Raw genomic sequence first — 57671 nt, forward strand, 5'->3', positions numbered from 1 at the left:
CATGCGCGCTTTGGCGCCGGCCTTGGGGGCCTTGCCCAGGTCGACGCGGCGCTCGTTGCGCTCGGCCAGCAGCTCGCGCAGCTTCGCCTCGCACGCGACGAGATGCCTGGCGATGTCATCGTACATGGCCAGCGCTTGGCCCAGGACGAACAGGTGCTCCTCGCGCCAGTTGCCCGTTAGCGCCTTGATGATCTCGTCGGCGCTGGCCTTGATGCGGCTGTGGCGGTGCCGGGCCAGTACTTTCGGGTCGCGCTCGCCGGCGACGATGGCGCGGATGATGGCTTGGCCGGTCTGTCCCATGACGTCGCTGAGTACCTCGGTGAGCTGGAGGTTCATCTGCACGAGTGCCTTTTGCATGCGTTGCACCCAACTGGCCTGCTCGGTGAGCAACACCTCGCGCTGACGGGCCACTGCCCTCACCACACAGACTTCGCCATCAGGACGCCAGGCCGCACGCAGCAGCCCCAAACTCATCAGTTTCTGCAGCCACTGGCAATCCTGCACGTCGCTCTTGCGCCCGGGCACGTACTTGAGCTGCCGCGCATCGACCAGCCAGACCTTCAATCCCCGCTGCTCCAGCACCTCATACACGGGGATCCAGTACACCCCGGTGGACTCCAGCGCCACCGTGTCGACCCCGTAGCCCAGCAGCCAGTCAGCCAGCGCGTGCAGGTCGTCGGTCATCGTGCCGACTTCGCGAACCGGCTCGCAGCCCGCCTGCTCGGCCAGATGCCGTGGCACTGCCACCCAGTGGCTCGACGCCCCAATATCGATCCCCGCCGCGTTCGGGAACACCTCGTCGTCTCGCTTGCGCATTGCCATGGCTTGCTCCACCATCGTTGATGAACGGCAGCGCCATGGGAAGCGTCGAATTCGACTCGATCTCTCAAACGGGATGCGGCTCACGCCGCTCACCACTGTCGCCGACGATTCCGGGACCATGCTTAGTAGCGGGCTCACACCGTGACGTCCGATAACGCCACGGGCTCGCACCAATGAAAGGTCGGTCATCGTGGCGCTGCCGTTCCCTTTATAGGGCAGAATCGTTTCTTCCCGAACGCCGGGCGCAGGCATGGGCTTGGGATGCTTAGTACGTCTCGCTCAGTACGTCTCGATATGCAGGCGGCCTTCGCTCCTCATGGTGGCCTCCAGTTGCGGCCAGGACTGGCTGGCCGCGGCGCAGACTTCGCCAAAGGCCGACAGCACGCCTTCCTCCATGCCCTTCAGGCCGCAGATGTAGACATGGCCATGCGGATCGGCCAGCAGGGCCGCCACCCCGGCGGACGCCTCGCGGATCGCGTCCTGCACATAGCGGCGCGGCACCTCGGCATCGCGCGAGAAGGCGAAGTGGATGTCGAGGAAGTCCCTGGGCAGCTTCAGCAGCGGGCCGAAGTAGGGCAGCTCGCGCGCGTTGCGGGCCCCGAAGAACAGCATGCGGCGTCCGCCGAAGTGCTCCATATTGCGCCGCATGCGCTCGGTCATGGCGCGCATGGGCGCTGAACCGGTGCCGGTGCAAACCATCATGATGCTGGCCTCGCGGTGGTTCGGCATCAGGAAGGTGGTGCCGAACGGCCCGACTACCTGCACGGTGTCGCCCTTGGCCAGGTCGCACAGGAAGTTCGACGCCACGCCGCGCACCGGATTGCCGTCGTGGTCCTCTTCGACGCGCTTCACCGTCAGCGCCAGGTTGTTGTAGCCCGGGCGCTCGCCGTCGCGCGGACTGGCAATCGAATACATGCGGATGTAGTGCGGCTTGCCGGCGGCATCGCTGCCCGGCGGCAGGATGCCGATGGCCTGCCCCTCCAGCACCGGGAAGAAGTGCGTGCCGAAATCCAGCACGATATGGTGGATATCGCTGGAGGCATCCTCCGCGGTCAGCCGGTAGTTGCCGGCGACCGTGGCCGTCACCGGCGCGCGCACACCGTGCAGGTTTGCGTATGGGTGGGCCGCCGACCATGGCGCACGCGATGACGTATGGAGGCTCGTTTCCACTGCCTGAACCGTCACGCCGCTTTCGTCGGCCGCGGCGGCGGTGTCGGCGCGCACGGCTTCATCGGTGCCGGCGGCGTCGAGATCGGCTGCCGGCAGTGGCACCTCGGCCGGCAACTCGTCCCACAGGAGCTGTTCCTCGATCGGGTAGGCCTGGCCCTTGAGCATGGTGCGCCAGTTGTCGATGGCGCCGGTGGGGCAAGGCGACAGGCAGGCGTTGCAGGCGTTGCAGACGTCGGCCTTAACCACATAGTTGCGCGAATCATGGGTGATGGCATCGATCGGGCATGTGTCCTCGCAGGTATTGCAGCGAATGCAGATTTCCGGATCGATCAGGTGTTGCTTGATGATTTCGGGGGCACCCATGGTATGTCTCCATGTGGGGCGGGGCCGTATGCGGCCCCGGGCTGACAGTCCTGTCTTTCTTGTAAAGTCGCTGGCCGTCGAGGCGGCCGGTCAGTTGAACCGCACGTACTCGAAATCCATCGGCTGGCGGTTGATGCCGACGGCCGGCGGCGCGATCCAGTTGGCATACTTGCCCGGCTCGGCCACGCGTCCCATCAGCGAGGCGACATAGGCGCGGTCGGCTTCCGTGGCCAGCCACCTGGGTGCGTTGGCCTGCCACTGCGCTTCGGACAACACTTCTCCGGTGGGCGACACGCGCACATTGGAAAGCGTGCCGATCTTGCGATTGAAGGCCTTGTGCGGCACCGTCAGCCGGAACGGGATGCCGTGCTTCTCGATCACCTTGTTCCAGCGCGCCACGCCGCCGATCGAATCGCGAATGTAGTCATCGCGCAGTACTTCATTGAGCGCGTTGAGCATCGGCACCTCGCGCTCGCCGAGCTGGCCGTCGCGCACTTCGAGCACGCGGTAGACGTCGCTCTTGAGCACGTGGTCGTCGGTGCGCTTGCCTTCCTCGAAGCGCCCCTTGAGCCCGGCGCTGTAGAACGTGGCGGCATTGGACGACTGGTCCGCGCCGAACAGGTCGATGGTGACGCTGTAGTGGAAGTTCAGGTAGCGCTGGATAGTCTCCAGGTCGATCACGCCTGCGGCGCGCACCTGTGCCGGATCCTGGATGTCGCGCTCGCGCATGACCTCGCAGGTGCGCTGGATCACGCGCGACACGCCGGATTCGCCGACGAACATATGGTGCGCTTCCTCGGTCAGCATGAAGCGCGTGGTGCGCGCGAGCGGATCGAAGCCCGACTCAGCCAGCGCGCACAGCTGGAACTTGCCGTCGCGGTCGGTGAAGTAGGTGAACATGTAGAACGACAGCCAGTCCGGCGTGCGTTCGTTGAACGCGCCCAGTATGCGCGGATTGTCCTGGTCGCCGGAGCGGCGGTCCAGCAGGGCCTCGGCTTCCTCGCGTCCGTCGCGGCCGAAATAGCGGTGCAGCAGGTACACCATGGCCCACAGGTGGCGGCCTTCCTCGACGTTGACCTGGAACAGGTTGCGCAGGTCGTACAGCGACGGGCAGGTCAGGCCCAGGTGACGCTGTTGCTCGACCGAGGCCGGTTCGGTATCGCCCTGCGTGACGATGATGCGGCGCAGGTTGGCGCGATGCTCGCCGGGCACGTCCTGCCATGCGGCTTCCCCCTTGTGCTCGCCGAAATGAATCTGGCGCGCCGGGTCGGCCGGCTGCAGGAAGATGCCCCAGCGGTAGTCCGGCATCTTCACGTAGTCGAAATGCGCCCAGCCCGACGGGTCGACCGACACGGCGGTGCGCAGGTACACGTCGAAATCATGCGAGCCCTCCGGCCCCATGTCGCGCCACCAGTCCAGGAACGCCGGCTGCCAGTGCTCCAGTGCGCGCTGCAGCGCGCGATCGTCCGCCAGGTTGACGTTGTTGGGGATCTTCTGGCTGTAGTCGATGCTCACGGGGTGTCTCCTGTATCAGTAGTATGCGTGTCCCGATCTTCGTGAGACTGGTTCAGGGCCAAGCGAAGCGGCTCTGGCCAGGTGCGCGGCCGCAGACAGTACAAGTCGTACGGCAAGGCCGCGCAACGGCGCCAGAATCGCCCTGAACCCGTCTCACACGCGGTTCCAGTCGAAGCGGGCCTTGTTTCCGGTACCGAACACCTTGAGCGCGCCGTTTTCGCCCACCGCGTTGGGGCGGTTGAAGATCCAGTTCTGCCACGCCGTCAGGCGGCCGAAGATGCGGGTTTCCATGGTTTCACCGGGGCCGAAGCGAAGGTTGGCTTCGAGGCCGGTGAGCGCATCGGGCGACAGGCTGGCGCGCTCTTCGACCGCGATGCGGATTTCGTCCTCCCAGTCCATGTCGTCGGGTGCGGCCGTGATCAGGCCGAGCGAATCCGCGCTGAGCGCGTCGAGCGGCGCGCCGATGTGCTCGCGTGCTGCGCCGATGGCAGCTTCGTCCCGATAGAAACGCGCGGCCAGGCGGGGCAGGCCGTTGGGCATCGGGTAGCGGCCAAAGTTGGCTTCGCTGAGGAATACGCGCGGCGCATCATCGGGTGCATCGGGCAGGTGCAGCATGTAGCTGCGGTCAGCCGCCAGCGCCAGTTCGAGCAGCGTGCCGGCGAAGCAGGAATCCTGCTCGATCAGTGCGAACAGGCTGCGCGAAGACACGTCCAGCCGCGCCAGCGTACGGCGCAGCATGCCGATGGTCTCGCGCACGAACCAGTGGCTGGCGTGTGCTTCCATCAGTGCATCGGCGGCCAGCACGGCGGCGGCGTCGCCGTCGGTCTTCATGACCCACATGCCGATATCGAGGTGGTTGGTCCGCAGCGTCAGGATGGCGTCATCGAGTTCGCGCGCCATCTTGAGCGGCCACCACTGCATGCCCGCGGACACGACGCCCGCCAGGTCCGTCGGCTGGTGGCGGTCCGGCCCGAATACCGTGATGGTGGCCTTGCGCGCGGCGCGGTCGAAGTGGACCCGCACGGTGTCGTAGCGATAGCCGTCCTCTTCGACCGTGCGCGACAGCGGTGTGAGTTCCACGCCATGGTGGCCCTGCGGGCGGTCACTGGTGGCGGCCAGCGCGGCGGCGCGGTGGGCGACATATTCGGCAAAGCGGGCGGGTTTGACCACGTCATCCACCAGCTTCCAGTCCTTGGCGCGCTGCCCGCGCACACCTTCGGTGGTGGTGCAGAAAATGTCCGCATGGTCGCGCCGCACGTGGCGCTTGTCGGTCACCCGCGTCAGCCCGCCCGTGCCGGGCAGGACGCCCAGCAGCGGCACTTCCGGCAGGCTGACCGCGGAGGAGCGATCGTCGACCAGCACGATCTCGTCGCACGCCAGCGCCAACTCATAGCCGCCGCCCGCCGTGGTGCCGTTGCAGGCGGCAATGAACTTGAGCCCCGAATGGCGGCTGGCGTCTTCGATGCCGTTGCGCGTCTCGTTGGTGAACTTGCAGAAATTCACCTTCCACGCGTGCGACGACTGGCCCAGCATGAAGATGTTGGCGCCCGAGCAGAAGATGCGGTCGCGTGCGCTGGTCATCACCACCGTACGGACTTCCGGGTGCTCGAAGCGGATGCGCTGCAGGGCGTCGTGCAGTTCGATGTCGACGCCCAGGTCATAGGAGTTCAGCTTCAGCGTATAGCCCGGCCGCAGCCCGCCTTCCTCGTCGACGTCCATCGCCAGTGTGGCGACCGGGCCGTCAAACGTGAGCTTCCAGTGACGATACTGATCGGGATGGCGTTCGAATGTGACGGGTTGGTCGGTGGCTTGGCTGGGGGCGGTGGCCGGCGCGGACATGGCTGTCTCCTTGATGCACTATAGTGCCTTGCGGCTTCTTATGCAATATAGTGCATGGTGTCGGACGACGCAATACCTTTCTGTGCCTCCGTGGAGGACAGCCGCGCCCCTCAGGCGGTGACGCTGGAAAGCTGGGCGCGCAGGGCCTGCAGCGAGGTGTGCGCGTCCTGGCCGCTGGTGTCGAGCGCGATGTCGGCGCGGGCGTAGAGCGGCGTGCGCGCCTGCAGGATGCGGCGCAGGTCTGTCATGGCTTCACGGTTGCCCTGCATGGGGCGCATGTCGCCCTGTGCCACCACGCGGGCCATGTGCTCTTCCGGCGAGGTCTTGACCCATACCGTATAGCAGCGCGACAGCAGCAGGTTGAAGGTGGCGGGCTCGGAGACAAGGCTGCCCGGGGTGGCCAGCACCATGCTGTCGTGCTCGCGCAGCGCGCGTTCGAGCGCGCGCATCTCATAGCGGCGGTACGCGGCCTGGCCGTATAGCGAATGGATCTCCGTCAGGCTGGCGCCGGCTTCCTGCTCGATCACATTGTTGAGCTCGACGAAGGGCATGTCCTCGGCAGCCGCCAGCGCGCGGCCGAGCGTGGATTTTCCCGCGCCGCGCAGGCCGATCAGGGCGATCCGGCGGTGGCGCGCATCACGCGATTCGGCGGGCGCCAGCGCATGGCGGCAGGCTTCGCGCACGCGCGCCAGATCGCCCGCGGGCAGCTGCGCCAGCCACTGCACAAGCTGCGCGAACTCGGTGGCCTGCTGGCCGTTGAGCCCGTCCACCTCCGCCAGCACGACCGGCAGGGGGACGTCGAGCGCCCGCGCGACCTGCCTCAGCAGCAGCACCGACGCATTGCCCGTGCCGGTCTCCAGGTTGGCCAGATAGCGTTCCGAGACTTCCGCGCCGCGCGCCAGGTCCTTGCGCGACATGCCGCGCGCGGCACGCAGCGAGCGGATGCGTTCGCCCAGTTGCGTGAGATAGGGATCGCGTTCGCCATGGGTGCCGCTGGCGGAGGCATCGGGCGAAGGCAGCGGTTCGGGGTCTTGGCGCATGGCGGGCAGGGTATCAGGCGGTTTGGCCGGGGGGGGGGGCGGTATCCGGCCGGAAAAAAGAGGCGAATTATAAGGGAGTCCTTGGGTCGGCCGGTGTTGCGGTGTCATATAGTGCATCTACTTACTTGCATGATAGGCGATATGAAATAAAATGCATCGACAAGCCGATGCGATCGCCTCAGCGCACCGGCAATCCAAGAGCGACCGGCCTGACGCCGCCACGCCTCCGGTTCTCGCGCCGGTGGCGGGTGACACCAAGGAGTGGAGACATGACGCCCCCCAATACCGCTGCCGGTTCGCCGGCGGGTGTATCGCTTTCGCCCGGAACTGCCGAATCCGACATCGCCGCGTTGCCTGCCCGGTATAACGCGGCCGCCGATCTGCTCGGCCGCAACCTGGCCGCCGGCCGTGGCGACAAGATTGCCTATGTCGACGATGCCGGCGCGCTGACCTTCTCCGAACTGGATGCGCGCAGCCGCCGCTTTGCCGCCGCACTGCATGACGCCGGCTTCCGGCGTGAAGAGCGGCTGCTGCTGTGCGCGCTCGATACCATCGATTTTCCGACGGTCTTTCTCGGCTGCCTGCTCGCCGGCGTGGTGCCGGTCGCGGTGAATACGCTGCTGACGGTGGAGGACTACGCCTATATGCTCGACCACTGCGGCGCGCGCGCGGTGGTGGTGTCCGAGGCATTGCTGCCGGCCATGAAGGCCGCGATCGCGAAGAGCGGCCTGTCCCCGCTGGTGATCCAGGCGGGACCCCATCAGGACGCGGCGCCCAGCTGCAGCGTGGAGGCGGTCGTGGCGCGCACGCGCTCGGCGACGCCGGCGGTCAGTACCGGGCCGGATGACATGGCGTTCTGGCTCTATTCGTCCGGCTCGACCGGCCGGCCCAAGGGCACGGTGCATACGCATGCCAACCTGTTCCATACCGCCGACCTGTACGCGCGCCGCGTGCTGGGCATGCGTGAAGACGACGTGGTGTTCTCGGCGGCGAAGCTCTTCTTTGCCTATGGTCTTGGCAACGCACTGACGTTTCCGCTGTCGGTCGGCGCCACCACGGTGCTGATGGCGGAACGGCCGGCGCCGGCCGCCGTGTTCCGGCGCCTCCGCGAGCACCGGCCCACGGTGTTCTGCGGCGTTCCGACGCTGTTTGCCGGCATGCTCGCCGCGCCGGACCTGCCGCCGCGCGGCGACGTGGCCTTGCGCGTCTGTACCTCCGCTGGCGAGGCCTTGCCGCGGGACATTGGCGAGCGCTTCCTTGCCCACTTCGGCTGCGACATCCTGGATGGCATCGGCTCCACCGAAATGCTCCACATCTTCCTGTCGAACCGGCCGGGAGACGTCCGCTACGGCACTACCGGCAAGCCGGTGCCCGGCTACGAACTCAAGCTGCTGGACGAACTGGGCGAACCCAGCCCGCCCGGCGAGATCGGCGACCTGTATATCAAGGGTCCGTCCGCGGCGCTGATGTACTGGTGCAGCCGCGACAAGAGCCGCGACACGTTTGTGGGCGCGTGGACGCGCAGCGGCGACAAGTATCTGAAGGACGCGGACGGCTACTACATCTATGCCGGGCGTAGCGACGACATGCTCAAGGTTGGCGGCATCTATGTCTCGCCATTCGAGGTCGAGGCTGCGCTCGCCCAGCATCCGGCAATTCTGGAAGCAGCCGTGATCGGCGTGGCCGATGCCGATGACCTGGTCAAGCCGAAGGCCTTCGTCGTGATGCGGCCGGGGCAGCAATGGCACCCGGGCATGGCCGCCGAGTTGCAGGCCTTCGTCAAGTCGCGGCTGGCGCCATACAAGTATCCGCGGCAGATCGAGTGCGTGGAGGAGCTGCCAAAGACCGCCACGGGCAAGATCCAGCGCTTCCGCCTGCGCCAGCGCGAGGAGGCCGCGCGGCAGGCGGGTCCGGGTAACGCAACGGTTGCCACCAATGCCTGACGACGGGGCCAGCGTGCCCAGCGATTGGGCAGACATTGCGTTTGATGGCCGGAGCATCCGCATCGAGCACCAGTGGCTGCGCCCGGAGCGCGCGCAGCGACCGCTGGTGGTGTTCCTGCATGAGGGGCTGGGCTCGGTCAGCATGTGGCGCGATTTTCCGCAGCGCTTCTGCGAGGCCGGCGACTTCCGTGGACTGGTGTTCTCGCGCTATGGCTACGGGCGCTCCACGCCGCGGCCGCACGACGAGAAGTGGGGCGTCGACTTCATGCACCGGCAGGCGCGCGAGGCGTTGCCGGCGCTGTTCGATGCGCTGGATATCGGTCTGGGCCGCAGCCGAGGCAAGCCATGGCTGTTCGGTCACAGCGACGGCGGCTCGATCGCGCTGATCCACGCCGCGAGCTTTCCCGATGCCGTGGATGGCATCACCGTGCTGGCCCCGCATATCCTGGTCGAAGACGTATCCGTGCGCAGCATCGAAGCCGCGCGCCAGGCCTATCTTGAGACCGACCTGCGCAGCCGCCTCGCGCGCTACCACGACGATGTGGATTCGGCCTTCTGGGGCTGGAACGACATCTGGCTCGACCCGGCGTTCCGCCAGTGGAATCTGCATGCGCTGCTGCCGCAGCTGCGCTGCCCGGTGCTGGCGGTTCAGGGCGAGGACGACGAGTACGGCACCATGGCCCAGATCGAGGGTATCCATCGATATGCCGCACAAACCGCCTTGCTTAAACTCGCGCGGTGCGGTCATTCGCCACATCGCGACCAGCCGGCATCGTTGACGCAGGATGCGGTACGGTTTATAACCGCACATACTTCATACCTAAAATAATTCGTCGCCCGCCCCCGCGTTTGCATCCTGGCATGCATCCGGACACACATCCGACCCTGGGGGCAGGGACCGATCACGGTTCCACGAACCGCCGGCTTGACCACCAGGAGACATCATGCACCGCTTCACATCGCGCAGGCTCGCGCCTGCCTGCCTTGCCGTCGCTGCAATGCTTGCCGCCACCGGGGCCGTCCATGCGCAGAGCGCGCAGGGCGGGAAGATCAAGGTGGGGTTCATGCTGCCTTACACGGGCACGTACGCGGCACTGGGCACGGCCATCGAAAACGGCTTCCGCATGTACGTGCAGCAGCAGGGCGGCAAGCTCGGCGGCCGGGACATCGAGTACTTCAAGGTCGATGACGAATCCGATCCCGCCAAGGCGCCCGAGAATGCCACCAAGCTGATCAAGCGCGACCAGGTCGACGTGGTGGTGGGCACCGTGCATTCGGGCGTGCAGATGGGTATCGTCAAGGTGGCCAAGGAAAACAACACGCTGCTGATCATCCCGAACGCCGGCGTGGATGAAGCGACGGGTCCGCTGTGCGGCCCCAACATCTTCCGCTCGTCGTTCTCCAACTGGCAGCCCGGCTACGCCATGGGCCATGTGCTGGCCGAGCGCGGCATGAAGAAGGTGGTCACGCTGACCTGGAAGTACGCGGCCGGCGAGCAATCCGTGAAGGGCTTCAAGGAAGCCTTCGAAGCCAAGGGCGGCAAGGTGGTGAAGGAACTGAGCCTGCCGTTCCCCAACGTGGAATTCCAGGCGCTGATCACCGAAGTGGCCGCGCTCAAGCCGGACGCGGTCTTTGTCTTCTTCGCGGGCGGCGGTGCCGTCAAGTTCGTCAAGGACTGGGCCGCGGCCGGGCTCAAGGACAAGATTCCGCTGTATGGCTCGGGCTTCCTGACCGATGGCACGCTGGAAGCGCAGGGCAACGCCGCGCAGGGCCTCGAAACGACGCTGCACTATGCCGATGGCCTGAGCAACGCCCGCGACAAGAGTTTCCGCCTGGACTACGCCAAGACCTACAAGCTGCAGCCGGACGTGTACGCCGTGCAGGGCTACGACGCCGCGCAGCTGCTGGCCGCCGGTGCCAACGCGGTCAAGGGCGACATGTCGCGCAAGGCCGATATCTACAAGGCCATGGAAGCGGCCAGGGTGGACAGCCCGCGCGGTGCCTTCACGCTGTCCAAGGCGCACAACCCGGTGCAGGACTTCTACCTGCGCAAGGTGGACGGCCGCGAGAACAAGGTGAGCACCGTGGCAGTGAAGTCGCTGGCCGATCCGGCGCGCGGCTGCCGTCTCTGATTCCCACCTTTCGACCGGCATGATGCTTCGGTGCCGCGGCCTGCCGCGCGCCGGGCATCTTCCCCACGCAGCATGGACATCGTCTCTTTCCTGATCCAGTGCCTGAACAGCGTGCAGTACGGGCTGCTGCTGTTCCTGGTGGCAAGCGGCCTGACGCTGATCTTCGGCATCATGGGCGTCATCAACCTGGCACACGGCAGTTTCTACATGCTCGGTGCCTACCTGGCGTTCGCGCTGGCCAGCCTCACGGGCAACCTGCTGATCGCCGTGCCGCTCGGCATCGTGCTGGCCGTCGCGTTCGGCTACATGCTCGAATGGGTATTCTTCAGCTTCCTGTATGAGCGCGACCACCTGCAGCAGGTGCTGATGACCTATGGCCTGATCCTGGTGTTCGAGGAACTGCGCAGCATCCTCGTCGGCGACGACGTGCACGGCGTGCCCATACCGGCGATACTCGACGGTGCGCTGCCAATCGGCAACGACATGACGTATCCGGTCTACCGCCTGTGCATCTCGGCGGTCTGCCTGCTCGTGGCCGCGGCCATGTACTTCGTGATCCGGCGCACGCGCCTGGGCATGATGATCCGCGCCGGCGCCACCAACCGTGAAATGGTGCAGTCGCTGGGCATCAACGTGACCGTGCTGTACCGCGTGGTGTTCGCGCTTGGCGTGGCGCTGGCGGTGCTGGCGGGCATGATTGCCGCGCCGGTGTCGTCCGTGTACCCGGGCATGGGCGCGCAGGTGCTGATCGTATGCTTCGTGGTGGTGGTGATCGGCGGCATCGGCTCGGTGAAGGGCGCGCTGGTGGCCTCGCTGCTGCTGGGCTTCGTCGATACCTTCGGCAAGGTGTTCTGGCAGGATGCGTCGGGCGTACTGATCTACCTCCTGATGGCGGTGATCCTGTTGTGGAAGCCGCAAGGCCTGTTCAAGGCGGGTTGATATGGATACCAAGCTTTCCCCGGCGCCTTCGCATGGCAGTGCGCGCGTCGCCTTCGCATGGCTGGTGGCCTTCGCGGTGCTGGCCAGCCTGCCGCTGCTGCTGACCGCCGACAGCCACAAGTTCTATATCGAGCTGCTCAGCAAGGTCATGATCATGGCCATCTTCGCGCTCTCGCTGCAGCTCCTGATCGGCTATACCGGCCTGGTGAGCCTGGGCCACGCCGCCTACTTCGCGGCGGCGGCTTACGCCACGGCCATGCTGGCGCCGGAATCCGGGCCCGGCAACGGCTGGCTGCTGCTGGCCGGCGCTCTGGGCGCGGCGGCGGCGCTGGCCATGCTGGTCGGCATGCTGGTGCTGCGCACGCGCGGGGTGTACTTCATCATGGTGACGCTGGCGTTCGCGCAGATGGTGTATTTCGTCTTCCACGACACCAAGATCGCCGGCGGCAGCGACGGCACGTACATCTACTTCCGCCCGGAATTCCCGGTGCCCGGGTTGCGGCAACTGACCGTCAATGATCCCAGTCATTTCTACTGGATGGTCTGGGCCGCAATGGGTGTGACCGTGGTCGTGCTGGCGCTGCTGCTGCGTTCGCGCTTCGGCCACGCGCTGGTGGGCATCCGCCATAACGAGCAGCGCATGCGCGCGGCTGGCTATGCCACGTACCGCTACCAGCTCGGCGCCTTCGTCGCGGGCGGCATGCTGGCGGGGCTGGCGGGCTTCCTGTATGCGGTCCAGTTCGGCTTCGTCAACCCGGAAATCGCTTCGTGGCACCAGTCGGGCAACGCCATGCTGATGGTCATCCTGGGCGGCGTGGGCAGCCTGGCCGGCGCGGTGCTTGGGGCCTTCTCCTTCGTGCTGGTGGCCGAGTGGTTCAGCACGATGACCAAGCACTGGCAGTTGCTGATGGGCGGTTTCATCATCGTCGCGGTGGCGCTGCTGCCGCGCGGGCTGGTGAGCCTGCCGTCGGTGTTGCGCCCGAAGCCGCGCGCCCCCGGCGCGCGCAATGGCGGCGCCGCAGGCGATGACGACGACACGGCGCAGGTGGCGGGCGGCGAGCGCCGCAGCCACCGCAACACGGAGGCCGCATGAGCACACCGGTACTGCAGGCCACGGGCCTGACGCGCCGTTTTGGCGGCCTGACCGCCGTGGCGGGGGTGGACCTGTCGCTGGCGCTGCACGAGATCCATGCGGTGATCGGCACGAATGGCGCGGGCAAATCCACACTGATCAACATGCTGTCGGGCGAACTGCCGCCTTCGGAAGGCCAGCTTTACCTGCAGGGCCGGGATGTGACCGGCTGGTCCCAGCCGCGGCTGGCCCGGCATGGCATTGGCCGCAGCTACCAGCGCAACAACATCTTCCTGCCGCTGACCGTGCGCGAGAACTGCCGGCTGGCGGCGCAGTCGCGTGCTCAGCGCGCCTGGCGGCTCTGGGAAGACGCGGGCAAATGCCGCATGAGCGGGGCGCTCGCCGACGAGGCCATGGAGCGCGCCGGGCTGGCCGCGCATGCCGGGCGGATCGCCAGCGAACTCGCGCACGGCCAGAAGCGCCAGCTCGAAGTGGCCATGTGCCTGGCCACGCAGCCCGTGGCCCTCCTGCTGGACGAGCCGCTGGCGGGCATGGGCGCGGAGGAGTCGTCGCGCATGCTGGCGCTGTTGCGCGGCCTGCGCGAAGGTCACGCGATCCTGCTGGTGGAACACGATATGGACGCGGTGTTCTCGGTGGCCGACCGCATCACCGTGATGGTCAACGGCACGGTCATTGCCAGCGGTACACCCGATGCCATCCGCGCCAACCGGGAAGTCCAGCTCGCCTACCTGGGCGAGGCGGAAGACAGCGGGGTGCCGGCATGACCGCCGCCATGATCGAAGCCAGCGGCATCAACGCCTGGTACGGCTCCAGCCATGTCCTGCGCGACGTGGACTTCTGCGTCGGCACGGGCGAGACGGTCGGCCTGCTCGGCCGCAATGGCATGGGCAAGAGTACGCTGCTGCGAACGCTGCTGGGCCATGTGCGCCAGCGCACCGGCAACATTCGCGTGGCCGGGCGCGATGTTTCGCGCGCGCAGCCCTACGAGGTGGCGCGCCTGGGGGTAGCCTACGTGCCCGAAGGACGGGGTGTCTTCCCGAACCTGTCGGTGCGCGAGAACCTGGTCATGGCGGCGCGCAAGGGGTGCAACGGCCGCCACGACTGGGACGAGGCGCGCGTGCTCGACCTGTTTCCGCGGCTCAAGGAGCGTCTGGATCATGGCGGACAGCAACTGTCCGGCGGCGAGCAGCAGATGCTGTCGATCGGCCGCGCGCTGATGACCAACCCCGACTGCCTGGTGCTGGACGAAGCCACCGAAGGCCTGGCGCCGCGCATCGTGCGCGAGATCTGGCACGTCATCGCGACCGTGCGGGCCACCGGCATCGCCTCCGTCGTCGTGGACCGCAACTTCCGCTCCGTGCTGGCCAATGCGGACCGCGTGGTGGTGCTGGAGAAGGGGCGTGTGGTCCTGACCGGACCCGCCACGGACCTGCTTGCCAAGCCGGAAGCACTGGATCGCTACCTTGGGGTATGAGCGGCAGATGCGAAAATGCGCCTTATAAGCTACATTTTGTGGCGACGTCGCAACGTCGCGCGGCCGGTGACAAGGTTTCCTCGATTTGCCGGCAGGACTTGACCATCCGCCACTTCCCTCCCATGCTTGATGCGTTCCACCCGCGGTTTGGGGCGATCGTCAGTGGCCGGCGGACCGCAGTTCATCTAGAATTGCGGCCGCTTGTGCAATGCAATAGAACAACAGAACAGTAGGGAGGCGGCCCATCGACGGCCGCTGTGTCTGGCCGAGTTCCGGGTAATCCTGACCACTGCCCGCGAACCGGTCGTTCAGACCAGAATTCATGACCACCCAAACCGCAACCACCAGCCACTACTTTGTCGAGAACCCGAGCACGCGCGCGCTCGTGATCGGCGCCATCGGTGTCGTGTTCGGCGACATCGGCACCAGCCCGCTGTATTCGCTCAAGGAGTGCTTCAGCAAGGAGCACGGCATCCCGTTCAGCCCCGAAGCCGTGCTGGGCATCATTTCGCTGCTGTTCTGGGCCATGATCATCGTGGTCTCGATCAAGTACGTGGTGTTCGTGATGCGTGCCGACAACAACGGCGAAGGCGGGGTGCTGGCGCTGATGGCGCTGGTGCTGCGCACGGCGGCGCCACGCTCGCGCTGGGCCAAGGTGCTGATGATGCTGGGCATCTTCGGCGCGTGCATGTTCTATGGCGACGCGGTGATCACGCCGGCCATTTCGGTGCTGTCGGCGGTGGAGGGGCTGGAAATCGCCACGCCACAGCTCTCGCGCTTCGTGATACCGATCACGCTGGTCATCCTGGTGGCGCTGTTCCTGATCCAGCGCAATGGCACCTCGGCGGTGGGCAAGCTGTTCGGCCCGATCATGGTGGTCTGGTTCGTGACGCTGGGCCTGCTCGGGGTGTACAACCTGGTGCAGGCGCCGGAGATCCTCAAGGCCGTCAACCCGTACTACGGGATCTCGTTCCTGATCGAGCATGCGCTGCTGGCCTTTATCGTGCTGGGCTCCGTGTTCCTGGTGCTGACGGGAGCCGAGGCGCTGTATATCGACATGGGCCACTTCGGCGCGCGCCCGATCCGCTATGGCTGGTTCGTGCTCGTCATGCCCTGCCTGATGCTGAACTATTTCGGCCAGGGCGCCATGCTGCTGACCAACCCGGCCGGTGCCGAGAACCCGTTCTACCTGATGGTGCCGCAGCCGCTGCTGATCCCGATGGTGCTGCTGGCGACCTGCGCCACCGTGATTGCGTCGCAGGCCGTGATCTCGGGCGCGTTCTCGCTGACCAGCCAGGCCATCCAGCTCGGCTTCGTGCCGCGCATGCGCGTGCGCTACACGTCGGCGGCCGAGATCGGGCAGATCTACCTGCCGGTCATCAACTGGATCTTGCTGGTCCTGGTCGTGGCCGTGGTGATCTCCTTCAAGAAGTCGGAGAACCTGGCGGCGGCCTATGGCATTGCGGTGACCACTACCATGGTGATCACCACCTTCCTCGCGGCCGTGGTGATGCGTAACGTCTGGAAATGGAACCCGGCGCTCGTGACGCTGCTCGGCCTGTCGTTCCTGCTGGTGGATCTGGCATTCTTCGCCGCGAACCTGCTCAAGATCGCGGAAGGCGGCTGGTTCCCGCTGCTGCTGGGCAGCATGGCGTTCTTCCTGCTGATGACCTGGTACAGCGGCCGCAAGCTGCTGCGCGCACGCAGCCTCGAAGACGGCATCCCGCTGGAGCCCTTCATTGCCGGCCTGCTGGCGCACCCGCCGCACCGCGTGGAAGGCACGGCCGTGTTCCTGACCGGCAATACCGAATCGGTGCCGGTGTCGCTGCTGCACAATCTGAAGCACAACCGCGTGCTGCACGAGCGCGTGGTCTTCCTCAGCTTTGTCACGCGCGATATTCCCTATGTCGACGACGAACATCGCCTGAGCTGCAAGGACCTGGGCGGTGGCGTGTACATCCTGAAGTCGGACTACGGTTTCAAGGAAACGCCGGACGTGCACAAGGTGCTGGACCTGGCGCAGCGCAAGCTGGGCATGCAGTTCGAGTTGATGGAGACGTCCTTCTTCATCGCGCGCGAGTCGGTCATTCCGTCGAAGCTGCCGGGCATGTCGATGTGGCGCGAAAGCCTGTTCGCGTGGATGCATCAGAATGGCGCCAAGCCGTCGGACTTTTTCCAGATTCCCGCCAACCGCGTGGTCGAACTCGGTACGAAGGTCGAGATCTGATCCGGGCAACGGACAGTACGAAGCCCCTGAAGCCCCTGCAGGCGCAAGCCCCGCGGGGGCTTCGTCTTTTCAGCGGCGTCAGGCCGCCATGGCCGGTGATGGCTGGCCGGAGGCGGGCATCGCGTACATCAGCGGGGCCATGGCCGCCTCGATACGCGCGGCCTGAGCCGGGGTGATCATGTCGCCCAGCAGCTTGCCGAAGCGCGGCTCCAGCGCGCCGGTGACGATGTAGGTCCAGCGATACGCCTTGAGCAGGAGATCATGCACCTGCACGGCCTGGGGCGAGTCCCCGGTCCTGCCGGTCACGCGCAGGAAGTACCCGGCGTCGGCTTGGGCCTGAGCCTGCAGGATCTCGTCCATGCCGGCCACCAGCGCGATCATGTCGTCCACCGCGGCATCGCGCTCGGCGGCGGAGATGCGCAGGTCTTCGCGCTTCCACTCCAGCTCGTCGAGGATGGCGTGCTGCGACTCCTCGCGCCAGTGGAACAGGAACACGTCCTTGTACAGATCCGACAGGTCAGGGGCCATGCCGATGCTGGCACGGTAGTGCGCCTGCGAGAACAGTTCGATCTGGCAGGTCATGGCCAGCACCGCCCAGGTCCGCTTGCCCAGCACGAAGGCGGCCACATCGTTGGGCGCCGCGTCAAAGTGGTAGCCGGCCGGCATGTGCACGGCCACCAGGCGCTCGATGCGGCGGAACAGTTCCTGGTGCTTCAGCTCTTCGTCGGTGAAGCGGATCAGCGCTTCCAGCGCGGTCTGGTCGCCGAGACGGTGGTCCTGCGTCAGCTCCAGCACCTTGGCGCTGACGAAGCGCTCGACCAGCCCGAACATGTTGGCATACGTGCGGCCCTGCACCTGGCTCAGGAAGCGTTGTTCGTCCGGCGTCAGGAAAGTGAGCTCGTCGATCAGCGACAGGCCGTCCGGCAGGAACTTGTGGTTCAGGTCGAAACTGCGGTCGCGGATCACGTCGCGGTCGATGTCCCAGCGAATGCGGCGGGATGCTGCGATGCAGCGGGCATAGCGCTGCGTGTCGGTGGTCGTGGCGGGGTCTTGCATGGCAACTCCTGTCGGGATAGCGCCGTCGCGATTGACGGTCAGCGAATCATTCACGCATCGGGCCGTCACGGCATGAGGCGCACGTCCCGATCGGCCCGCATGGCACCGCAGCTTTGCGAGCCGCTGGCGGGACGTCGGTCCCGCTTTGCCGGCTTAACCGGCTTTGCCGCACTTGCCGTCATGGCACACGCGTTGTCCGGAAGGTTGGCAGCAGCAGATGCCGTTCGCCTGCGCCAACGACCGTTGGCGTGGCTGGCCAGGTGCTCATGCGCGTATCCGCGGAAGACGGGCTTCGGGGCGTCCGTCCCGGAATCCCGGGGACAGGATGGTCGCTTGCGGCCGAATTGGGACATGCGCCTCATGCACGCGGCTGGCGGGCGGGCCGACAATGCGTACCTTCGTTAGTCCAGGGCCGCTGCCTGCGGTGCGGCCCGCCCCCAGAAAAGGAGCCCGAGCCATGCGCCCGTTGCAGCAGTGGTCGCGCCAGTCCCGCCAGAACCTCGCCGCGGTGCGACGACTGCGACTGGCGCGTCCTGCCGTGCTGGTGCCATCGGCGCTGCTGCTGCTCTGGATGTTCTGCCATGCGCATCCCCACGGGGAATCCTGGCTCGCCGCGCTGCGCGACCTGGATCAGGATGGCACCGCGGCGCGCGACGTCGGCCGGGCGCTGTCGCTGGCGCGCTCGCTGCGCGCACGAACATCGCCGGACGCCGCGACCTGGCGCGCCACGCTGCGCCTCGCCGCGCGATCGCTGGTCAGCCGCACCGCCACGCACGTGCGGGATCTTGCGGCGATCGCCGGAATGCAGCGATGGCTCTACTGAAACACACGACGCATTGACACGGCAGTCCGGCACGCCGGCGCCGCCACGATGGGATGGTGGCAGGCGCGTGCCGACCTCGGCCAGGCACGGCAAAGGCGATCCCGTGCGGCCCCGTCCTGAAGTCGCTCATCGAGCGAGATCGCCTGTACAAGGCCATGCCGTAGCCCGGTGCCGTGCCAGCGGTCCGGCGGGCCCTGTCTGGAGTTATCCATGCGTATGAACCTTGCCAAGACCATGCTTGCCGCCGCCGCACTCGCCGCCGGGCTATTCAGCATGGCCCACGCCGACGTGCGTGGCGAAGCCCCACGGGCTACTGCCGCGCCGGGCCCTAGCGGCCCGCGCGATCCTTTCACCGATGGCGCCCGCGGCGCAGCGCAGGCCGATTTGCGAATCGAGGCGCAGGCCGTCATCGCTCGTCAGGGCATGTCCGTGTGCGCGGTCGACGGCTCGGGCACTGACCGGGGCGCAATGCGCATGGGCAAGCCTGATCCTTACACCGGCGGCAGCCGGCAGGGCGGCCGCTATGACCCCTTCACCGATGGCGCCCGCGCGCAGCAGGGAGAAGGACGTGGCGGCGCATGCCTGACACAGGAGGTACAGCACGCTTAGTCACGCTCACCATCCCTGGCCAATCCTCCTGATGCTCGCCTGCTGATCCTGCGCCGCGGTGCATGTGCGCCATGACCGCCACATGCACCGCGCTGGCGCAGGCCTGACGCCAGAGGGCCCGGGCCCGGCTATCGACGCTTGGGCCGGGCCTGGCCGCGCTTTGCCGTCTCGGCAGGCGAATTCCTTTGCTACTCTAGGTAAGTCACGTAGCGCGCCATTTGCGTGGGCCGTTTGCTGCTCGCGCCGGCAACCCTGTGCCGCGTGAGCCGAGATGCCGATGCTCAAGCAGCAGATCCGCCTATGCACCAGCCGCGAAGGCGTGCGGCTGGCGTATGCCATCACCGGCAGCGGTCCGCCGCTGGTCAAGGCCGCGAACTGGATGAGCCATCTCGAGTTCGATGTCGGCAGCCCGGTATGGAGCCATATGCTGGCGGCGCTGTCCAGCGACCACACACTGATCCGGTATGACGAGCGCGGCTGCGGGCTGTCCGACCGCGAGGTGGAGGACCTGTCGTTCGAGGCGTGGCTGCGCGACCTGGAAACGATTGTCGATGCCACGGGCGTGGACCATTTTCCGCTGCTGGGTATCTCGCAGGGCGCCTCGATTGCCGTGGCGTACGCGGTGGCGCACCCGCAGCGGGTCAGCCACCTGATCCTGCACGGCGGCTACGCGCGCGGGCGGCTCAAGCGCGATCTGCACCTGAATCCGCACCTGCGCGACGAAGCCGAGCTGATGAACAAGCTCGCCGAACTTGGATGGGGCCAGGAGAACCCGGCGTTCCGCCAGTTCTTCACGACGCAGTTCATTCCCGGCGGCACGGCCGAGCAGCACCGGTGGTTCAATGAACTGGAAAGGGTTTCGACCTCACCGGTGAACGCGGCGCGCTTCATGCGCGTGTTCAACGAGATCGACGTGGTGGCGCTGCTGCCGCTGGTGTCCTGCCCGACGCTGGTGCTGCATGCGGTACGCGATGCGCGCGTGCCGTTCGATGAGGGACGCCTGATCGCCAGCGCGATTCCCGGTGCACGTTTCGTGCCGCTTGAAAGCGGTAATCACCTGCTGCTCGAAACCGAGCGGGAGTGGCAGCGCTGGCTCGACGAGATCCACAACTTCCTGCCGGCCCCCGTAGCGGTGGCCGACCCGGCATTCCTGGCGCTCACGCGCCGCGAGCGGGATATCGTCGAGCTGATCGCCCAGGGGCGCGACAACGCCCAGATTGCCGCCCGCCTGGACCTGAGCGAGAAGACCGTGCGCAACCACATCACCAGCATCTTCTCCAAGCTGGAAGTGGAAAACCGGTCGCAGGCCATTGTGCTGGCCCGCAAGGCGGGCTTCGACCGCGCCGATGCGGAGGTCCCGCGTACGACTTAGTCGCTGACCAGGGTGCGGGCTTCGACCACGTGGTCGCGATAGGCCTCGAAGATCTGGCGCAGGGCCTGTTCCATCGTCACTTCGGGCTTCCAGCCGAGCTCCTGCATGGTGTTGTCGATCATCGGCACGCGGTGCTGCACGTCCTGGTAGCCCTTGCCGTAGAAGTCGCCCGACGAGGTCTCGACGATCTGCGACTTGCGCGCCTGCTCGGCGTACTCGGGGTAGTCGGCGGCCATCTTCAGCATCATCTCGGCCAGTTCGCGCACCGAGTGGATGTTGGCCGGGTTGCCGATGTTGAAGATCTTGCCCGTGGCCACGCCGTTGGGGTTCTCGATGATGCGCATCAGCGCCGAGATGCCGTCCGTGATATCGGCAAAGGCGCGCTGCTGGGCGCCGCCGTCGACGAGCTTGATCGGCTCGCCGCGCACGATATGGCCCAGGAACTGCGTGACCACGCGCGAGGAGCCTTCCTTCGATTCGAAGATCGAATCGAGGCCGGCGCCGATCCAGTTGAACGGGCGGAACAGCGTGTAGTTCAGGCCCTGCTCCATGCCGTAGGCGTGGATCACGCGGTCCATCAGCTGCTTGGAGCAGGCGTAGATCCAGCGCGGCTTGTTGATCGGGCCGTAGATCAGCGGCGAGGACTCGGGGTCGAACTCCTCGTCGGCGCACATGCCGTAGACCTCGGAGGTCGACGGGAAGACCAGGTGCTTGCCGTACTTGACCGCGGCGCGCACGATCGGCAGGTTGGCTTCGAAGTCGAGTTCGAACACGCGCAGCGGCTGGCGCACGTAGGTGGCCGGGGTGGCGATGGCCACCAGCGGCAGGATCACGTCGCACTTGCGGATGTTGTACTCGATCCACTCCTTGTTGATGGTGATGTCACCCTCGAAGAAATGCATGCGCGGATGGTCGACCAGGTCGCCGAGGCGGTCGGACGACATGTCCATGCCGTAGACCTCCCACGGCGTGGTTTCCAGGATGCGGCGCGTCAGGTGGTGGCCGATGAAGCCGTTGACGCCAAGGATGAGGACTTTCTTGGCTTGCATGGAAGTGGTTTGTTGCATGGGTTAAGCGTAAGGATGCGCCGGGCGCGGGAGCCAGCCTAGCGTTGTTGTGCCGGCGCGCTCACGGCAAAGTTGGCCACGGCCACGCGGCGCCAGTCGCGTGCCACGACATGCATGGGCGCGCGCTGGCTCAGTTCTGCGAAGGTGTGCGGCGACATGATCGCCATGGCGGGCTGGCCGTCCTGCCACGCGGCCAGGAACGCCGCGGTGGTCGGCTGCCATTTCTGCGGCTCCTGGGTAACGCCGAATTCCAGTTCGTCGGGCCGGTCCACCATCACCAGCGTGTGGCGCAGGTAGAACGGCAGCGTATGGTCCAGCACGCGCACGCTGTAGAGCTTCATGTCCGGCCGCAGCACGCGCGCCACGGGCGCGATCATGTCGATGCCCGATGCCGAGCGGCCGATGACTTCATGCCCCAGCAGTGCCGCGGTGAATGCCGTGCACATGCCGACCGCATAGACCGTGATGCTTGCCATCAGCCCGCGCCGCGGCAGCAGCCAGCGCGCCACGAGCGTGCTCGCGATCATCAGCGCGAAGGCCACGGCCGCCCAGACGGCATAGGCGCGATACAGCGCATTGGGCGTGTTGTTCGAATTGAGCGTGGCGACGATGGGGCTCGCCAGCAGCCCGATGACGCCGATCGCCAGGCCGGCCACGAGCTGGCGGCGCCAGGACCGCTCCGTGATCGCATCGAGCGCCACGCCGCCAAGGATGCCCAGCGCCGGGAAGACCGGCAGGATATAGCCGGGCAGCTTCGAGTGCGACAGGCTGAAGAAGACAAAGATGGCGACGGCCCAGATGGCGGCGAGCAGGGCGGGCTGGAACGGTCGCGGCGCGCTGGCGGCCATGCCCGACGTCACGCCGGCGCGCTCGCGCACCGCGCGCCACATGCGCGGAACCAGGCCCAGCCACGGCAGGAAGCCCCCGAGCACGAGCGGCACGAAGTAGAGCAGCGGGCCCTTGCGCGAATGCACGTTCGACGTGTAGCGCTCCCAGTGCTCGTGGATGAAGAAGAAGCGCAGGAATTCCGGATTGCGTTCCGAAACCAGCCAGAACCACGGCACCGCGACCAGCAGCATCAGCGCGATGCCGCTCGCCAGATGCAGGCGTCGCCACAGGCCAAGGTCACGGGTGACGAGCGTATAGATCACGAGCACCAGCCCGGGCAGCGCCATGCCGACCAGCCCCTTGGTCAGGATGGCCACGCCCATGGCCAGCCAGCACGCCAGCATCCAGTTGCGGCGGGCGGCCGGCGTGGCGTCGGGGTGCTGCGCAAGCAGCATGAACGCCAGCACGCAGGCCATGGCCCCGGACAGCGTCATGTCGAGCGTGTTGAAGTGCGCCGCCACGCTCCACATCGGCGCGGCGACCATCACCAGCCCGGTGAGCAATGCGGCGCGGGCGCCGAACCACCGGTGGGCAGCCAGCATGGAGGCCAGCAGGCCGATGGCGCCGGCCAGGGCAACGCACAGGCGCGCCTGCCAGTCGCCAATGCCGAACAGCACATACGACAGCGCCGTCACCCACATGTGGAACGGCGGCTTTTCGAAGTACTTCAGCGCGTTGTAGCGAATCGTCACCCAGTCGCCGCTGACGAACATTTCGCGGGCGATTTCGGCATAGCGGCCTTCATCGGGTCCGATCAGGTGGCGTATGCCCAGCGTACCGAACCACAGCAGCGCGATCACCGCGCAGACGCCGGCCAGCACCATCAGCGGAACACCGCCGAAGCGGCGCCTGTGCCACGGCAGGGATGCTTGCGCGGCAAGCGTGTCGTGCTCGCTCGTCAGGCGGTCGGAACCATGAAGCATGAAGGAAGAAGGGTGGCGTGGCGGATTTCGGGCCGGAAACCGGGCAATGCCGTGTGGCAACGAATGTCGGATGGAAATCGGACAAGCGGCCGGCTCAGGGCAACATGGGAGGATAAGTGACGAACCTTAATGGCAGATTAAGGAAATTTGGGCAGAATGGCGGCTGCGCGACTTGCCGCGGCTTGATTGCCCTGTATCGCCCTGTATTGGCCTGTATCGCAAAAAAGCGGGCGTGGAAATGAGAATTCTAATTGTTGAAGACGACCCTATGCTGGGCGACGGGTTGCTGCGCGGGCTGCAACTGACGGGATATATCGTCGACTGGTTTACCACCGGCGCCGAGGCGGATCATGCGCTTGGCGTGGTGCACTACGACGCCGTGGTGCTGGACCTCGGGCTGCCGGGCGATGACGGCATGGCGTGGCTCAGGCGCTGGCGCGAGCGTGGCTGCCAGATACCGGTCCTGGTGCTGACGGCCCGCGATGCGATCGAGAGCCGCATCAGTGGCCTGGATAGCGGCGCGGACGATTACCTCGTCAAGCCAATTTCCCTCGATGAACTGGCCGCCCGCCTGCGTGCCATGACGCGCCGCGCCGCAGGCAACTCGGCGCCGGTCTGGCGGCACGGGGCGCTGGAGTTCCACCCGGCGGCAAGGCAGGCCTTCTGGCACGGCAAGCCCGTGGACCTGACCAGCCGCGAGGCCATGCTCCTGGAATTGCTGCTGGCGCATCCGAACCGGCTGCTGACGCGCGATGTCCTGCGCGACAAGCTCTATGACTGGCAGGCCGGGCTGGAAAGCAACACGCTCGAAGTGCATATCCACCATCTGCGCCGCAAGATCCATCCGAAGATCGTGCGCACCTTCCGCGGCGCCGGCTATACCCTGGGCGCCGCCGAGGACTGCACATGACGCTGCAGCGGCGCCTGATCCTGGCCGTGCTGGTCGTGACCCCGGTGGTGTGGCTGCTGACCATCGCCATGACATACGTGCGGGCCGGGCACGAGATCAACGAACTGTACGACACCGACATGGTCCGCATGGCGATGCAGATGCATTCGCTGGTGCCGCTGGTCGACATCACGGCCGCGCCGTCGCGGGCCAGGCTGCCGGCGATTGCGGAAGGGGATCAGGGCGACGCGGGCCTTGGCGACCTGGCCATTGCCGCGTGGCTCCCCGATGGCACGCCCATGCACATCGATCCGGACGGGGACAGCCTGCCGCCGGCGAAGGGCATCAAGGGCTTCACGGACCAGCGCATCGACGGTCATCGCTGGCGGCTGTACTACCTGGACGATGACGTGACCGGCTGGCGCGTCTGCATCGGGCAGAAACTGGGCGAACGCAACGAGCTGATCCTGTCCTACATCGCCGCGCAGGTGTTGCCGTGGGCGGTGGGCTTGCCGGTACTGATCGGCGTGCTGATCCTGTTCATGCGGCGGGCCATGACACCCGTGCGCGCACTCTCCACGGAGATCGAGCGCCGTTCCCCGCATGATCCGCAGCCACTGGGCCTGGCGGGCGTTCCCGGTGAACTGGTGCCGCTGGTCAACGCCATGAACCGCCTGCTGGCCGGCGTATCCGATTCGATCGAGCACGAGCGGCGCCTGACAGCGGATGCCGCGCACGAAATGCGCACGCCGCTGGCGGCGTTGAAGGCGCAGTGGGAAATCGCGCAGCGTTCGCCGGATGAGAATGAGCGTGCCAGGGCTCGCGCCAACGTCGAATCGGGCATCGACCGCATGAGCCGGCTGGTGTCGCAGCTGCTGACCATGAGCCGGCTCGAGGATGCTTCTGCGCTGGCGATGCTGGAAGATGTGAACTGGCAGCCGATCGCCCAGCAGGCACTGTCGGACTGCCTGGTGCTGGCACAGCGCAGGAAGGTGGATGTCGAACTGATCTGGCCACCGGCCGATGTGCCGCCCCTGCCGCTGGCGGGGGATCCGAACCTGCTCGGGCTGATGCTGCGCAACCTGCTGGACAATGCGATTCGCTATAGCCCGGCGGGCGCGATGGTCACCATGGATTTCCGTGCCGATGCCATCGTGGTGTGCGATGAAGGGCCAGGGGTGGCGCCCGAGGTGCTGGTGCGGCTGGGCGACCGGTTCTTCCGCGCGGGTGGCCAACGCGAGCACGGGCATGGGCTCGGCATCTCGATCGCACAGCGCGTCGCGCGGCTGCATGGATTGCGCATCGCGTTCGCCAACCGCACCGACGGCCGGTCAGGACTGACGGTAAGCATTCTCCGCTGCGGCGAGCCGCAATAAAAAACGCCTCGTGCGTCAACCACACGAGGCGTTTTGCTGCAGCGGCAGAACCAGTCAACTCATCGCTTGAGCTTGGCGAATGCCGCTGCCATGGCGCCGCCCGACTCCGCCTCGCGGCGCGCGCCGCCGTTGCCGAAACCCTTGCCGGCCGGGCGCTGACCGCCGCGGTCACCCGACGGGCGCGCCGACGTCTGGCCCGGCTCGTCATCGAGCCGCATGCTCAGGCCGATACGGTTGCGCTTGACGTCGACCTCCATCACCTTGACCTTGACGATCTGGCCGGCCTTGACCACTTCGTGCGCGTCCTTGACGAACTTGTTCGACAGTGCGGAGATATGCACGAGGCCGTCCTGGTGGACGCCGATGTCGACGAACGCGCCAAACGCCGCCACGTTCGTGACCACGCCTTCCAGGATCATGCCCGGCTGCAGGTCCTTCACGTCTTCCACGCCTTCCTGGAAGGTGGCCGTCTTGAACTCGGGCCGCGGGTCGCGGCCCGGCTTTTCCAGTTCGGTGAGGATGTCGCGCACGGTCGGCAGGCCGAACGATTCGTCGGTGAACTGCGCCGGCGACAGGCCGCGCAGCGCTTCACGGTTGCCCATGACGTCCGGCAGCCCCTTCTTGATATGGTCCAGGATGCGCTTGACCACGGGATAGGCTTCCGGGTGCACCGAGGAGCGGTCCAGCGGATTGTCGCCGGTATTGACGCGCAGGAAGCCGGCCGCCAGCTCGAAGGTCTTGTCCCCGAGGCGGGGCACCTTCTTCAGCGCGTCGCGGTTCGAGAAGGCGCCGTTGGCATCGCGGTATTCGACGATATTGCGCGCCAGCACGGTATTCAGGCCGGAAACGCGGGCCAGCAGCGGTGCCGACGCGGTGTTCACGTCCACGCCCACGGCGTTCACGCAGTCCTCGACCACGGCATCCAGCGTGCGGGCCAGTTCGCGCTGGTTCACGTCGTGCTGGTACTGGCCCACGCCGATCGACTTCGGGTCGATCTTCACGAGTTCGGCCAGCGGGTCCTGCAGGCGGCGCGCGATCGACACCGCGCCGCGCAGCGACACGTCGAGCTCCGGGAATTCCTTGGCGGCCAGCTCCGACGCCGAGTACACCGATGCGCCGGCTTCGCTCACGACGATCTTGGTGAGCTTCAGGTCGGGCGCCTGGCGCATCAGGTCCTGCACCAGCTTGTCGGTTTCGCGGCTCGCGGTGCCATTGCCGATCGAGACCAGCGCGACACCATGCTGCTTGGCCATGCGCGCGAGCGTGGCGAGCGAGCCGTTCCAGTCGCGGCGCGGCTCGTGCGGGTAGATGGTCGCGGTTTCCAGCAGCTTGCCGGTGGTATCGACCACGGCCACCTTGCAGCCGGTACGGATGCCCGGGTCAACGCCCATCACCGCCTTGGGCCCGGCGGGCGCGGCCAGCAGCAGTTCGTGCAGGTTGCGGCCGAACACCTTGATGGCTTCGCTTTCCGCGGTTTCGCGCAGCTGGGTCAGCAGCTCGGTCTCCAGGTGCGGCTGCACCTTCACGCGCCAGCACCAGCGGCAGACATCGCCGAGCCACTTGTCGGCGGGGCGGCCCTGGTTCTGGATGCCGACGTGGCGCGCGATCATGCCTTCGCACGGGTGCGGCACCATGGCATCCTGCTCTTCGCCCAGGCCCAGCTTGACCATCAGCACGCCCGCATTGCGGCCGCGGAACAGCGCCAGGGCGCGGTGGGACGGTACGGTGCGGATGGTTTCGCTGTACTGGTAGTAGTCGCGGAACTTCTCTTCCTCGGCGGTTTCCTTGCCTTCCATGACCGTGGAGCTGACCACGCCGTTGCTCCACAGGTGCTCGCGCAGCTTGCCCAGCAGCTCGGCGGTTTCGCCGAATTGTTCGGAGAGGATGTCGCGTGCACCGTCCAGCGCCGCCTTGACGTCCGGCACGCCGCCGTCGGCCGTCGGGTTGCCGTTGACGTATTTGGCCGCTTCAGCCTGCGGGTCCAGCGTCGGATCGGCCAGCAGCGCCTGGGCCAGCGGCTCCAGCCCGCACTCGCGCGCGATCTGGGCGCGCGTGCGGCGCTTGGGCTTGTAGGGCAGGTAGAGGTCTTCCAGCGCCTGCTTGGTCTCGGCGGCCTCGATCGCCGTGCGCAGCTCCGGCGTGAGCTTGCCTTGCTCCTCGATCGAGGCAAGGATGGCCAGGCGACGCTCTTCCATGTCGCGCAGGTACAGCAGGCGCTCTTCCAGCGTGCGCAGCTGGGTGTCGTCCAGGTTGTCGGTCACTTCCTTGCGGTAGCGGGCAATGAACGGAACGGTCGCGCCTTCATCGAGCAGGGCCACGGCAGCCGCCACCTGGCGGGGTTGAACGGTCAGTTCAGCCGCGATGAGCGACACAATCTTTTGCGAAACGGATGCGGGCAGATTGGACATCGGGAAATCGGTCTGTCGGACGCGGTCAGTCGAAAGCGGGGAATTTTGCCACAAGCGCGACGGCTTTCCGCCACAGAAGAGGGACTGTTTGCAGGCGTGTATCTTCCGGCACGCCGCGCGGCGGTCCCACAAGGGGCGGGGCAGGGCGCGGGGCAGGCCGGATGCTAGAATTCGGCCATGACCTTCAAGCCCCATCCGGCCGTCGCGCCCGCCATGCCCATGGCCGTGCGCGGCACGGCAACCCTGGCCATGATTCCCGCCGCACGCCTGCCCCGTTCCGTCCCGCACCGTGACGGGCGAAAGATGCCGACTGTCCGCCTGCTTGCCATGGCCGCGGTGTGGCTGACCGTGGTCGGCGCCGGCACGCTGGCGCCGATGTCGGACAGCGCCGCGCAGGCCTCCGCGCCGGCAGCGGCGCCGCGCGATTTCGCTGCCGAGCGCAAGGCGATCGGCGATTCACGCGCGTGGACCAACTACCGCTTCGCCACGGCGGAACGTGCCTGTTACGACAAGTTCTTCGTCACGCACTGCATCGACAAGGCGAAGGAAATCCAGCGCGGGGAATTGCAGGTGTTGCGCCAGCGCGAGCTCGAAGTAGGTGAAGCCGAGCGCGCCCAGCGGGCCGCCGACCGCGATCGCGAGCAGGCGTTGCGCCGGGCCGAGTACGAGGCTGGCCAGCCCAAGCGCAGCGCGAACGAACAGGCGAGCCGCGAGTCCTTCGAGAAGAAGCAGCAGGAGCAGCAACTGCGCGACGCTCAGCACCAGGCCGATGCGCCGAAGCGCTCGGCCAACGCGCAGTCCCACCAGCAGAAGCAGGCCGACTACGACGCCCGCATGCGCGAGGCGCAGAGCAAGGGCGCGGAGCAGGCGCGCCAGCGCGAAGAGAACGTGAAGGCGTATGAGGCCAAGCAGCGCGAGGCCGAACAGCGCCAGAAGGATCAGGACGAGCGGCGCGCCAAGGCGAAAGAACAGCAGGGGCAGGCGTCGGCGCCGCGTCCCTTTGGCTTCTGAGCCGGGTTCGGGGGGTACGCCAGCCTGTTTTGGGGGAGATGCGGCGGGGAAATGCAAATGGACAGTAACCTGAACACCCTCGAACGGCAGCTCATGGAGCTGCAGATCGAGCACCGCGACCTCGACTACCTGATCGACCGGCTGGCCGAGGATCCGACCCATGACGAACTCCAGCTCAGGCGGCTGAAGAAGCGCCGCCTCAAGCTGAAGGACGCCATCACCCTGCTGCAACTCCAGCTCGAACCCGACGTGCCGGCCTGAGTGCCGCGCACGCCGGAACTGCCAACGCCACACCGCGCGATACCTGAGTCTTACCCGCCTTGACCATCCTGACCGATCCGACCGACCTGCCAGAGCCGGACGCAGACACCGAAAGCCCGGCGCCGGCGCAGGCCGACCTGGTTCCCGCGTCCGCAGTGCCTGCCAACCACGCCAGCGAACTGGCCAAGATCTTTGCCGAAACCGGCACGCTTGCCCAGGGCATTCCGGGCTATCGCCCGCGTGACTCGCAGCAGCAGATGGCCGAGGCCGTAGCCGGCGCGATCGAGCGCAGCGACACGGTGATCGTCGAGGCCGGGACGGGCACGGGCAAGACCTTTGCCTACCTGGTCCCCGCCATGCTGTGGGGCGGCAAGGTGGTGCTTTCCACCGGCACCAAGAATCTGCAGGACCAGCTTTTCCTGCGTGATATCCCGACCGTGCGGCGCGCGCTGAATGTGCCGATCTCGGTATCGCTGCTCAAGGGCCGGGCCAACTATCTCTGCCACTATCACCTTGAGCGCGCGCAGGCCAATGGCAGGCTCGCGTCCAAGCAGGATGCGGCGTGGCTGCGCGACATTGCGCGCTTTGCCAAGACCACCTCGTCAGGCGACAAGGCGGAACTCGCCGAGGTGCCCGAGAATGCGCCGGTGTGGCAACTGGTGACCTCCACGCGGGACAACTGCCTCGGATCGGAGTGTCCGAACTACAAGGACTGCTTCGTCATGCGGGCCCGCAAGGAAGCCCAGCAGGCCGACGTGGTAGTCGTGAACCACCATCTGTTCTTTGCCGATGTGGTGCTGCGCGACACCGGCATGGCCGAACTGCTGCCGGCAGCGAACACGATCATCTTCGACGAGGCGCACCAGCTCCCCGACACGGCGACGCTGTTCTTTGGCGAGACGCTGTCGACCAGCCAGTTGCTGGAGATCTGCCGCGACACCGTGGCCGAAGGGCTGTCGCATGCGCGCGATGCGGTCGACTGGGTTGGCATCGCGGCGCCGCTGGAACGTGCCACGCGTGATCTGCGCCTGGCTTTCGGCAAGGAGAACGCGCGCCTGGCGCTGGGGCAGATCGAGGCCGACCGGCGCATCGGCGAGCCGTTCTTCGACACGCTCGATACGCTCGAAGAGGCGCTGTCGACCTTCGTCGAGCATCTCGAAAGCCAGGCGGAGCGGGCCGAGACGCTGCAGCAATGCCACCGGCGCGCGGTGGAGTTGCAGCAGCGGCTGGAAGCGTGGCGGGACGAAGGCAAGGCGTTCACGGCGCCCGCACCGCAAGCGCCTGATACAGGCGACGAAGCGGCGCAGGAGCCAGCTGCACCGCCGCCGGCCGCGCCGGCGCAGTTCGGCCCGGAGACGGTGCGTTGGGTGGAAGTGTTCTCGCACACGGTGCAGCTGCACCGTACCCCGCTGTCGATCGCGCCGATCTTCACGCGTCAGCGCGAGGGGCATCCGCGCGCATGGGTGTTCACGTCGGCGACGCTGTCGGTGAAAGGCAACTTCACGCACTATGCCGCGCAGCTGGGACTCAACAAGGACAATTCGCTGACCTTGCCGAGCCCGTTCGACTACGGCAAGCAGGGCCTGCTCTACGTGCCGCGCGACATGCCGCCGCCGAATTCGCCGCAGTTTACCGACGCGGTGGTGGCCGCGGCGCTGCCGCTGATCGAGGCCGCCGGCGGGCGCACCTTCCTGTTGTGCACGACGCTGCGTGCCGTGCAGCGCGCCTCCGACCTGCTCTATGACGCCTTTGCCGAGCGCGGCCTCGAACTGCCGCTGCTGGTGCAGGGGCAGGCCAGCCGCACGGAACTGCTCGACCGTTTCCGCGAACTGGGCAACGCCGTGCTCGTGGGCAGCCAGAGCTTCTGGGAGGGCGTGGACGTGCGGGGCGAGGCCCTGTCACTCGTGATCATCGACAAGCTGCCGTTCGCGCCGCCCGATGACCCGGTGCTCGCGGCACGCATGGAGGTGCTGCAGAAGAAGGGGCTGAGCCCGTTTACGGTACACCAGTTGCCCCATGCGGTGATCACGCTGAAGCAGGGCGCCGGGCGCCTGATCCGCTCGGAATCCGACCGCGGCGTGCTGGCCATCTGCGATACGCGGCTGGTCGAGAAGCCCTATGGCCGCCAGATCTGGCAAAGCCTGCCGCCGTTCACGCGTACGCGCGAGGCGCAGACCGTGGTGCGCTTCCTTGAATCGCTGCGGGACAGGGAGAAGGGGGAGGGCAAGGACAAGGACGGAGGCGAGGACACGGACGGCGCACAGCAGGACTGAACCGCGTCGCCTGGCCAGCCAACAAGAAACGGGACAATCCTTGCGGACTTGTCCCGTTCCGGTACGCGTTGCAGGGTCAGTGCCCTGCTTCTTCCCCAATCAGAGTGCCAATCAGAACACTTCCCACCAGGACTTGTCCTTGCGGCGCTCGCCGTACTTGATGTAGTCGCTGTTCGGGAAGTTGCGTTCCATCACGCGTGCCGTATCGTCGCGCAGGTCTTTCATGCCGAGCGAGTCGTACGAGCGGATCATGATGTACAGCGCTTCCTCGTTGGCGGGGGCGCCGTCGTAGTCCTTGAGCGACTGCTGGGCCCGGTTGACCGCCGCGAGGTAGGCACCGCGCTTGTAGTAGTAGCGCGCGGCGTGCACCTCGTGCTGGGCCAGCGAGTTGACGATGTACTGCATGCGCGCGGTGGCGTCAGGCGTGTACTTGCTGTCCGGGTACTTCGTGACAAGCGTATTGAAGGCGTCGTACGCCGCACGGGCGGCCTTCGGGTCGCGTTCGCTCAGGTCCTGGCCGGAGAAGCGGCCCAGCCAGCCCAGGTTGTCGTTGAAGTTGATCAGGCCCTTGAGGTAGTAGGCGTAATCGATATTCGGGTGGCTTGGGTGCAGCTGGATGAAGCGATCCACCGCGGCCAGAGCCGCCGCCGTCTCGCCGTCCTTGTAGCTGGCGTAGGCGGTGTCGATCTGGGCTTGCTGCGCGTAGCGGCCGAACGGATAGCGGCCCTCGAGCTTTTCGTAGAGCTTCACGGCGCGCGTGTAGTCGCCGCCGTCCAGGGCGTCCTTGGCTTCCGAATATAATTTGTTGGCCGACCAGCCGGCAGTCTCGTCGGGCTGGTCAGCGAGCAGGCCGCATGCCGACAGCATGACGCAGCCGCCTGCGAGCAGAATCGCTCCAAATCCCGCGCGCCAATTTGCGCGCTTCATGCTCAGCAATTGCATGGGCAACCTATCCCGGATGAAGAAAAATAGCGTCAAGCATTATAGCCCAAGCCCCCAGCCAGAATCCGGCCCGGGGAAAGAGCCACCCGATCAGGTGCGCGTCCAGGCATCCCTGGCGGACAACGACGAGGTCGAAGACTTCGCCGGCGGGGTGCCGCCCGCACCTGCGGCGGACCTCGCGGTGCCGCTGATACTCGAAGTAGACAGTGCCGCACATGGCGAGCGGCTGGACAAACTTCTTGCACGGCACTTCAGCGAGTTTTCGCGCAGCCGGCTGCAACAGTGGATCGAAAGCGGGGCCGTGCGCGTCGACGGCGAAGTGCGCCGGCCGCGCGATGCGGTGCAGATGGGCAACCGCATCGAGGTACAGCCGCAGGCCGCGCCGGAATCGCAGGCGTTCGCCGCGGAAGACGTGCCGCTGGAGGTCGTGTACGAGGATGCAACGCTGGTCGTCGTCGACAAGCCCGCGGGACTCGTCGTGCATCCTGCCGCGGGCAACTGGAGCGGCACGGTGCTCAACGGGTTGCTGCACCGTTACCCTGCCGCGGCGGCCTTGCCGCGCGCGGGCATTGTGCACCGGCTCGACAAGGAGACTTCAGGGCTGATGGTCGTGGCGCGCACGCTGACGGCACAGACCGACCTGGTGCGCCAGCTGCAGGCGCGCACGGTCAAGCGCACGTATATCGCGCTGGTCTGGGGCCGCACGTACGACGAGGGCACCATCGATGCGCCGATCGGCCGCGATCCCCACGAGCGCACCCGCATGGCCATTGTCCATACCAGCAGCGGCAAGCCGTCGCGCACGCATTTCCGTACGCTGGCGACGGTGCCGCTCGGACGCAGCTTCGTGTCGATGGTGCGGTGCCAGCTCGAAACCGGTCGCACGCACCAGATCCGCGTGCATTTCGAATCGATCGGCCATCCGCTCGTGGGCGATCCGGTCTACTTCCGCGCCACGCAACGCGGGCAGCGGCCCGCTGTGCGCGTGACGCTGCCGGTGCCGTTCGAGCGGCAGGCCCTGCATGCCTTCAAGCTGGGGCTGGTGCACCCGGTCACGGGCAAGACGGTGTCGTGGACCGCGCAGCCGCCGGAAGACCTCCAGGCCCTGATCGATGCGCTCGATTTCTCCGCTGGTGAAGCCGATGCCGAAGAGGAGGACTGGGATGAGGACTGGGAAGACGGCCCCGAAATCATCTGGGGCGATGGGGACGACGATGACGACTGACCCCGCCTGGCTGCGGCCGCAGTGGCCGGCCCCCGCCTCGGTGCGCGCGTTGTCCACCACGCGCGCGGGCGGCGTGAGCCATGGCGTGTATGGCTTGGAGGGCGGGGCGCCGGGCGGACTCAACCTTGGCACGCATGTTGGTGATGATCCCGGGCATGTGGCCGAGAACCGTGCGCGGCTGGCGGGCCACCTTCCCGCCATGCCGCTGTGGCTGGAGCAGGTGCACGGCTGCGCCGTGGCTACGGTGGACCATCTCGCAGGCCCGGGCGAGGCGGCACCGCGCGCCGACGCGAGTATGGCTGCCGCGCCCGGGCAGGTGTGCGCGATCATGACGGCGGACTGCCTTCCGGTGTTGCTGTGCGATGGGGAAGGGACCGTGTCGGCGCTGCGCACGCCGGATGGCGTGGCCTGTGCAACGGCGTGATCGAAGCCACGCTGGCGCGCATGCAGGCTGCGCGCGGCAAGCCTTCGTCACGCTGGCTCGCATGGCTGGGGCCGGCGATCGGACCCGAGGCCTTCGAGGTCGGCGCCGAGGTGCGGGAAGCGTTCCTGGCGCAGGCCCGTGCGGGCGAGCATGCGGCCGTGGACGCCGCCTTCCGGCCCGGCGCCGAAGGCAAGTACATGGCCGACATCTACGCACTGGCCCGCACGCGCCTGGCCCGCGCGGGTTGCACGGACGTCTACGGCGGCGATGCCTGCACGGTATCCGATCCGCAGCGCTTCTATTCGTATCGGCGCGACGGCGTGACCGGTCGCATGGCCAGCCTCGTCTGGCTGGCAAGCTGAGCCGGTTGCGGGCCGCTCACTGCGGCCCGCTTCCGTCGGGCCCGGCGCCTTCCTCTTCGCGTGCGCGTTCTGTGCGCGCTTCCTCCGCCTTGCGGCGCTGCCGCCTGGCGGGCGTTCCCATGATGTAGAGCACCAGCGCCACCGGTGCGGCGCCATAGAGCAGGAACGTGGCGACCCCGGCAACGATGCTGTGCTCGGTGATCGCCATCATCAGAGCCACGTAGAGCCAGCCAATGGCTACGATGTACATGAAACTTTCATCCTTTGCAGATAGGCTTGCGCGCTGGTCCTTGAGTCCGCGGCTTCCTACCGGGAGGTAGGTTTTCCGGGCGTGCGTGCCGATGCAGTTTTCCGCATTGACAGCGCGTACACTGCAAGGCAACAATGACCTCGAATGTTGCGGAATCCCGCGTAGTTTCCTTGTTTTCGCCGGCAAGCATACCGCATGGCGCTGCCATGCCGGACTGCGGTGCAAGCCGGGCAGGGGACGTTATCCAGATGGAAGGGATAGCTGCATGCGGAAGTCCTGGGCGCCCCGGTCGCGGGCGCAATGCGCCAGGTCCATCCGGATTGCGTCTCCAGATGCATAAGTGCCGGCCAGGGCAATGACCCGGGAGCCGGTCTGACATAGTGACGGCAGAGAGACATTTACATCATGGCGACCGGCAAAGGTGCGGCAGCTTCCACAGCGGAAGGCAAGTCCCAACCGTTCAAATTTCCGCCGGGGCCATTGGATCCAGCAACGTGGCTGGAATGGTCCCGTCAGTGGCAGGGCCCTGAGGGCAACGGCGCGGGGCTTCCCCCGGGCTTTCCCAGCTTCCCGGGATTCGAGTCGTTCGGTGCGGGTCCGCTGGCGGGCGTGAAGATCGACCCGGCCCAGCTCACGGAAATCCAGCAGCGCTACATGCGCGATTTTGCGGAACTGTGGCGCGGTCTGGCGGAGGGCGATATCGAATCCGCCGGCAAGCTGCACGACCGGCGCTTTGCCAGCGAGGCCTGGCACAAGAACGCGCCGTATCGGTACACCGCCGCGTTCTACCTGCTCAATGCGCGTGTGCTGACGGAGATGGCAGAGGCCGTCGAGGCGGACCCCAAGACGCGCCAGCGTATCCGCTTTGCCGTGTCGCAATGGGTCGACGCCATGTCGCCCGCCAATTTCCTGGCCACCAATCCCGATGCGCAGAATCGCCTGATCGAGTCCGGCGGCGAGTCGCTGCGGGCCGGTGTGCGCAACATGCTGGAAGACCTGGGCCGCGGCAAGATCTCGCAGACGGACGAGACCGCGTTCGAAGTGGGCCGCAACGTGGCGGTCACGGAAGGCTCGGTCGTCTACGAAAACGAATTCTTCCAGTTGCTGCAATACAAGCCGCTGACCGACAAGGTCCATGCGCGCCCGCTGCTGCTGGTGCCGCCGTGCATCAACAAGTTCTACATCCTCGACCTGCAGCCGGAAAGCTCGCTGGTGCGGTACGCGGTGGAGCAGGGCCACACGGTGTTCCTGCTGTCATGGCGTAATCCCGATGCCACCATGGCCGACCGAACGTGGGACGACTACATCGAGCATGCGGCCATCCGGGCGATCGAAGTGGCGCGCGACATCGGTGGCCAGGATCAGATCAACGCGCTCGGCTTCTGTGTGGGCGGGACCATTATTTCGACCGCGCTCGCGGTGCTGGAGGCGCGCGGCGAACGCCCGGTGGCCAGCCTGACGCTGCTGACCACACTGCTCGACTTTACCGATACCGGCATCCTCGACGTATTCGTCGACGAGGCCCACGTCAAGCTGCGCGAAGCCACGCTTGGCGGCGCGTCGGGGACGCCGTGCGGCCTGCTGCGCGGTGTGGAACTGGCCAATACGTTCTCGTTCCTGCGCCCGAACGACCTGGTCTGGAACTACGTGGTCGACAACTACCTGAAGGGCAAGACGCCGGTGCCGTTCGACCTGCTGTACTGGAACGGCGACGCAACCAACCTGCCGGGGGCATGGTACTGCTGGTACCTGCGCCACACCTACCTGCAGGATGAACTGAAGGTGCCGGGCAAGCTGACCGTATGCGACGCACCGGTAGACCTGAGTGCCATCGACGTGCCGACCTATATCTACGGCTCGCGCGAGGACCACATCGTGCCGTGGACGGCAGCGTATTCGTCGACCGCGCTGCTCAAGAACAAGCTGCGGTTCGTGCTCGGGGCGTCCGGGCACATTGCCGGCGTCATCAACCCGCCGGTCAAGAACAAGCGCAGCCACTGGACCAATGATGCGCTGCCCGCTTCGGCGCACGACTGGCTGGCCGGCGCCGAGGAACACCACGGCAGCTGGTGGCCGGACTGGATGACCTGGCTCGGCAAGCAGGCCGGTGCCAAGCGTGCTGCGCCGAGCGGCTATGGCAATGCACGATACCCCGCCATCGAACCCGCGCCCGGCCGCTACGTCAAAGCCAAGGCATGACTCTTGCGGGCGGCCCCGGTAACGGGACCTGCCCGCTGAACACCCCAGATACCCTTTGAGAGGACTGCAAATGACCGATATCGTCATCGTTTCCGCCGCCCGTACCGCCGTAGGCAAGTTTGGCGGTTCGCTCGCGAAGATTCCCGCACCGGAGCTGGGCGCCATCGCCATCAAGGCCGCGCTGGAACGCGCCGGCGTGAAGCCGGAACAGGTCAGCGAAGTGATCATGGGCCAGGTGCTGACCGCCGGTTCGGGTCAGAACCCGGCACGCCAGGCATCGATCAAGGCGGGCCTGCCGGCGTCGGTGCCGGCCATGACCATCAACAAGGTGTGCGGATCGGGCCTGAAGGCCGTGATGCTGGCCGCCAACGCGATCCTGTCCGGCGAGGCGGAGATCGTGGTGGCCGGTGGCCAGGAAAACATGAGCGCCGCGCCGCACGTGCTGCCCGGCTCTCGCGACGGCTTCCGCATGGGCGACGCCAAGCTGGTCGACACCATGATCGTGGATGGCCTGTGGGACGTGTACAACCAGTACCACATGGGCATCACGGCCGAGAACGTGGCCAAGGAGTACGGCATTACCCGCGAAGCACAGGACGAGTTCGCCGTGGCCTCGCAGAACAAGGCCGAGGCTGCGTTGAAGGCCGGCAGGTTCAATGACGAAATCGTCCCGGTGATGATTCCGCAGCGCAAGGGCGACCCGCTTGCTTTCGACAAGGACGAGTTCATCCGCCAGGGTGCCACGCTGGACAGCATGTCCGGCCTGAAGCCCGCCTTTGACAAGGCCGGCACGGTGACCGCCGCCAATGCATCGGGCCTGAACGACGGTGCTGCCGCAGTGGTGGTGATGTCGGCCGCCAAGGCCAAGGAACTGGGCCTGACGCCGCTGGCCACGATCAAGGCCTACGCCAATGCGGGCGTGGACCCGAAGGTCATGGGCATGGGCCCGGTGCCGGCTTCCAAGCGCTGCCTGTCGCGCGCGGGCTGGGGCGTGGGCGACCTGGACCTGATGGAAATCAACGAGGCTTTTGCCGCGCAGGCGCTGGCCGTGCACCAGCAGATGGGCTGGGACACGTCCAAGGTCAACGTGAACGGTGGCGCCATTGCCATCGGCCACCCGATCGGTGCATCGGGTTGCCGTATCCTGGTGACGCTGCTGCACGAGATGAAGCGCCGCGACGCGAAGAAGGGCCTGGCCTCGCTGTGCATCGGCGGCGGCATGGGTGTGGCGCTGGCGGTCGAACGCAATTAATGGGGTGTACCTGGGCGCGCAGCGTTCCGCGCGGCCCAGGCGAAGATAACGAAGAGCCAATCAAGGAGTGGACATGACTCAGCGCATTGCATACGTGACCGGCGGTATGGGCGGCATCGGAACCGCTATCTGCCAACGTCTCGCCAAGGATGGCTTCCGCGTGGTGGCCGGCTGCGGCCCCAATTCGCCGCGTCGCGAGCGGTGGATCGAGCAGCAGAAGGCGCTCGGCTTCGACTTCGTTGCCTCCGAAGGCAACGTGGCCGACTGGGATTCGACCAAGACCGCGTTCGACAAGGTCAAGGCTGAAGTCGGCGAGGTGGATGTGCTGATCAACAACGCAGGCATCACGCGCGACGTGGTGTTCCGCAAGATGACCCGCGCCGACTGGGACGCGGTGATCGACACCAACCTGACGTCGCTGTTCAACGTGACCAAGCAGGTCATCGACGGCATGGTCGATCGCGGCTGGGGCCGTATCGTCAATATCTCGTCGGTGAACGGGCAGAAGGGCCAGTTCGGCCAGACCAACTATTCCACCGCCAAGGCCGGCCTGCACGGCTTCACCATGGCGCTGGCACAGGAAGTGGCAACCAAGGGCGTGACGGTGAATACCGTTTCGCCTGGCTATATCGCTACGGACATGGTCAAGTCGATCCGCCAGGACGTGCTGGACAAGATCGTCGGCACCATCCCGGTCAAGCGCCTGGGCGAGCCGTCGGAAATCGCGTCGATCTGCGCGTGGCTGTCGTCGGAAGAGTCGGGCTTCTCCACGGGTGCCGACTTCTCGCTGAACGGCGGTTTGCATATGGGCTGATCCAGCTCTGCGTGCTGCGCGGGCGTGCCGTTTTTGCGGTGCACCCAGCGCAGCGCACAAGCCACTGTCGGATGCCAATTGCGGGCCTTTCGGGGCCCGCGATTCGTTTGTGCGTGCGGGTTTTCCTTAAGCTACCCGGCTTTTCTTAGTGCTTTGTTGGGCATAGAATCAGGTCAGCAGCACGGGCACCAATGTCGTGCAACGTGCGGCCTTCGCGGGGGCGAAGGTAACAATGGCACTGGCGGCTCGATCCGCGAGTGCGCACATAGTAACTTTTCACGACCTTCCAGATGGCCCGGCAGAACCGGTTTGCGCACTGCACCCCATGCGGTGCAGCAGCGCCCATCAGCGACCACAAGAGGACAGAGCACCGATGGCCACGAGCAAAAAAGGCGCAGAGCGACTGATCAAGAAATACCCCAATCGCAGGCTCTACGACACTCAAACCAGCACCTACATCACGCTGGCCGATGTGAAGCAGCTGGTCATGGATTCCGAGGAGTTCAAGGTCGTTGACGCCAAGTCTGGCGATGAACTGACGCGCAGCATCCTGCTGCAGATCATCCTGGAAGAGGAAACGGGTGGTGTGCCGATGTTCTCCAGCGCCATGCTGTCGCAGATCATCCGCTTCTATGGCCATGCCATGCAGGGCATGATGGGCACCTACCTGGAAAAGAACATCCAGGCTTTCATCGACATCCAGAACAAGCTGGCCGAGAACTCCAAGGGCCTGTATTCCGGCGAGGCCTTCAGCCCCGACATGTGGTCCCAGTTCATGAACATGCAGGGGCCGATGATGCAGGGCATGATGAGCAACTACATCGAGCAGAGCAAGAACCTGTTCGTGCAGATGCAGGAGCAGATGCAGAGCCAGGCGAAAAACATGTTCGGGACGTTCCCGTTCAATCAGCCGGACAAGAAGTAAGAAGCAAGTTACTGCTGGCGGACCGCCCCGGTTCGCTGCTTCGCCACCCTCGCACTGTTCCGGACGCGCTGCGAGGCGGCGCCCAAGCAGGTAAAATGCGCCCCTCCTGAACTGGCGGCTCATCTTGTGGACTCGCCCGCGCGATATCCCGATGCCTTCCAGCTGCCACCGTTTCGATCCGACTCCCTTTGATTCCGGCGCATCCGCGCTGGCTCGGGCCTGACCATGGGCCGGCTTTTCCTGGCCCCGATGGAAGGGCTCGCCGACTACGTGCTGCGCGATGTGCTGACCGGCCTGGGTGGCTATGACGGATGCGTGTCCGAGTTCGTTCGTGTGACTGGCTCGCTGCTTCCCGCGCGTGTCTACGAACGCGACACCCCCGAGATCCTGCAGGACGGCTACACCCCCGGTGGAACGCCGATGGTGATCCAGCTGCTCGGCAGCGATGCCGCGTGGATGGCGCGCAATGCGGCCTATGCCGCGACCCTGTCGACGCATGGTATCGACCTGAACTTCGGTTGCCCGGCCAAGGTCGTCAACCGGCACGGCGGTGGTGCGATGCTGCTGGCGCACCCCGAGCAGCTGCATCGCATCGTTTCCGCGGTGCGCGCGGCGGTCCCGCCACAAATCAAGGTCACCGCCAAGATGCGCCTCGGCGTTTCGGATACCGCACTGGCGCTCGATTGCGCCACGGCGCTGGCCGAGGGTGGGGCGGCGTCGCTGGTGGTGCATGCCCGCACGCGCGACCACGGCTACCGGCCGCCGGCGCACTGGGAATGGATCGCCCGCATCGCGGACGCCGTGGACATACCCGTCATTGCCAACGGCGAAGTCTGGTCCGTTGCGGACTGGGAACGTTGCCGTGCGGTCAGCGGCTGCGCGGATGTGATGATCGGGCGTGGCGCGGTATCGGATCCATTCCTGGCGCTGCGTATCCGCGGAGTCATGGCTAGCACGCCGTCGGATGAGGAGTGGCCGCTGGTGCTGCACCTGATCGCCGCCTATCTGAGGAAGCTGCACGACCGGATCGCCTCCTGCCATGAGCATGGACGGGTGAAATTGTGGCTGAGCTATCTCAAGCGGACCTGGCCACAGGCGGCGGCGCTGCATGCAGCCATCCGCAGGATCCAGGATTCGGCGCAGATCGAGCAAGTGCTGCAAAGTTTCCCGGACATCACGTCCAGTTGACTTCCGGGATCCGGCCAGCGTGCGCGGCTCTGCCGTGTGTGGTCTCAGGCGCCGGCTAACCGCGGCAAGCGGTTAAAATACAGGGTTCCGTGCAGCGCCTGGCGGCCTTGTCCGGCCTCCGTCGAGATAACCCGATATACTCCGCCCCGCCTGTCCTACATTCGCATTCCCCGTGAAAAATCCTTCAGAATCAATGACCCAGAAAGACCAAAGTCCGCGCGTGGGTTTCGTTTCGCTTGGCTGCCCGAAGGCCTTGGTCGACTCCGAGCAGATCATTACCCAACTGCGCGCCGAGGGTTACGCGATCAGCGGCACCTATGACGGCGCCGACCTGGTCGTGGTCAACACCTGCGGCTTCATCGACGAGGCCGTCCAGGAAAGCCTCGACGCGATCGGCGAGGCGCTGACCGAGAATGGCAAGGTCATCGTGACCGGCTGCCTGGGAGCCAAGAAGGACGCGGCGGGACACGACATCGTGTCGTCGGTCCATCCGAAGGTGCTGGCCGTGACCGGCCCGCATGCGCTGGGAGAGGTGATGCAGGCGGTGCACACGCACCTGCCCAAGCCGCATGACCCGTTCACGGACCTGGTGCCGGCGGCCGGCATCAAGCTCACGCCCAAGCATTACGCCTACCTGAAGATCTCCGAAGGCTGCAACCACCGTTGCTCGTTCTGCATCATCCCGTCGATGCGCGGCGACCTGGTGTCGCGCCCGGTGGCCGAGGTCATGCTTGAAGCCGAGAACCTGTTCAAGGCCGGGGTCAAGGAACTGCTGGTGATCTCGCAGGACACGAGCGCCTACGGGGTCGACGTGAAGTACCGTACCGGTTTCTGGGACGGCCGCCCGCTCAAGACGCGTATGACCGAACTGGTGGGCGCCCTGGGCGAACTGGCGGCCCAGTATGGTGCCTGGGTGCGCCTGCATTATGTATATCCGTACCCGCACGTCGACGAGATCATCCCGTTGATGAACGGCGGCCATGTGCTGCCCTACCTCGACGTGCCGCTGCAGCACGCCCATCCGGACGTGCTCAAGCGCATGAAGCGCCCGGCCAATGCCGAAAAGACCCTGGACCGTATCCGCGCCTGGCGCGAGGTGTGCCCGGACCTGACGATCCGCAGCACCTTCATCGCCGGCTTCCCGGGCGAGACCGAGGCCGAGTTCCAGACCCTGCTGGATTTCATCGCCGAGGCCGAGCTGGACCGCGTGGGCTGCTTCGCCTATTCGCCGGTGGAAGGCGCCACCGCCAACGACTTGCCGGGAGCGCTGCCTGACGAAGTGCGTGAGGAACGCCGTGCGCGCTTTATGGAAGTGGCGGAGGAAGTCTCGGCACGCCGCCTGCAGCGCAAGGTCGGCCAGACCCTGCGCGTGCTGGTGGACGAGGTGAACCAGGAGGGTGGCATCGGCCGCTCCTCGGCCGACGCGCCGGAGATCGACGGCCTGGTCTATATCGCGCCGCCGGCCAAGCCGTCGCAGCGCTATCGCGCCGGTGAGTTCGTCCAGGTGAAGATCACGGGTGCCGACGGCCACGACCTGTGGGGTGAAATCTGATGCAGCCGGCGCTTGCTGCCCTTAAGTAAAAGTACGATCGTTCGATTCTGTCGCGATGCCGCTATACTGTGCACCGCAACATAACCTCATGGAGTGAGACATGACGCGTGAAGTCGTAGTGGTGAGTGGTGTACGTACGGCAATCGGGACGTTCGGTGGCAGCCTGAAGGACATGGCACCGGTCGATATGGGTGCGCTCGTGGTGCGTGAAGCACTTGCACGTGCCCAGGTGTCCGGCGATGACGTCGGCCACGTCGTATTCGGCAATGTGATCCAGACCGAGCCGCGGGACATGTACCTGGGCCGCGTGGCGGCCGTCAACGGCGGCGTGTCGACCAATGCGCCCGCGCTGACCGTGAACCGCCTGTGCGGCTCGGGCCTGCAGGCGATCGTCAGCGCCGCGCAGACCATCCTGCTGGGAGATACCGACATCGCCATCGGCGGCGGCGCCGAAAGCATGAGCCGCGCGCCGTACCTGGCACCGGCTGCCCGCTGGGGTGCGCGCATGGGCGATGCCACCATGGTCGACATGATGCTGGGCGCGCTGCATGACCCGTTCCATCGCATCCACATGGGTGTCACGGCCGAGAACGTGGCCAAGGAATACGACATCAGCCGCAGCCAGCAGGACGAAGCCGCGCTGGAGTCGCACCGCCGCGCTTCGGCCGCCATCAAGGCCGGCTACTTCAAGGACCAGATCGTTCCGGTGACGCTCAAGAGCCGCAAGGGCGACGTGAGCTTCGACACCGACGAGCACGTGCGCCATGACGCCACGATCGACGACATGACCAAGCTCAAGCCGGTCTTCGTCAAGGAAAACGGCACGGTGACCGCGGGCAATGCCTCGGGCCTGAACGATGCCGCCGCCGCGGTGGTGCTGATGGAGCGTGCCGAGGCCGAGCGCCGCGGCCTGAAGCCGCTGGCACGCCTGGTCTCGTACGGCCACGCCGGCGTGGATCCGAAGACCATGGGCATCGGCCCGGTTCCGGCCACGAAGATTGCACTGGAGCGCGCCGGCCTGTCGGTGTCCGACCTGGACGTGATCGAAGCCAACGAAGCGTTTGCCGCGCAAGCCTGCGCGGTGACCAAGGCGCTGGGCCTGGACCCGGCCAAGGTCAATCCGAACGGCTCCGGCATTTCGCTCGGTCACCCGATCGGCGCCACCGGCGCGCTGATCACGGTCAAGGCCCTTTACGAGCTGCAGCGCGTGCAAGGCCGCTATGCGCTGGTGACGATGTGCATCGGTGGCGGCCAGGGTATTGCCGCGATCTTCGAACGCATCTGAGTCTTGCCGATGCATCATCGCTCCCCGTTTCAGCGCCTTTCGCTGGCCAGCCTGGCTGCCGCGCTGGCGCTTGCGGGGGCGATGCCGGCGCGGGGCGCGGATGACAACGTGCTGTCGACCGGCCCGGCAGCCAGTGCGGGGGACCTGGGCCTGAGCGAGGCCATCCGCGCAGGTGAAGTGCGCCGTGGCACGGCGCCTTCCGCCGGCGCAGCGATTGCGCCGCTGGCGCCGCGCCCGGAATACGCCAGGCTGCCCGTCTATGTCGGCAAGCTCGGCGACAAGCCGGTGCGCCTGCGCATCGGCCCCAAGCCGGACGAGCGCGACAGCCTGCGCGGCGAATACACCACCAACGGCGTGCCCGGCGTGCGCTTGCTGGCGGGGGAGTGGGAGGACGGGAGCTTCCTGATGGAAGAGTCCGACGACGGCACCCGCGTCTCCGGCAACTGGGAAGGCACCATCGACGCCAGCGGTGCGGTGCGCGGCACCTGGACCGATGCCTTCGACCAGGCTGTCGTGCTTCCTTTCTCCATCCGCCCGCTGGGAAGCGTGCTGGTGATCCCACCCTTCGACATGACGCCCAACAGCGGCGTCACCTACGCACCACCACCGCCCGCATCGACCATCCAGACCATCCAGGGGCGCTGAACACGGCTACCGGTGGCGCCACAGGCATTTGCTGGTAAGCTCGACGGTTATCGCGTCTCTTTCATGCCCGCCGCGCAAAGCGGTGCGACATGCCAGCCATCGAGGAATCCGCCGTGTCCGATCCGACTTCCGACAAGCCCGTGTCGAGCCCTGCCTCCCATTACATCCAGACTGTCGCGGTCCAGCCCGAACTGGATATTGCGCCCGGCTTCGATTCGTTTTCCCCCGCCACGCATCGCGGTTCCACCGTGGTCTTCCGCAACCTGGCCGAACTGCGCGCGTACGGCGAACGCAGCACCACGTACTGGCGCTACGGCCTGCATGCCACGCCCACCAGCGAAGCGCTGTGCCAGCATCTGGCCCTGCTCGAAGGCGCAAGCCACACGCTGTTGCTGCCGTCCGGGCTGGCCGCGATCTCGCTGGTCTACTTCGCGCTGCTCAGGAGCGGCGACGACGTGCTGGTGCCGGACAACGTCTACGGCCCCAACCGCGACCACGGCGAATGGCTGGCCCGGGATTTCGGGGTGACGGTGCGCTACTACGACCCGATGATAGGCAGCGGCATTGCCAGCCTGATCCAGCCCAATACGCGGCTGATCTGGATGGAGTCGCCGGGCTCGGTGACCATGGAGGTGCCGGACAGCGAGGCGATCGTTGCCGCGGCCAAGGCTCGTGGCGTGCTGACCGCCATCGACAATACCTGGTCAGCCGGCCTCTACTTCCGGCCGTTCGACATGGGGATCGACATCTCTGTGCAGGCACTGACCAAGTACCAGTCCGGCGGTAGCGACGTCCTGATGGGCGCCGTGCTGACGCGGGACGACGCCCTGCAGGCCCGCCTGAAGCGCACGCGCATGCTGATGGGCTGGGGCGTTTCCGCCGACGACTGCCATCTGGTGCTGCGTTCGCTGCCGAGCCTGCCGGTACGCCTGGCCGCGCATGACCGCGGCGCGCGCGAGGTGGCCGAATGGCTGCACCAGCGACCGGAGGTGGTGCGCGTATTGCATCCCGCGCTGCCGGACTGCCCCGGACACGCCCATTGGCGACGCGACTTCAGTGGTGCCAGCGGCCTGTTCGCGATCATCCTCCACGACAAGTACTCGCGCGAGCAGGTCGACGCCTTCGTCGAAGCGCTGCGGCTGTTCGCCATCGGCTGGTCGTGGGGCGGCGCTCACAGCCTGGCCGTGCCGTACCACGTGCCGACCATGCGCCCCGCGGGCAGTTGGCCGCCGGCGGGATGGCGGCATGCGGGCGAACTGGTGCGCCTTTATATCGGCCTGGAGGACACGCGTGACCTCATCGCGGACCTGCGCCAGGCCCTGGAGCAGCAACTCGGCGGCTGAGCCGTCCCGACCGGCTAGCTTGCGCGCAGTGCCACGTTGAGCTGGTCGACCACTTCGGCCCAGTCGGCGTCGTCCGCGATCTCGTCGCGCAGCATGGTCGCTTGCGCGGGCGTCCAGAACGGCGCGTCGGCCAGTTCCACGTCGCCGGGCAAGGGGGTGTGCGTCGCAATGAAGTGGCGGATGCCGGACTCATCGCTGGGTAGTCCCAATTGGGCAAACAGCTCGGAAAAGCGGTGAAAGGCCTGTTCCATGGTGAGGGTGCTCCGCTTCTGGTTTGTCACTCAAGCTAGTGTAGGGCACGGGGGCGGCGGAATGGCGACCGAATCGTCCAGGAAAAAAACGGACGCCGCGGCGTCCGTTTCGCATGTTGCGGGAACCCCCTTACCTCAGCAGTTCGCCGTCGCGCTCGCGTGCGCCGTGCGCGGCGGCCTGGGCGCTGCGCAAGGCCCACACTGACTCCGCCGGGCCATGCTGGGCACGCCGCCGGGTTGCGCGTGCAAGCGCCGCAAATCCGGCGGCCAGGGCGATCGCGCCGATGTCGAAGCCGGCGATGATCCAGTGCCCGCTTGGTATCGAGCGCAGCAGGTGGTCGCCGGTCAGGACGGCATTGGCCAGCGGGATGGTCAGGGCGGCAATCGCCGCCGCATACAGCAGTTCGATCGCGGCCCGCGCGGGCGGGCGCAGCAGCGCCCAGGCGCAGGCGGCGAAGAAGACCGGGAAATAAGTGTGGCTGACCGAACGGGCGGGCCACAGCAGTGCCGCCGGGAAACATAGGGCCACGCCGATGCAGCACCCGATGCAGACACCGACAGTGGCTTGCGCGAGCAGCCGGTGCACGCGCGGCTGTTCCGCCTGGCGTATCCTGCGGCGCGATTCGATCCAGAGCAGGTTGCCCGAGTAGAACAGGAAGGCGCCGGCCAGGCCCGCCAGCACGTACCCGATCCGCAGCGGCAGTTCCCCATAGGTGCCGAAATGCAGTGCGAACAAGGCGCTGTAGAGGCCGTGGTTGCCATCGCGGGCGCCGGCGGCCTGGTTGGCGATCACCGTGCCGGCATTGGCTTCGCCCGAGGCCGCATGGATGCCGACGGAGCCGAGGTTGCCCAGCGCGCGGGTACTGGTGCCACGCACTTCCACGACGGCATTGGCGTCGCCATAGCGCTGGTAACGGAACGATTCGGCGGCAAAGCGCTCGCCCGCCGCTTCCCGTGCAATGCGGATCAGCTCTGACGCCGGCAGTGTGGGCACGGCACGGCCGGCGGCGGTGACTTCGGGCACGGCGGTGGTCACGCGCGGGACCACGGGAAACAACTTGCCGTCGAAGGTCAGCGTGTTGAAGACCATCAACAGGACCAGCGAGAGGCAGAACAGTGCGCCGGTGATCGCGATCATCAGGTGGAATGGCAGGCTGAACAGGCCGATCACGTTGTGCGAATCCATCCAGAAGCGCTTGAGGTTGCGCCCCGGCCGCACGGCAAACAGGTCTTTCTTCAGGCGAGGCAGGTGCAGGAGCACGCCGGAAACCAGCGCCAGTCCGTAAAGCACCGAGATCGCACCCATGAAATAGATGCCGGCTGCGGGGATGCCAAGCGAGTAGTGCAGGCTGTTCAGGAAGGAAGACAACTCGCCGATCACCTGGTCGCGGGAGGTGTCCTGCTGCATGGCGCGGTCGCCGGCCAGGCGCTCGTCGGTGCTCATCTGCCACTCGCCGGCCTTGTCCTGCCAGTAGGCGCTGATATGGGGTTCGCCCGCCGAAGGCATGTAGACGTAGGCGCTGGCGGCCGCTTCAGGGTAGAGCGCGACCAGCTTCTGCATGAAGGGATCCACGGCGGCGGGGTTGGCGACAGTCCCCGCCTGTGCGTTGCCCTTGAGCCGGTCCGGAGATTGCCAGACGTGCAGTTCGTGGTGGAACACGGTCACGGCGCCGGCAAAGAAGGCGATGAACAATGCCCAGCCGGCCATGAGGCCGACCCAGGTGTGAAGCGTCTGGAACAGCCGGAGTGTGGTGGATTTCATGGTGGCGGACCTCAGGAAGCCGGCAGCGAGGCGAGCACGGCCGACGGCGCCACGTGCAGCAGGCGCAGCGCCCACAGCAGCCCGAAGCACAGCAGGTTCGCGCCCGCCAGCCATAGCCATGCGGCGCGGCTGGAGCGGAACAGCAGGCTGCAGCAGATGATCGCGACCCATAGCGGTAGGCACGTCACCACGGCAGCAACCACACCGCTTTCCCAGCCGCCCGGCAGGCCGATGATGGCCAGTGTGCACAGCGCGACCGCCAGCGGCAGCCCCAGAAGGGCGCCGGCGAGCCATTTCGTGCCCATGCCGCTCATGCTTGCCTCTTTGCGGCCGGCCGCCCCTGGTTCACGTAAGTGCCGATAAAAGGCCACAGGGACAGGCCCGTCGGAATGATCGCCAGGTTCGCGGCGACGGCCACGGGCCAACCCTGAGCCTGACTCCACAGCCAGGTGCTCAGGACGGTCAGCGCCAGCCCAAGCCACCCGAAGAGCTGGGGCGCCGGGCGCCGGCCAGAGCCATTCTGCGGCGATGGCAGCAAGACCTGGTTGGGTGCCGCCAGGTAGATACAAGCTGCCGCGACGAGTCCGAGCAGGACCGCGAAGGCTTCCATAGCTTAAATCGGAGAAGGAAAATGCAAGTATAAATGAGAATGATTCGTATTGAAAAGACGGATCACTCTTGGGTGCATCGATGCATGCACGCGCAGGTCGGCGGGATGAAGCTGGGGGGAGTCAGGCGGAAGCGACTGGCGGTGGCCGGCAGCCGCCGCCAGTGCAAAGTGGATTCAGTGCGGAAACAGCGCCAGGAGGCCGTCCAGGCCAACATGATTGAAGGCGACGCTCGCCTGCGCACGCACGATGGGCTTGGCGCGGAAGGCGACCGAGAGGCCGGCCACGGCCATCATCTTGAGGTCGTTGGAACCGTCGCCCATGACGATGGCCTGTTCAGGCGTGGCGCCGATCTGCGCGCACACTTCCTGCACGGTGCGCGCTTTCACGTCGGCATTGACGATTTCGCCGACCACGTTGCCCGTGAGCTTGCCATCGACGATTTCCAGCGTGTTGGCGCGCGTCACGTCCAGCTTCAGGCGCGTCTTGAGCTTCTCGGTGAAGTGGACAAAGCCGCCCGATACCAGCAGCGTTCGCAGGCCCAGCGCCTGGACGGTCTGCAGCATGCGCTCGGCGCCCGGCGACAGGCGCAGGCGCTCTTCGTAGACGCGGTCCAGCACGCTGGCGTCCAGGCCCTTGAGCAGGGCCACGCGGCGGCGCAGGCTTTCGTTGAAGTCCGTGATCTCGCCGCGCATGGCGGCTTCGGTGATGGCGGAAACCTCGGCCTTCAGCCCGCAGAAATCGGCGATCTCGTCGATGCACTCGATCGTGATCAGCGTGGAATCCATGTCCATCGCCACCAGGCGGAAGTCCGACAGGCGGCGGCCGGCCGGCACGACAGCCCAGTCGATCGCGCGTGGTCCGCAGTAGTCATCGAGCGCTTCGCGCAGCGCCGGAGTCAGCGTGCCGCAATCTTCGGCGGCCGCCACGTTTTCGCTGCGCAGCACGGGCTCTGAAGCGCCGGCGAGGGTGCGGATGGCGGCAAGGTCGCCGGAAACGAGCGGGCGGGTACTCTGGAGAATCAGGGGCATGACAGCAGCAGGCGGATCAGGGCGGCGCGCCGGAGGGCGGGACGGCAAAGGCGACATTGTAATCGTTCAGGACCCGCCTGGCCGTCAGGTCGCCACCCGCAGGCTGTCGACGACCTTATGCAGGAACGCCTCGCACGCCGCGAGCTGGTCCAGCGAGACAAACTCGTCCGGCTTGTGTGCCTGCTGGATATCGCCGGGCCCGCACACCACCGCGGGAATGCCCGCGCGCTGGAACAGCCCTGCCTCGGTGCCGTAGGCAACCTTGCTGGTCTCGCGATCTCCGGTGAGCACCCGCACGAGTTGTGTAATGGCTGCCTGCTCGGCCACATCCAGCGACGGCGCCGCGGCGATCTTGCTGATGACCAGGTCCGTGTCCGCGTGTTCGGCGCGCATCTTCGGCAGCAACACGTCATTGGCGTACGACGCGATGCGTGCGAACAGCGCCTCGGGATCGACGCCGGGCAGGTTGCGGAACTCGAACACGAACTCGCACAGCGCGGGGATGGTGTTGAGCGCGATGCCGCCCTGGATGGTGCCGGTCTGGGCGGTGGTGCAGGGCACGTCGAAGGCCTGGTCGTAGGGGCCGTTGGCCTTGAATTCATCAGCCATGTCGCGGATGAAACAGATCAGCCGCGCGGCGTACTCGATCGCATTGACGCCGCGCGGCGTGAGCGACGAGTGCGCGGCCTGGCCCCTGACGCAGCAGCGGTAGGCGTTGATGCCCTTGTGCGCCACGATCACGCGCATGCTGGTTGGCTCGCCCACGATGCAGCCGGCCGGGTGCACGCCGCGCTCGCGCAGTTCAGCGAGCAGGTAGGGCGCGCCCATGCAGCCGATCTCTTCGTCGAACGACAGCGCGTAGTGCACCGGCTCGCGCAGCCTTGCGTCGAGCAGCGTGGGCAGCAGCGCCAGGCTGGTGCCGATGAAGCCCTTCATGTCGCATGTGCCGCGGCCATAGAGCTTGCCGTCGCGCACCACGGGCCTGAAGGGATCGGTGGTCCAGTTCTGGCCGTCCACCGGGACCACGTCGGTGTGGCCCGACAGTACGATGCCGCCATTGGTCTCGCCGCTGGCGGCTGGCACCGTGACGAACAGGTTGGCCTTGTCGCGCTGGGTGTTGTAGCTCAGGTGGGGCCGCAGGCCCTTCGCGAGGAAGTGGTCCCGCACGGACTCGATCAGTCCCAGGTTGGAATGGCGGCTGGTGGTGTCGTACGCCACCAGCCGCTGCGTCCATTCGAGCGCGCTGCCACGCGGCGCGCTGGCTTCAGGGGTGGAAGCTTCAGGGGTGGAAGTCTTGCGTTGGATATCGGCTTGCATGGGGCGGGGCGGCTCAGGGCGGCGTTCACCGATGGGTTAAGTACCCGATGCTACACCCGCCGCGGCCGACGGGCCAGACGCCCCGCGGCATTGGCTATGCGAGCTGGCGCAGCGTCTGCTTGATGGTCTGCGCGCGTACGGCCACGTCGGGCATCTTGGCCTCGATGCGCAGCTTGTCCTGCCCCGCCAGTTTGATATGGCGGTTCTTCTGCACCAGCTCGATGATCCGGAGCGCGTCGATAGGCGGGTTCGGCACGAACTGCACGCTGATCGCCGCTTCGCCCGCATCGATCTTGCGCACGCCAAGCGGCGCCGCGGCGATGCGCAGCCGGTGAGTCTCCACCAGTGCCTGCGCCTGAGGCGGCATGCGGCCGAAGCGATCGATCAGTTCCTCCTGGATGTCGTCGACGCGTTCCGGCGTTTCACAGTTGGCCAGGCGCTTGTACAGCGACAGGCGTTCGTGCACGTCCGCGCAATAGTCGTTGGGCAGCAGCGCGGGCGTGCCGAGGTTGATCTCGGTGGTCGCCGAGAGTGGCGCCATCAGGTCCGGCTCCTTGCCGGCCTTGAGCGCCTTGACCGCGGCGTTGAGCATGTCGGTGTAGAGCTGGAAGCCGATCTCGTGGATCTCGCCCGACTGCTTGTCGCCGAGCACCTCGCCGGCGCCGCGGATCTCCAGGTCGTGCATGGCCAGGTAGAAGCCCGAACCCAGTTCTTCCATCTGCTGGATGGCCTCGAGCCGGCGCCCCGCCTGCTTGGTCAGGCCGTCCACGTCATGCACCAGCAGGTAGGCATAGGCCTGGTGGTGCGAACGCCCGACCCGTCCGCGCAGCTGGTGCAACTGCGCCAGGCCGAACTTGTCGGCACGGTGGATCAGGATGGTGTTGGCGGTCGGCACGTCGATGCCGGTTTCGATGATGGTGGTGCACAGCAGGATGTTGTCGCGCCGCGCGACGAAGTCACGCATCACGCGTTCCAGCTCGCGCTCGTGCATCTGGCCGTGCGCCACGGCAATGCGCGCTTCCGGCACCAGTTCGGCCAGCCGGGCGCGCTTGTTCTCGATGGTCTCGACCTCGTTGTGGAGGAAGTAGACCTGCCCGCCGCGCTTGAGTTCGCGCAGGATGGCTTCGCGGATCACGCCGTCTTCCTCGCGCCGCACGAAGGTCTTGATGGCCAGCCGCTTCTGCGGCGCGGTGGCGATCACGGAGAAATCGCGCAGGCCTTCCAGTGCCATGCCGAGCGTGCGCGGGATCGGCGTTGCCGTCAGCGTCAGCACGTCGACCTCGGCGCGCAGCGTCTTGAGCGCTTCCTTCTGCCGCACGCCGAAGCGGTGCTCCTCGTCGATGATGACGAGCCCCAGCCGCTGGAACTTCACTTCATCCGAGAGCAGCTTGTGCGTGCCGATCACGATATCGACCGTGCCCTCGTTGATCTGCTTTACCGCCGCGTCGATTTCCTTCTTCGTCTTGAAGCGCGACAGCTCGACGATGCGCACCGGCCACTCGGCAAAGCGGTCCGACAGCGTCTGGAAATGCTGTTCGGCCAGCAGCGTGGTCGGCGCCAGCATGGCCACCTGCTTGCCGCCGAGCACGGCGACAAAGGCAGCGCGCAGCGCGACCTCGGTCTTGCCGAAGCCCACGTCGCCGCAGACCAGGCGGTCCATGGGCTTGCCCGAGGTCATGTCGGCGATGACGGCGGCAATCGCCGCGGCCTGGTCGGGCGTCTCCTCGAAGCCGAAGCTTTCGGCGAAGGTCTCGTAGTCCTTGGGCGAGAGCGGGAACGCAAAGCCCTCGCGGGCGGCGCGGCGCGCATACAGGTTCAGGAGTTCCGCGGCGGTGTCGCGGATCTGCTGCGCGGCGCGGCGCTTGGCCTTGTCCCACTGGCCCGAGCCCAGGTGGTGCAGCGGCGCGGTTTCCGGATCGGCGCCCGAGTAGCGCGAGATCACATGGAGCTGGTGCACCGGCACGTACAGCTTGCTGCTCTTGTCGTACTCCAGGTGCAGGAATTCCTCTTCGCCCTGGCCCAGGTCGAGCGACACCAGGCCGTGGTAGCGGCCGATGCCGTGTTCGCTGTGCACCACCGGGTCGCCGATCTTCAGTTCGGCCAGGTCGCGCACCATCGAGTCGACGGCGGTGGCCTGTTCCTGCTTGCGGCGCCCGGCGCGGCGCGCGGTGCCGGCGTAAAGCTCGGCTTCCGTCACGAAGGCGAGCTTCGCGTCCGGCAGCACGAAGCCGCTGTGCAGCGGCGCCACGGCAATGCTGAAATGCGATTCCCCGGCCAGGAAGGCGGCAAAGTCGTCCACCTGCTGCGGGCGCAGGCCGCTTTCGGCAAAGAGCTGCAGCAGGGTCTCGCGGCGGCCGGCGGTGTCGGCGCACATCAGCACGCGCGTGGCCTTGTCGCGCAGCAGGGCCTCCAGGTTCACGAGCGGGTCGTCCGCGCGCCGGTTTACCGAGACGTCCGGCACGCCCGCCGCGAAGGCGGGTTGGTCGGCGGCGCCGGCTTCGGCCTGCAGCACCAGCCGTGCGAGGGGCTTGGCTGCGATGAAGAACTGCTCCTCGGACAGGAACAGCTGCGACGGCGGCAGCAACGGGCGCTCGCGGTCGTGCCGCATGAAGTCGTAACGCGGCGTGGTCTCGGCCCAGAAGCGGCGGATGGCTTCGTCCACCTTGCCGGCGAATGCCAGCTGGGTGTCGGCCGGCAGGTAGTCGAACAGCGTCGCGCTTGTCTCGAAGAACAGCGGCAGGTAGTACTCGATGCCGGCCGAAGGCACGCCGTTGCCGATGTCCTTGTAGATCGGCGACTTGGTGGGGTCGCCTTCGAACAGTTCACGCCAGCGGCCGCGGAACGCGGTGCGGGCCGCTTCGTCGAGCGGGAACTCGCGCCCCGGCAGCAGGCGGACTTCCCTGACCGGGTACAGGCTGCGCTGGGTGTCGGGATCGAAGGCGCGGATGGTCTCGATCTCGTCGCCGAAGAGGTCGATGCGGTACGGCAGCGCCGAGCCCATCGGGTACAGGTCGATCAGGCCGCCGCGCACGCTGTACTCGCCCGGCCGCATCACCGCGCTGACGTGCTGGTAGCCGGCCAGCGTGAACTGCGCCTTGAGCGCGGCCTCGTCCAGCCGCTCGCCCTGCTTGAAGAAGAAGGTGTAGGCCGCGAGGAAGGACGGCGGCGCGAGTCGGTAGAGCGCCGTCGAGGCCGGCACGAGCATGACGTCGCACTGGCCGCCCTGGATGTCGTGCAGCGTCGCGAGCCGTTCGGACACGAGGTCCTGGTGGGGCGAGAAGCTGTCGTAGGGCAGGGTTTCCCAGTCCGGCAGCAGGCGCACGCGCAATTCCGGCGCAAACCAGGGGATTTCATCGGCCAGGCGCTGGGCGTCGACGGCGTTGGCGCAGACTACGGCCAGCATCGGCACGCGGCTGCGATGCTGGCGCGCGTAAGCGGAAATGGCCAGTGCGTCGGCGGAACCGTGCAGGCTGGCCACGTTGTGGCGCAGCCCGGGCTTGACCAGGGGCAGGTTGGCGAACGGAAAGGCGGGAGCGGCGTCAGGCATCGGGCAGCGGTCGGGATCAGCAACAACGAACGAACGGCAACGAACGACAACGCCCCGCCGGCAGCGCGGGCGGGGGGTATGGCGTGCGCCGCATGCCGTGGCGGCATGGCGGCAAACAAGGGCCGTATTATAGAATGCGCTCCGGCCTTGGCGCTGCTGCTGCCATGCCGTCCCCAACGCATTTCCATTTCATTCCGATCCTGTGCCAGACCGCCGCTTCGCCCTGATTCCCTGTGCCGGTACCGGCAGCCGCGCGGGCGGCCCCGTGCCCAAGCAGTACCAGCCCATCGCCGGCCGGCCCATGATCTGGTACGCCCTGGCGGCGTTTTCGGCGTGTGATGCCATCAGCGCCACGGCCTTGGTGCTGGCGCCCGACGACATGCCGCTGGAGTCCCGCTTCGGCGCCGACGTTTTCGCCGGCCTGCGCTTCGATACGGCCTTTGTCGGCGGCGACACCCGCCATGCCTCGGTGCTGGCGGGCCTGCATCACCTGGCGCAGCTTGGCGCCGTCGACACCGACTGGGTGCTGGTGCACGACGCGGCGCGCCCGGGGCTGACCCCCGCGATGATCCATAGCCTGGTGCGTTCGGTGGAGAGCGATGGCGAAGATGATCCGGATGCCGCGATCGGCGGCATCCTGGCCGTGCCCGTGCCCGATACGCTCAAGCGTGCCGACGCCGGCACGCGCATCGGCACCACGGTGCCGCGCGACGGGCTGTGGCAGGCCCAGACGCCGCAGATGTTCCGGCTGGGCGTGCTGCGCCAGGCCCTGCAGGATGCGCTGGCCGCCGGCGCCGTGGTGACCGACGAGGCCAGCGCGATCGAACGGCTGGGCCTGCATCCGCGCCTGGTCAACGGTTCGCTGCGCAACTTCAAAGTGACCTATCCGGAAGACTTTGCGCTGGCGGAGGTGCTGCTCGGCACCGCACCGGCGCGGTCTGCCGATTCAGGAGCCTGATCGATGATGCCATTTGATATCCGCGTGGGGCAGGGCTATGACGTCCACGCGCTCGTGCCCGGCCGCAAGCTGATCCTGGGCGGCGTGCAGATTCCGCATGACCGGGGATTGCTCGGGCACTCCGATGCCGACGCGCTGCTGCACGCCATTACCGACGCACTGTTCGGCGCCGCCGGGCTGGGCGATATCGGGCGGCATTTTCCGGACACGGACGCACAGTTTGCCGGTGCCGACAGCCGCGTGCTGTTGCGCGAAGCCGCGCGCCGCGTGCGCGAGGCAGGCTACGAGATCGGCAATGTCGATGCCTCGGTCATCGCGCAGCAGCCAAAACTCGCCCCGCATATCCCGGGGATGGTGGCGAATATTGCCGAGGACCTGGGCGTGCCGCCGGGGCGCTGCAACGTCAAGGCCAAGACCAACGAGAAGCTCGGCTTCGAAGGGCGGCAGGAAGGCATCGTGGCGCAGGCCGCGGTCCTGATCTGGCGCGGCGCGGCCTCGGACGCGCAGGACTGAGCGCGGCCGGCATCCTGCCAGCGCAAGCGGTTACACCTTGGCCGGCGCGGGGGCGTTCTCCGGGGTGATCGCGTAGCTGTAGTCGATCAGCCGGGCCATGGCGCCGGTGCGGGCCCCGGCCTCGGTTCGCTTGGCGAATCCCATCTGCTGGCACAAGCGGTTGGCCGAGCCCATTTCCGGCATGGTTCGCACCAGCAGGGTGGGCGCACCGATATCGCGCGCGCGCTGGATGCAGATCTGCATCAGCGTATGCCCGAGCCCCAGGCCCCTTGCCTGCGGGCCCACGGAAAGCAGCCGGGCCTCCGGCTGGGTCAGCGTGATGGTGCTGCCGTCCAGCGCCGGCAGCGTCGCGCCGGGATGGCAGAACAGCACGGCTCCGGTAATGCCGTGTTCGGTTTCGGCCACCCACCATTCCATATCGGGGTGGCTGGCGGCCAGCACGGCCTGCATGCCGCGCTGGAAGGAGGCACGGCAGTCCTCCATGATTTCCAGTTCGTACTGCGAATAGGCTTGCTGCGTGACCGTGGCAATATCACCCCAGTCCTGGACGGTGGCCAGGCGGTAGTGAAAGCGCGGGGAGGTCGGAGAGGGCAGGATGCTCATGGTGAGGGGCGGATGCCTGAGTGCATGTCCTGCCTCGATTGTAGGCCTTCCACTGCACGAGTGAAGCCATCCGCGGCCTCTGGGGTTGCGCCATGCAAACAGCCGGCAAACTTCCACTGGGAAGCGGCCGGCTGTTGTGGTATCGCTGCGGCTGCCTTACTGGGCGGCGATCACGTTGGCTGCCGCGGCGACCACCGCGGCGATGCGGCCGACGTCGCGCAGTTGCTGCGAGGTCATGCCCTGCTCGTTCTTGAGCAGCTGGTAGTGAGATTTCACGCAGAAATGGCACTTGCCCACGATGGAGGCGGCCAGCGCGTACATTTCGAAGCGGCGCTTGTCCACGCCGCCATGGGTGGCGTACGCATTCATGCGCAGGCCGGCCGGCTGGCTGGCCAGGTCCGGGTCGTCCGCCATTTCGATGTACGGGTACCAGACGTTGTTCATGCCCATCAGCGCGGCGGCGGTCAGCGCGCCGTTGACTTCCTCGGCCGACAGCACGTTGGCGTTGCGGATCGCATCCACCAGCACCTTGCTTTGCGCCGCGAAGGCGGCGGCCAGCGCCACGCCCACGGCGTCGTTGCCTTCCAGCGACGAGCGCGCAATGGTGCCATCGACATTCAGGCGAATGTCCTTGGCGTAGTCCGGGATAAGGTTCTTAATCGCGCTAAGGAATTCCATTCAATTCTCCTATCGATCAGGGCTTAAAAAACCCGCGTATGCGGGTTTGGGGCGGAGGGAGAACCCTCCGCGGGTCGCCGCAAATTACCGGCAACCTTGCAGCAATTACAGCGTTGCGCCGCCAACGGCACGGTTGCACGGGCACAGTTCGTCCGTTTGCAGACCGTCCAGGATACGCAGCACTTCGTCCGGGTTGCGGCCGACGTTCAGGTTGTTCACCGAAACGTGCTGGATGACGTTGTGCGGGTCGACCACGAAGGTCGCGCGCAGGGCCACGCCGGCGGCCTGGTCACGCACGCCGAGCTGGTCGATCAGCGAACCGGTCACGTCGGCGAATTGCCATTGGTTCAGCTTGTTCAGGTCCTTGTGCTCGCGGCGCCATGCCAGCTTCACGAATTCGTTGTCGGTCGAGCCGCCCAGCACGATGGCGTCGCGGTCAGCGAAGTCGCCATTCAGCTTGGCGAAGGCCACGATTTCGGTCGGG

The 57671-nt window shown here is 66.6% G+C and carries 49 protein-coding genes and 1 pseudogene (2 of these 50 cut by a window edge); 29 read left to right on the top strand and 21 right to left on the bottom strand.

Going from position 1 to position 57671, the window contains the following annotated elements:
• From KHO22_RS15450 to KHO22_RS15470, 5 genes are all read right to left on the bottom strand, one after another.
• Window positions 1-822, bottom strand: partial view of an IS110 family RNA-guided transposase gene (locus KHO22_RS15450; protein ID WP_211948030.1) — the 5' portion only. It extends 513 nt beyond the left edge of the window; 822 of the gene's 1335 nt are visible here — the first part of the coding sequence; the start codon lies at window positions 820-822; its stop codon lies beyond the left edge, outside the window.
• Between the two features lie 279 nt (window positions 823-1101).
• Window positions 1102-2355: a benzoyl-CoA 2,3-epoxidase subunit BoxA gene (gene boxA, locus KHO22_RS15455; RefSeq protein ID WP_211948031.1), complete on the bottom strand. Its 1254-nt coding sequence runs from the start codon at window positions 2353-2355 to the stop codon at window positions 1102-1104.
• Between the two features lie 90 nt (window positions 2356-2445).
• A complete protein-coding gene (boxB, locus tag KHO22_RS15460) occupies window positions 2446-3870 on the bottom strand; it encodes a benzoyl-CoA 2,3-epoxidase subunit BoxB (protein WP_211948032.1) in 1425 nt (474 codons plus the stop codon).
• A 153-nt stretch (window positions 3871-4023) separates the two neighbouring features.
• Window positions 4024-5709 carry a 2,3-epoxybenzoyl-CoA dihydrolase gene (boxC, locus tag KHO22_RS15465; protein WP_211948033.1) on the bottom strand — a complete coding sequence of 562 codons (1686 nt, stop codon included), beginning with the start codon at window positions 5707-5709 and terminating at the stop codon, window positions 4024-4026.
• 110 nt (window positions 5710-5819) lie between these two features.
• Window positions 5820-6749: a helix-turn-helix transcriptional regulator gene (locus KHO22_RS15470; protein ID WP_211948034.1), complete on the bottom strand. Its 930-nt coding sequence runs from the start codon at window positions 6747-6749 to the stop codon at window positions 5820-5822.
• Window positions 6750-7018: 269 nt separating this feature from the next.
• Here KHO22_RS15470 and KHO22_RS15475 point away from each other — a divergent pair, with 269 nt between their 5' ends.
• The 8 genes from KHO22_RS15475 (at window position 7019) to KHO22_RS15510 (ending at window position 16557) form a co-directional block, all read left to right on the top strand.
• Complete coding sequence (locus tag KHO22_RS15475; RefSeq protein ID WP_211948035.1) at window positions 7019-8692, top strand: benzoate-CoA ligase family protein; 1674 nt, start codon at window positions 7019-7021, stop codon at window positions 8690-8692.
• Window positions 8685-9521 carry an alpha/beta fold hydrolase gene (locus KHO22_RS15480; RefSeq protein WP_211948036.1) on the top strand — a complete coding sequence of 279 codons (837 nt, stop codon included), beginning with the start codon at window positions 8685-8687 and terminating at the stop codon, window positions 9519-9521. Before KHO22_RS15475 ends, KHO22_RS15480 begins: the two co-directional genes overlap by 8 nt.
• A gap of 115 nt (window positions 9522-9636) precedes the next feature.
• Window positions 9637-10824, top strand: a complete 1188-nt coding sequence (locus KHO22_RS15485; protein ID WP_211948037.1) for an ABC transporter substrate-binding protein — start codon at window positions 9637-9639, stop codon at window positions 10822-10824.
• A gap of 72 nt (window positions 10825-10896) precedes the next feature.
• Window positions 10897-11763 (top strand): branched-chain amino acid ABC transporter permease, encoded by an 867-nt coding sequence (locus KHO22_RS15490; protein WP_211948038.1) that lies wholly within the window; start codon window positions 10897-10899, stop codon window positions 11761-11763.
• 1 nt (window position 11764) lies between these two features.
• Entirely contained in the window at window positions 11765-12856 is a 1092-nt protein-coding gene (locus KHO22_RS15495; RefSeq protein WP_211948039.1) for a branched-chain amino acid ABC transporter permease, read from the top strand.
• A complete protein-coding gene (locus KHO22_RS15500) occupies window positions 12853-13620 on the top strand; it encodes an ABC transporter ATP-binding protein (protein ID WP_211948040.1) in 768 nt (255 codons plus the stop codon). The genes KHO22_RS15495 and KHO22_RS15500 overlap by 4 nt, the downstream gene beginning before the upstream one ends.
• On the top strand, window positions 13617-14330 hold the full coding sequence (locus KHO22_RS15505; protein ID WP_211948041.1) for an ABC transporter ATP-binding protein: 714 nt from the start codon (window positions 13617-13619) through the stop codon (window positions 14328-14330). The genes KHO22_RS15500 and KHO22_RS15505 overlap by 4 nt, the downstream gene beginning before the upstream one ends.
• 322 nt (window positions 14331-14652) lie before the next feature.
• Entirely contained in the window at window positions 14653-16557 is a 1905-nt protein-coding gene (locus KHO22_RS15510) for a potassium transporter Kup (RefSeq protein WP_211948042.1), read from the top strand.
• 78 nt (window positions 16558-16635) lie between these two features.
• Here KHO22_RS15510 and KHO22_RS15515 read toward each other — a convergent pair whose 3' ends face one another.
• Window positions 16636-17613, bottom strand: coding sequence for a hypothetical protein (locus KHO22_RS15515; RefSeq protein ID WP_211948043.1), 978 nt, complete (start codon window positions 17611-17613; stop codon window positions 16636-16638).
• A gap of 457 nt (window positions 17614-18070) precedes the next feature.
• Here KHO22_RS15515 and KHO22_RS15520 point away from each other — a divergent pair, with 457 nt between their 5' ends.
• The 3 genes from KHO22_RS15520 (at window position 18071) to KHO22_RS32775 (ending at window position 20417) form a co-directional block, all read left to right on the top strand.
• Window positions 18071-18436 carry a hypothetical protein gene (locus KHO22_RS15520; RefSeq protein ID WP_211948044.1) on the top strand — a complete coding sequence of 122 codons (366 nt, stop codon included), beginning with the start codon at window positions 18071-18073 and terminating at the stop codon, window positions 18434-18436.
• 210 nt (window positions 18437-18646) lie between these two features.
• Complete coding sequence (locus tag KHO22_RS15525; protein WP_211948045.1) at window positions 18647-19045, top strand: hypothetical protein; 399 nt, start codon at window positions 18647-18649, stop codon at window positions 19043-19045.
• 271 nt (window positions 19046-19316) lie between these two features.
• Window positions 19317-20417: an alpha/beta fold hydrolase gene (locus tag KHO22_RS32775; RefSeq protein WP_211948046.1), complete on the top strand. Its 1101-nt coding sequence runs from the start codon at window positions 19317-19319 to the stop codon at window positions 20415-20417.
• Here KHO22_RS32775 and KHO22_RS15535 read toward each other — a convergent pair.
• Together KHO22_RS15535 and KHO22_RS15540 are read right to left on the bottom strand one after the other, a co-directional pair.
• On the bottom strand, window positions 20414-21466 hold the full coding sequence (locus KHO22_RS15535) for a bifunctional UDP-4-keto-pentose/UDP-xylose synthase (protein WP_211948047.1): 1053 nt from the start codon (window positions 21464-21466) through the stop codon (window positions 20414-20416). The genes KHO22_RS32775 and KHO22_RS15535 overlap by 4 nt on opposite strands.
• A 56-nt stretch (window positions 21467-21522) precedes the next feature.
• Window positions 21523-23295, bottom strand: coding sequence for a glycosyltransferase family 39 protein (locus KHO22_RS15540; protein WP_211948048.1), 1773 nt, complete (start codon window positions 23293-23295; stop codon window positions 21523-21525).
• Between the two features lie 238 nt (window positions 23296-23533).
• Here KHO22_RS15540 and KHO22_RS15545 point away from each other — a divergent pair, with 238 nt between their 5' ends.
• Both KHO22_RS15545 and KHO22_RS15550 read left to right on the top strand, forming a co-directional pair.
• Complete coding sequence (locus KHO22_RS15545; RefSeq protein ID WP_211948049.1) at window positions 23534-24205, top strand: response regulator; 672 nt, start codon at window positions 23534-23536, stop codon at window positions 24203-24205.
• On the top strand, window positions 24202-25560 hold the full coding sequence (locus KHO22_RS15550; protein ID WP_211948050.1) for an ATP-binding protein: 1359 nt from the start codon (window positions 24202-24204) through the stop codon (window positions 25558-25560). Before KHO22_RS15545 ends, KHO22_RS15550 begins: the two co-directional genes overlap by 4 nt.
• Before the next feature lie 59 nt (window positions 25561-25619).
• Here KHO22_RS15550 and KHO22_RS15555 read toward each other — a convergent pair whose 3' ends face one another.
• Window positions 25620-27968: a Tex family protein gene (locus tag KHO22_RS15555; protein ID WP_211948051.1), complete on the bottom strand. Its 2349-nt coding sequence runs from the start codon at window positions 27966-27968 to the stop codon at window positions 25620-25622.
• A gap of 177 nt (window positions 27969-28145) precedes the next feature.
• On the opposite strand from KHO22_RS15555, the gene KHO22_RS15560 reads away from it, so the two are divergent.
• The 3 genes from KHO22_RS15560 to KHO22_RS15570 are packed head-to-tail and all read left to right on the top strand — an operon-like array spanning window position 28146 to window position 31513.
• On the top strand, window positions 28146-28979 hold the full coding sequence (locus KHO22_RS15560; protein ID WP_211948052.1) for a hypothetical protein: 834 nt from the start codon (window positions 28146-28148) through the stop codon (window positions 28977-28979).
• A gap of 57 nt (window positions 28980-29036) precedes the next feature.
• Window positions 29037-29240 carry a YdcH family protein gene (locus KHO22_RS15565; protein ID WP_211948053.1) on the top strand — a complete coding sequence of 68 codons (204 nt, stop codon included), beginning with the start codon at window positions 29037-29039 and terminating at the stop codon, window positions 29238-29240.
• A 59-nt stretch (window positions 29241-29299) separates the two neighbouring features.
• Window positions 29300-31513 (top strand): DNA repair helicase YoaA, encoded by a 2214-nt coding sequence (locus KHO22_RS15570; protein WP_420839605.1) that lies wholly within the window; start codon window positions 29300-29302, stop codon window positions 31511-31513.
• A gap of 111 nt (window positions 31514-31624) precedes the next feature.
• On the opposite strand, the gene KHO22_RS15575 is transcribed toward KHO22_RS15570, so the two are convergent.
• Window positions 31625-32455, bottom strand: coding sequence for an outer membrane protein assembly factor BamD (locus KHO22_RS15575; protein ID WP_211948054.1), 831 nt, complete (start codon window positions 32453-32455; stop codon window positions 31625-31627).
• A 16-nt stretch (window positions 32456-32471) separates the two neighbouring features.
• On the opposite strand from KHO22_RS15575, the gene KHO22_RS15580 reads away from it, so the two are divergent.
• On the top strand, window positions 32472-33680 hold the full coding sequence (locus KHO22_RS15580) for an RluA family pseudouridine synthase (protein ID WP_211948055.1): 1209 nt from the start codon (window positions 32472-32474) through the stop codon (window positions 33678-33680).
• A pseudogene (pgeF, locus tag KHO22_RS15585) lies at window positions 33670-34466 on the top strand (peptidoglycan editing factor PgeF). Before KHO22_RS15580 ends, pgeF begins: the two are co-directional and overlap by 11 nt.
• Window positions 34467-34482: 16 nt before the next feature.
• Here pgeF and KHO22_RS15590 read toward each other — a convergent pair.
• Window positions 34483-34716: a hypothetical protein gene (locus KHO22_RS15590; protein WP_211948056.1), complete on the bottom strand. Its 234-nt coding sequence runs from the start codon at window positions 34714-34716 to the stop codon at window positions 34483-34485.
• A 405-nt stretch (window positions 34717-35121) separates the two neighbouring features.
• Here KHO22_RS15590 and phaC point away from each other — a divergent pair, with 405 nt between their 5' ends.
• The 9 genes from phaC (at window position 35122) to KHO22_RS15635 (ending at window position 45919) form a co-directional block, all read left to right on the top strand.
• Entirely contained in the window at window positions 35122-36915 is a 1794-nt protein-coding gene (gene phaC / locus KHO22_RS15595; protein WP_211948057.1) for a class I poly(R)-hydroxyalkanoic acid synthase, read from the top strand.
• 70 nt (window positions 36916-36985) lie between these two features.
• The gene (locus tag KHO22_RS15600) at window positions 36986-38167 is read left to right on the top strand and encodes an acetyl-CoA C-acetyltransferase (RefSeq protein ID WP_211948058.1); all 1182 of its coding nucleotides are present in this window, start codon (window positions 36986-36988) and stop codon (window positions 38165-38167) included.
• 73 nt (window positions 38168-38240) lie between these two features.
• Entirely contained in the window at window positions 38241-38981 is a 741-nt protein-coding gene (locus tag KHO22_RS15605; protein WP_211948059.1) for a 3-ketoacyl-ACP reductase, read from the top strand.
• Between the two features lie 373 nt (window positions 38982-39354).
• Window positions 39355-39906 (top strand): polyhydroxyalkanoate synthesis repressor PhaR, encoded by a 552-nt coding sequence (phaR, locus tag KHO22_RS15610; protein WP_211948060.1) that lies wholly within the window; start codon window positions 39355-39357, stop codon window positions 39904-39906.
• Window positions 39907-40131: 225 nt separating this feature from the next.
• Window positions 40132-41094, top strand: a complete 963-nt coding sequence (locus KHO22_RS15615; RefSeq protein ID WP_211948061.1) for a tRNA dihydrouridine synthase — start codon at window positions 40132-40134, stop codon at window positions 41092-41094.
• Between the two features lie 193 nt (window positions 41095-41287).
• A complete protein-coding gene (rimO, locus tag KHO22_RS15620) occupies window positions 41288-42646 on the top strand; it encodes a 30S ribosomal protein S12 methylthiotransferase RimO (RefSeq protein ID WP_211948062.1) in 1359 nt (452 codons plus the stop codon).
• Window positions 42647-42746: 100 nt separating this feature from the next.
• Complete coding sequence (bktB, locus tag KHO22_RS15625) at window positions 42747-43931, top strand: beta-ketothiolase BktB (RefSeq protein WP_211948063.1); 1185 nt, start codon at window positions 42747-42749, stop codon at window positions 43929-43931.
• A gap of 9 nt (window positions 43932-43940) precedes the next feature.
• A complete protein-coding gene (locus KHO22_RS15630; RefSeq protein ID WP_211948064.1) occupies window positions 43941-44576 on the top strand; it encodes a hypothetical protein in 636 nt (211 codons plus the stop codon).
• 89 nt (window positions 44577-44665) lie between these two features.
• Window positions 44666-45919: a cystathionine beta-lyase gene (locus KHO22_RS15635; RefSeq protein WP_211948065.1), complete on the top strand. Its 1254-nt coding sequence runs from the start codon at window positions 44666-44668 to the stop codon at window positions 45917-45919.
• Between the two features lie 14 nt (window positions 45920-45933).
• Here KHO22_RS15635 and KHO22_RS15640 read toward each other — a convergent pair whose 3' ends face one another.
• The 7 genes from KHO22_RS15640 to mfd form a co-directional block, all read right to left on the bottom strand.
• Window positions 45934-46170: a DUF2789 domain-containing protein gene (locus KHO22_RS15640; RefSeq protein WP_211948066.1), complete on the bottom strand. Its 237-nt coding sequence runs from the start codon at window positions 46168-46170 to the stop codon at window positions 45934-45936.
• Between the two features lie 130 nt (window positions 46171-46300).
• Window positions 46301-47932 carry a PepSY-associated TM helix domain-containing protein gene (locus KHO22_RS15645; protein WP_211948067.1) on the bottom strand — a complete coding sequence of 544 codons (1632 nt, stop codon included), beginning with the start codon at window positions 47930-47932 and terminating at the stop codon, window positions 46301-46303.
• Between the two features lie 11 nt (window positions 47933-47943).
• Window positions 47944-48237, bottom strand: coding sequence for a hypothetical protein (locus KHO22_RS15650; RefSeq protein ID WP_211948155.1), 294 nt, complete (start codon window positions 48235-48237; stop codon window positions 47944-47946).
• 5 nt (window positions 48238-48242) lie between these two features.
• Window positions 48243-48542, bottom strand: coding sequence for a hypothetical protein (locus KHO22_RS15655; protein WP_211948068.1), 300 nt, complete (start codon window positions 48540-48542; stop codon window positions 48243-48245).
• Between the two features lie 174 nt (window positions 48543-48716).
• The gene (gene serB / locus KHO22_RS15660) at window positions 48717-49571 is read right to left on the bottom strand and encodes a phosphoserine phosphatase SerB (protein ID WP_211948069.1); all 855 of its coding nucleotides are present in this window, start codon (window positions 49569-49571) and stop codon (window positions 48717-48719) included.
• A gap of 84 nt (window positions 49572-49655) precedes the next feature.
• Window positions 49656-50888, bottom strand: a complete 1233-nt coding sequence (argE, locus tag KHO22_RS15665; RefSeq protein WP_211948070.1) for an acetylornithine deacetylase — start codon at window positions 50886-50888, stop codon at window positions 49656-49658.
• A gap of 94 nt (window positions 50889-50982) precedes the next feature.
• Window positions 50983-54435 (bottom strand): transcription-repair coupling factor, encoded by a 3453-nt coding sequence (gene mfd / locus KHO22_RS15670; protein WP_211948071.1) that lies wholly within the window; start codon window positions 54433-54435, stop codon window positions 50983-50985.
• Window positions 54436-54637: 202 nt separating this feature from the next.
• Between mfd and ispD the strand changes: the two genes are divergently transcribed.
• Both ispD and ispF read left to right on the top strand, forming a co-directional pair.
• On the top strand, window positions 54638-55393 hold the full coding sequence (ispD, locus tag KHO22_RS15675; protein ID WP_211948072.1) for a 2-C-methyl-D-erythritol 4-phosphate cytidylyltransferase: 756 nt from the start codon (window positions 54638-54640) through the stop codon (window positions 55391-55393).
• Between the two features lie 3 nt (window positions 55394-55396).
• Window positions 55397-55906 carry a 2-C-methyl-D-erythritol 2,4-cyclodiphosphate synthase gene (ispF, locus tag KHO22_RS15680; protein WP_211948073.1) on the top strand — a complete coding sequence of 170 codons (510 nt, stop codon included), beginning with the start codon at window positions 55397-55399 and terminating at the stop codon, window positions 55904-55906.
• Between the two features lie 30 nt (window positions 55907-55936).
• On the opposite strand, the gene KHO22_RS15685 is transcribed toward ispF, so the two are convergent.
• The 3 genes from KHO22_RS15685 to KHO22_RS15695 all read right to left on the bottom strand — a co-directional run.
• Complete coding sequence (locus tag KHO22_RS15685) at window positions 55937-56509, bottom strand: GNAT family N-acetyltransferase (protein WP_211948074.1); 573 nt, start codon at window positions 56507-56509, stop codon at window positions 55937-55939.
• Between the two features lie 156 nt (window positions 56510-56665).
• Window positions 56666-57187, bottom strand: a complete 522-nt coding sequence (locus KHO22_RS15690) for a carboxymuconolactone decarboxylase family protein (RefSeq protein WP_211948075.1) — start codon at window positions 57185-57187, stop codon at window positions 56666-56668.
• A gap of 105 nt (window positions 57188-57292) precedes the next feature.
• On the bottom strand, window positions 57293-57671 hold the 3' portion of the coding sequence (locus KHO22_RS15695; RefSeq protein ID WP_011297535.1) for a peroxiredoxin. 170 nt of this gene lie beyond the right edge of the window; only the last 379 of its 549 coding nucleotides appear in the window; the start codon falls outside the window, past its right edge; the stop codon is at window positions 57293-57295.

This window comes from Cupriavidus yeoncheonensis, from assembly GCF_905397275.1.
Taxonomy (GTDB): Bacteria; Pseudomonadota; Gammaproteobacteria; order Burkholderiales; family Burkholderiaceae; genus Cupriavidus; species Cupriavidus yeoncheonensis.

Bases quoted from the DNA above. Each gene is read 5' to 3' on its own strand.
- KHO22_RS15590 (WP_211948056.1), bottom strand. From the start codon at position 34,716: ATGTACATCGTAGCCATTGGCTGGCTCTACGTGGCTCTGATGATGGCG.
- KHO22_RS15690 (WP_211948075.1), bottom strand. From the start codon at position 57,187: ATGGAATTCCTTAGCGCGATTAAGAACCTTATCCCGGACTACGCCAAG.
- KHO22_RS15650 (WP_211948155.1), bottom strand. From the start codon at position 48,237: ATGGGCACGAAATGGCTCGCCGGCGCCCTTCTGGGGCTGCCGCTGGCG.
- rimO (WP_211948062.1), top strand. From the start codon at position 41,288: ATGACCCAGAAAGACCAAAGTCCGCGCGTGGGTTTCGTTTCGCTTGGC.
- argE (WP_211948070.1), bottom strand. From the start codon at position 50,888: ATGCAAGCCGATATCCAACGCAAGACTTCCACCCCTGAAGCTTCCACC.
- KHO22_RS15525 (WP_211948045.1), top strand. From the start codon at position 18,647: ATGCGTATGAACCTTGCCAAGACCATGCTTGCCGCCGCCGCACTCGCC.
- KHO22_RS15505 (WP_211948041.1), top strand. From the start codon at position 13,617: ATGACCGCCGCCATGATCGAAGCCAGCGGCATCAACGCCTGGTACGGC.
- mfd (WP_211948071.1), bottom strand. From the start codon at position 54,435: ATGCCTGACGCCGCTCCCGCCTTTCCGTTCGCCAACCTGCCCCTGGTC.
- KHO22_RS15575 (WP_211948054.1), bottom strand. From the start codon at position 32,455: ATGCAATTGCTGAGCATGAAGCGCGCAAATTGGCGCGCGGGATTTGGA.
- KHO22_RS15640 (WP_211948066.1), bottom strand. From the start codon at position 46,170: ATGGAACAGGCCTTTCACCGCTTTTCCGAGCTGTTTGCCCAATTGGGA.
- KHO22_RS15475 (WP_211948035.1), top strand. From the start codon at position 7,019: ATGACGCCCCCCAATACCGCTGCCGGTTCGCCGGCGGGTGTATCGCTT.
- KHO22_RS15485 (WP_211948037.1), top strand. From the start codon at position 9,637: ATGCACCGCTTCACATCGCGCAGGCTCGCGCCTGCCTGCCTTGCCGTC.
- KHO22_RS15580 (WP_211948055.1), top strand. From the start codon at position 32,472: ATGAAGAAAAATAGCGTCAAGCATTATAGCCCAAGCCCCCAGCCAGAA.
- KHO22_RS15490 (WP_211948038.1), top strand. From the start codon at position 10,897: ATGGACATCGTCTCTTTCCTGATCCAGTGCCTGAACAGCGTGCAGTAC.
- bktB (WP_211948063.1), top strand. From the start codon at position 42,747: ATGACGCGTGAAGTCGTAGTGGTGAGTGGTGTACGTACGGCAATCGGG.
- KHO22_RS15480 (WP_211948036.1), top strand. From the start codon at position 8,685: ATGCCTGACGACGGGGCCAGCGTGCCCAGCGATTGGGCAGACATTGCG.
- KHO22_RS15605 (WP_211948059.1), top strand. From the start codon at position 38,241: ATGACTCAGCGCATTGCATACGTGACCGGCGGTATGGGCGGCATCGGA.
- KHO22_RS15685 (WP_211948074.1), bottom strand. From the start codon at position 56,509: ATGAGCATCCTGCCCTCTCCGACCTCCCCGCGCTTTCACTACCGCCTG.
- KHO22_RS15645 (WP_211948067.1), bottom strand. From the start codon at position 47,932: ATGAAATCCACCACACTCCGGCTGTTCCAGACGCTTCACACCTGGGTC.
- KHO22_RS15550 (WP_211948050.1), top strand. From the start codon at position 24,202: ATGACGCTGCAGCGGCGCCTGATCCTGGCCGTGCTGGTCGTGACCCCG.
- phaC (WP_211948057.1), top strand. From the start codon at position 35,122: ATGGCGACCGGCAAAGGTGCGGCAGCTTCCACAGCGGAAGGCAAGTCC.
- KHO22_RS15520 (WP_211948044.1), top strand. From the start codon at position 18,071: ATGCGCCCGTTGCAGCAGTGGTCGCGCCAGTCCCGCCAGAACCTCGCC.
- KHO22_RS15515 (WP_211948043.1), bottom strand. From the start codon at position 17,613: ATGCAAGACCCCGCCACGACCACCGACACGCAGCGCTATGCCCGCTGC.
- KHO22_RS15600 (WP_211948058.1), top strand. From the start codon at position 36,986: ATGACCGATATCGTCATCGTTTCCGCCGCCCGTACCGCCGTAGGCAAG.
- KHO22_RS15630 (WP_211948064.1), top strand. From the start codon at position 43,941: ATGCATCATCGCTCCCCGTTTCAGCGCCTTTCGCTGGCCAGCCTGGCT.
- KHO22_RS15470 (WP_211948034.1), bottom strand. From the start codon at position 6,749: ATGCGCCAAGACCCCGAACCGCTGCCTTCGCCCGATGCCTCCGCCAGC.
- KHO22_RS15560 (WP_211948052.1), top strand. From the start codon at position 28,146: ATGACCTTCAAGCCCCATCCGGCCGTCGCGCCCGCCATGCCCATGGCC.
- KHO22_RS15540 (WP_211948048.1), bottom strand. From the start codon at position 23,295: ATGCTTCATGGTTCCGACCGCCTGACGAGCGAGCACGACACGCTTGCC.
- KHO22_RS15565 (WP_211948053.1), top strand. From the start codon at position 29,037: ATGGACAGTAACCTGAACACCCTCGAACGGCAGCTCATGGAGCTGCAG.
- KHO22_RS15510 (WP_211948042.1), top strand. From the start codon at position 14,653: ATGACCACCCAAACCGCAACCACCAGCCACTACTTTGTCGAGAACCCG.
- serB (WP_211948069.1), bottom strand. From the start codon at position 49,571: ATGCCCCTGATTCTCCAGAGTACCCGCCCGCTCGTTTCCGGCGACCTT.
- phaR (WP_211948060.1), top strand. From the start codon at position 39,355: ATGGCCACGAGCAAAAAAGGCGCAGAGCGACTGATCAAGAAATACCCC.
- KHO22_RS15495 (WP_211948039.1), top strand. From the start codon at position 11,765: ATGGATACCAAGCTTTCCCCGGCGCCTTCGCATGGCAGTGCGCGCGTC.
- ispF (WP_211948073.1), top strand. From the start codon at position 55,397: ATGATGCCATTTGATATCCGCGTGGGGCAGGGCTATGACGTCCACGCG.
- boxC (WP_211948033.1), bottom strand. From the start codon at position 5,709: ATGTCCGCGCCGGCCACCGCCCCCAGCCAAGCCACCGACCAACCCGTC.
- KHO22_RS15655 (WP_211948068.1), bottom strand. From the start codon at position 48,542: ATGGAAGCCTTCGCGGTCCTGCTCGGACTCGTCGCGGCAGCTTGTATC.
- KHO22_RS32775 (WP_211948046.1), top strand. From the start codon at position 19,317: ATGCCGATGCTCAAGCAGCAGATCCGCCTATGCACCAGCCGCGAAGGC.
- KHO22_RS15545 (WP_211948049.1), top strand. From the start codon at position 23,534: ATGAGAATTCTAATTGTTGAAGACGACCCTATGCTGGGCGACGGGTTG.
- KHO22_RS15615 (WP_211948061.1), top strand. From the start codon at position 40,132: ATGGGCCGGCTTTTCCTGGCCCCGATGGAAGGGCTCGCCGACTACGTG.
- KHO22_RS15635 (WP_211948065.1), top strand. From the start codon at position 44,666: ATGCCAGCCATCGAGGAATCCGCCGTGTCCGATCCGACTTCCGACAAG.
- KHO22_RS15500 (WP_211948040.1), top strand. From the start codon at position 12,853: ATGAGCACACCGGTACTGCAGGCCACGGGCCTGACGCGCCGTTTTGGC.
- boxA (WP_211948031.1), bottom strand. From the start codon at position 2,355: ATGGGTGCCCCCGAAATCATCAAGCAACACCTGATCGATCCGGAAATC.
- KHO22_RS15555 (WP_211948051.1), bottom strand. From the start codon at position 27,968: ATGTCCAATCTGCCCGCATCCGTTTCGCAAAAGATTGTGTCGCTCATC.
- KHO22_RS15535 (WP_211948047.1), bottom strand. From the start codon at position 21,466: ATGCAAGCCAAGAAAGTCCTCATCCTTGGCGTCAACGGCTTCATCGGC.